The sequence below is a fragment of the Larkinella humicola genome (genome assembly GCF_008727875.1).
Taxonomy (GTDB): domain Bacteria; phylum Bacteroidota; class Bacteroidia; order Cytophagales; family Spirosomataceae; genus Larkinella; species Larkinella humicola.
In genome coordinates this window covers 115,344-173,014 of record NZ_VTWS01000003.1, presented here as the reverse complement: position 1 = coordinate 173,014, position 57,671 = coordinate 115,344, and the positions used below count along the sequence as shown (strand labels likewise).

Here is a 57,671-nt window from a genome sequence, read left to right as displayed (position 1 = left end):
AGGCGTCGACCAGGGTCAGATGGCCTGCGTGCAGCGCGCCCATCGTGGGGACTAGTCCGATGGAGTAGCCGGTCCTGCGTTGAGAATCAAGTGCTTGCCGTATACCGGTGATGGTTTCGTAGAGTTGCATATTAATTTTTTAAGGAATTGAGTTGGTCTGTCGCCGGATTCGGCCGAAGCGGGAATCTGGCGACGCGCGGTTTATGTTGACAAAACAGGAGTTTTTCTGGCGGAATTCTATTGAAATACCAGAAAAAATTGTATAATTTTGCAGATTTTTAATTTGTTCCGCTACGGCGGTGTATTTCACTAAAGCCCCCCAATCGTGTTATGAGCAAACTTCGGATTCTCTACGTTGCCAGTGAAATCAACCCTTTCCTCCAGACTTCTGCGGTGGCCGATTTTGTTCGGAAACTACCGCAGGCGATGCAGGAACGCGGCATGGAAATTCGCATCCTGGTGCCACGTTTCGGGCTGATCAACGAGCGAAAGAACCGGCTACACGAGGTGGTCCGTTTATCGGGTATCAATATTACGGTGGGCGATGAAGAAAAGCCGCTGATTATCAAGGTGGCCTCCATTCCCAATGCCAAGCTTCAGGTGTATTTTATTGACAATGAAGACTATTTCCAGCGTAAACACGTTTTTCTTGACAAGGATGACCGATTCTACGAAGACAACGACGAGCGGACTATTTTCTTTTGCAAAGGCGTTCTGGAAACCGTGAAGAAACTAGGTTGGTCACCTGATATCGTCCATTGCAATGACTGGATGACGGCCCTGATTCCGCTGTATCTGAAAACAACCTACAAAAACGACCCCATGTTTAAGGATACCAAGTCGGTATTCTCGGTCTACAACAACTCGTTCTCGTACCGTTTCGACGATGGCCTGGTCGAAAAGGCCAAGGCCATGGATGTGGATGAAGAGATGTTGAAATATCTAAAATCGGCTGATTATGACGGTTTTATCCGGATGGGATGTACCTATGCCGATGTGGTTGTAAAAGCCGACGAAGATTATAGCGAGAGTTTAAATACTATTTTGAATGATTTGTCCGACAAGAAATTTGAACTCGCCGAAGAAGGCCAGGAAGTTGCTGACCAATACTACAACCTTTATACGGAACTGGCGGGCTAACCGGGGCCGCCGGGCCGTTAGCACGATTCAACTCAGCTTGATGGCCGGCATGCTCGCGCTGGTGTCGGTGTTGGTGGCCTGCGAAGAGCCGAAAGACATTGGCCTGGCACCACCCACGGCCATTGGTGTGCTGTATACCGATACGCTGACCGTCAAAACGTCCACGATTCTGCTCGACTCGGTCGTCACCGACCGCAACAGCCGCTTGCTGGTGGGGCAATATACCGACCCGATTTTTGGCAAAGTTGTTGCCAAAACGTTCGGGCAGTTGTATGTCGAAGGCGGCAGCTTCAAAACAGAAGGTGAAATAATCTACGATTCCCTGCGCGTACTAGTCGGTTATTCGTATGTATACGGCGATACGACCCGGGCGCAGGAGATTCTGGTTCACCGGCTGACGGAAGATCTGGATTCTACCAAACGGTACACCAATGCGTCGTCAGTCGCGTATGCCGCCGAACCGCTAGCCAAAATCAAGCTGACACCAACCGCCGTCGGAGGGGCCGGTTATGCCCGTCTGCCCGACGCGCTGGGTCGTGAGTTGCTGGAGCTTTCCAAAGGATCCGGCATTGTTCAGGCGGACTTCCGGAAGGTGTTCAAAGGCATTGCCGTGGTTCCGGGTGCTACCAACACGACGGTTTTCGGGTTTTCCAACAACATGTTTGTCGAGTTGTATTACCACAAATCGGCGGATACGACCAAAGTGCTGAGCATCGACTTTTTCACGACAGCGGGTTTGCCTTCCTTCAGCCAGGTCAAGGTTGATCGTTCGGGAACGAAACTGGCGGCTTTGAGCCTCACGAAACCGCTGACGGGAGCCGACACGGGTGGTGAAATGTTTGTTCAAAGTGCCGCCGGTGTGACAACGAAAGTGAACTTTCCGACCATTGAAAACCTGAAGAAAGAAAGTGGCCGGATTGCCATCAACCGGGCTGAACTGAGCTTTTTCGTGAAAGGGAGCAGCCCCGGTGGGCCCGTTCCTTCGGTCATGACACTGGCCCAGACCGATGCCAACAACCGGCTTTTGTACACGCCGGAAGTCAGTACCGGAACCCGGCTGTTGCACTTGCTCCAGACCCAGTCGGGCACGTTTCAGACGGCCAATAAATGGTATTATCCGCAGATTGTTGGCTACAGCAGCCGTCAAAAGACTTACACGTTCGATGTTACGACGTATTTGCAGGCCATTCTGGTGGGTTTTCAGGCCAACAACGGTTTAGCACTGCTGCCGGCCACCAACACCTCCTTGATTACGACCAGCCAAACGACGGGAGCACCAAGTTTTCTGGCTCAACCTTACCTCAACAACCAGTTGAACGGAGCCATTTTAAACGCACCGATGAATGCGAAACTGGTGGTGTTTTATACGTACACGCCGTAACCTTAGACGAAAAAAACGGAGCCAGCTTCTTTCAGGAGCTGGCTTTTTTGTTTCTGTACTTTCCGGTTATAAATCGCGTGAATCAGCGGTTTTATTGGTATCTTTCCCAGAAAGAAGGGTGGTTTTGTCAACAATTTAGGAATGGAAGATCACTTTCTTAAATATTTTAAAAAGTAGTTTGTACAACACCATTTAAATTTAAAAGCCTATGTGTGGAATTGTCGCCTACGTCGGTCATCGCGATGCGGCTCCGTTGGTTCTAAAAGGGTTGAAACGACTGGAATACCGGGGGTATGACAGCGCGGGAATCGCCTTGCTCGACGTTGAAGAACCCGGATCGTCGGGATTAAAGGTATACAAGAAAAAAGGAAAAGTGGTTGATCTGGAGCACGAACTGGCGGGCAAGGCGTTGCAGGCCAAAATCGGGATCGGACACACCCGCTGGGCCACCCACGGGGCACCGAACGACGTGAATGCCCACCCACACGAGTCGCACGACCGGAAGCTGGCGATTATCCACAACGGGATTATCGAAAACTACGCGACGATCAAGCAAAATCTGATTCGCAAAGGCCATGTCTTTCGCTCTGAAACCGACTCGGAAGTGCTGATTCAATTCATTGAGGACATTCGGAAAGAAACCGGGTCGTCGCTGGAGGAAGCGGTCCGGCAGGCCTTGCTGGAAGTGGTCGGGGCCTACGCCATCGTGATCATTTCGGAGGAAGACCCGACGCAACTGATTGCCGCCCGGAAAGGCAGTCCGCTGGTGATTGGGGTCGGGGAGAACGAGTACTTTTTTGCGTCGGATGCCACGCCGATCATTGAATACACCAAAGACGTTATTTACCTGAACGATCTCGAAATTGCCGTCGTTCGCGCCGGGGAGCTGAAGGTGATCAACCTCGATAACACGCAGACCACGCCGTACATTCAAAAAGTGGAGATGGAACTGGAAGCCATCGAAAAAGGCGGTTTTGAGCATTTCATGCTGAAAGAGATTTTCGAACAACCCCGTTCCATTGCCGACAGCATGCGCGGCCGCGTTCGGGCGGACGACGGTCACCTGCAACTCGGCGGTTTGCGCGATTACCTGGATCAACTGGCGGCTTCGAAGCGGATTGTGATTGTCGGCTGCGGAACATCCTGGCATGCCGGTCTGGTGGCTGAGTATATTTTTGAAGAACTGGCCCGCATTCCGGTCGAGGTGGAATACGCGTCGGAGTTTCGCTACCGCAATCCGATTATTGCTGAACGGGACATCGTGATTGCGATTTCGCAGTCGGGCGAGACGGCGGATACGCTGGCGGCTATTGAACTGGCGAAGTCGAAAGGAGCAACCATTTTTGGTGTTTGCAACGTGGTGGGTTCGTCGATTGCGCGGGCCACGCACGCAGGCGCTTACACCCACGCCGGGCCGGAAATCGGGGTGGCCAGCACCAAAGCGTTCACGGCTCAGGTAACGGTTTTGACGCTCATGGCCATCGCTGCGGCCCAAAAGAAAGGCACGATTTCGGAAACGCTTTTCCGCCAGTTGCTGGCCGAACTGGAGCGAATTCCGGCGCTGGTCGACAAGGTGCTGCAAAACGCCGAGAAGGTGAAGGAAATCGCGTATATTTTCACGTATGCCAAGAACTTCATCTACCTGGGCCGGGGGCTGAATTTCCCCGTAGCACTGGAAGGGGCGCTAAAACTGAAAGAAATCTCGTACATCCACGCCGAAGGCTACCCGGCTGCCGAAATGAAACACGGTCCGATTGCGCTCATCGACGAGGATATGCCGGTGGTGGTGATTGCGACGAAGGACAGCTCCTACGAAAAAGTCGTCTCGAACATTCAGGAAGTGAAAGCCCGCAAAGGCCGTGTAATTGCCGTCGTGACCGAGGGCGACACCCAGATTCGGGAAATGGTCGATTTTGTGATTGAAATTCCGAACGTTCACGACATCCTGATGCCGCTGGTTTCGGTGATCCCGTTGCAACTGCTGTCGTATTACATCGCCGTGATGCGGGGCCGCAACGTCGACCAGCCGCGTAATCTGGCGAAGTCGGTGACGGTGGAGTAACAATAACACGAAAAAAAGCAGGGTCCGGTACGGTTTTCAAAACCGCATCGGACTTTTTTATTTACCATTCGATGAATTTGATTGCTAACTTGCAGCCCGATTTGCCTAAAATCCCACAATTCGTATGTCAACGAAAAAAATCATATTCTCCCCCGACGCACCCGCGCCCATTGGGCCTTATAACCAAGCGGTTATGGTAAACGGAACACTCTATGTTTCTGGCCAGATTGCCCTCGATGTCGCTTCGTCCGGTGATATCCAGGCCGAAACCCGCAAGGTGATGGAAAACATCGGCGCCATTTTGAAAGTAGCCGAACTCACGTTCGAGAACGTCGTGAAAGCCACCATCTTTGTCAAAGACCTCAACAACTTCGGGGCCATCAACGAAGTATACGGCAGCTTTTTTACGGCCGATCCGCCCGCTCGTGAGACGGTGGAAGTGGCGCGTTTGCCGAAAGATGTCAATGTAGAAATATCCGTGATTGCCGTACTTTAAATAATAGAAAGGGCCAGATGGAAGAAGTGAGTAACTACCGCTTTTTCCGTCTGGCCTTTTCCTCCCTTTTTTTCTTTTATGTCAACCGAAATACGCGTTCGTTTTGCGCCCAGCCCAACCGGGCCGCTTCACATTGGGGGTGTGCGAACTGCCCTGTATAATTACCTGTTTGCCCGCAAACACGGCGGCAAAATGCTGCTCCGCATCGAAGATACGGACCAAAACCGCTTTGTCCCCGGTGCCGAAGACTACATTGTCGAAGCCCTGAAATGGGTCGGTATTGAAATTGATGAAGGGTTGACCGCTGGTGGTCCTCATGCGCCCTATCGCCAGTCGGAGCGCAAAGCCATTTACCGTGAATACGCCGAACGACTCGTGTCGGAAGGCAAAGCCTATTATGCCTTCGATACGTCCGAAGAATTGGATGCGATGCGCAAACGGATGGAGGAAGCCAACGCCCCGGCGGCTCAGTACAACTCCATTACGCGGCTTCAGATGAAAAACTCCCTGACGCTCAAACCGGAGGAAGTCTCCGCCTTGATGGAGTCGGGCAGTCCGTATGTGATTCGGCTGAAAGTGCCGCGCAAGGAAGACGTCCGGCTGAACGACCTGATTCGCGGCTGGGTGGTGGTGCATTCGTCGCAGATCGATGACAAGGTATTGCTGAAATCGGACGGTATGCCGACGTATCACCTGGCCAACATCGTGGACGATCATTTGATGGGCATTACGCACGTCATTCGGGGCGAAGAGTGGTTGCCGTCGGCTCCGCTGCACGTGTTGCTGTACCGGTTTTTAGGCTGGGAAAGTACGATGCCGCAGTTTGCTCACCTGCCGCTTTTGCTGAAGCCCGATGGCAACGGCAAACTCAGCAAGCGGGACGCCGATCTGGGCGGTTTTCCGGTTTTTCCGCTCGAATGGAAAGATCCGTTTTCCGATACCGTCGCCCGTGGTTTCCGCGAAGACGGGTATTTGCCCGAAGCGCTGGTCAATTTTCTGGCGTTCCTGGGCTGGAATCCCGGCACGGAGCAGGAAATGTTCACGATGGACGAACTGATTCAGGCGTTTAGTCTGGAACAGATCAACAAAGCCGGGGCGCGGTTCGATATTCAGAAAGCAAAGTGGTTCAACCACGAATATTTGCGGCAGCAACCGAACGAAGAACTGGCCGAAGCGATTGTGAGCCAGGCAGCGGCCGACGGGATTGACTGTACACCGGAGAAAGCGGCCAAAATAGCGGGTTTATTGAAAGAACGCGTCAACTTTGTCCGGGAGATTTATGCCGAATCGGCGATCTTTTTCCGGGGACCGCACCAATACGATCCGGCCATTGTCGCGGCCAAATGGAACGATGAAGCCGTGCGGGCTTTGACCGCATTGAAAGATGCATTAACTTCGGTTGAGGAACCGCTGACGGTTGATCTGGCGAAGGCTACGCTGGCCACTGCAACGGCCGCTGCCGGGGTTAAACAGGGCAAAATCATGCAGGCACTCCGGCTGGCCATCACGGGCGTCGGGGCCGGTCCGGATCTGATGATGACGCTGGAAATTATCGGTAAACAGGACGCGATTGACCGGTTGCAGAAAGCCTTAAATGAACTATGAATGATGGATGATGAACGATGAATGGCTGACGCATTCAATCGTGTGGCAATCATTCATCGTTCATCATTCATAACTCTTCATTCCTAAAAACATGGCAAAGAAAGTCACGAAACCCGAAGACCAGCCGAACGAAAAACCGAGGGTTCACAAAGAACTGGAAGGTTTTGACATTAAAATCAATACGTTCGGCGAGATTACGAACAGCTACGATATCGACAAGATCAACGCGTTTCTGAACAAAACCGTCGATGATAAAAAGCTCCGGAACCGGAAAGACCTGAAAGACGGTGAGAAGGGCGACGGGGAGGAGTATGAAGATGGAGAGGAGGAATAGGTACGTACGCCAGTCCAGGTACAATCCGTAATTTTTAATCTGTAATTCATAGATTTTCATGCGTTCTCACGAAATCGACTACAAGATCATCGGCGAAGACATTCAGGTCGTTGAAATTGAACTGGACCCGAACGAAACCGTCATTGCCGAAGCCGGTGCCATGTTATTCATGGAGGATGGTATTCAGTTTGAAACCAAAATGGGCGACGGCTCGCAGGCTACCCAAAGCATCATGGGCAAGCTGTTTCAGGCTGGTTCGCGGTTGCTGACGGGCGAGTCCCTGTTTATGACGCACTTCACCAACCGCGGCTACGGCAAGCGGAAAGTGGCGTTTGCGGCTCCGTATCCGGGAACGGTGATGCCGATTGATCTGGCCAAAATCTACGGCAGTCAACTGATTGTTCAGAAAGACGCTTTTTTGTGTGCTGCCATGGGAACCCAGATTGCGATTCACTTCAACCAGCGGATCGGAACGGGTTTGTTCGGCGGAGAAGGTTTCATTCTGCAGCGGATTCAGGGCGACGGCATGGCCTTCATTCACGCCGGGGGCGTGGTAATGGAGCGGCAACTGAACAACGAAACGTTGCGGGTCGATACGGGCTGCGTGGTCGGTTTCGAGCCTTCCATCAGCTTCGATATTCAACGCTCCGGCGGGTTGAAATCCATGATTTTTGGCGGAGAAGGTATTTTTCTGGCCACTTTGCGCGGAACTGGAAAAGTCTGGATTCAGTCGATGCCGATTTCCAAGCTGGTGGATCGGCTGTCGGCCGGGGGCGGACAGGCTAACAAAGAAGGGGGGTCGGTGTTGGGCGGTTTAGGAAAATTGTTTGAGGATTAGCGGATGGGGTTGTGCTGATGTTTGCTGGTAACGTGTATCAGATTCAGGAGTTTTTGGGAACAAATACGCATCCGCAATCCTTATACACACAGAGTTAACCGATTGAGGCTCAAGAATAGAAGATATAGTGATAAAATAGAGATGGAAATCATTTGCGTAAACGAGAATTTCCCGGCTCCGGTGCTGGCTTTTTATGCGGAGTTTGGGGTCAAAACGCCCAAGGAAGATCAGATGTATACGGTTCGGATGGTGAAACGCCATACCAACGGCGAAACCGGCGTGCTGCTGGGCGAGATTCAGAATCCGGATGTGCCGGTGCGCCACCCGGTTTTGGGCGAAGTCTGGTTTGAACCGACCTTCAACATCAACCGGTTCCGGACGCTGCTCGGCCAGCCGGTGCGGCAGGAAGAACTGGAAATGATTAATTCGTAATACACCAACACACCTGTCAGCCGGGCCGCCGGGCGGTTTTCAAAACCTGACAGGTGTGAGTTCGCCCGGCACGAAAACGCCGGGCTTTTTCGTTTCCTTTCTGGTGTAACATCTCCTTGCCTGTGATAAAATCAGTTTTCGTTTTTCTGGCGGTTCTGCTGGCGGCTTGCGGCAGTCGCGATGCCGACAATTATGTTCCGAAACCCAAAGGCTATAACCGCATCGACCTGCCATCGCATCAGTATCAGACGCTGAAAGAAGCCCATCCGTACACATTCGAATATTCCAGACAGGCCCGGATTTTGCCCGATACGTTTCGGGGGGCCCAGCCCCACTGGATTTTTATCCATTACCCCGCGTTCAAAGCGAGCGTTCAGTTGACCTATCATCCGGTGTTGCAGAACGAAAAGCGGCTGGCGGGCATGATTGGCGATTCCTATAAACTGGCCGCCATGCACAACGAAAAAGCCTACGCTTTCAAAGAAGAATTGATTCAGCTTCCGGGCGGCTTGAAAGCCGATGTGCTTTCCATCACGGGTGAAGTGCCCAGCCAACTGCAGTTTTTTACGACCGATACGACCACCCATTTCCTGCGGGGCGCGGTTTATTTCAACGTTGCTACCCGCAATGACTCGCTGGCACCGGTGATCGACTACCTGCGGAAAGATGTGTTGCATTTGCTCAAAACCCTGCGGTGGAAGTCCGGAAGTTAGAACCAGATGGGTTGATCCGGCGTTAGAGAACGTATTGCAAATACGTCCGGTATTTTGTATCTTTATACGCCTTTTTGGGGAGTAAGCCCTTGACATTCACGAATTCCGGCGAACAGGTCGCCAGAGGACAATACGCTATGAGACGCACAAAATTTAATCCGAATCAATTTCAGATCGACTTTCTGGCTGCGTTTCGGCGTATGCTCGTCAGTTTGGGGGATTCGCAAAACTCGCCCGTCAACGAGACGGTTTTTGTCAAACTGAGCGATCAATGGGAAAATAACCGCCAACTTCCGGCTGACCTCCTGTTTCAGAAAAGCCCGGTGGAAGCGGTGGTCTACCGCTTGTCGAAGTCCGACGATCGGTTGCACTTTCCTGAAGAACTCATCGCGGGCGATCTGCGGGGTGTTCCCGGCCTGACCGGTTTTGCCGCTAAATTCCGCGAGCAGGGCTGGGTGATTCTGCCAAACGAACTGTCGGGAGCCTACAAGCAGCTTTATCTGCACATTCTGACGGCGGCCATTGGTCTGGAACATTTATACACGAACCGCAACGAACTGCTGGCCGAAGCCGAACGGGTGGCGCTGGCGGCTTTGTTGCCCGAAACCGAAATCCGGAGTTTCTTCGGCGTACGGCTTTCACGCTTCCCGGATAGCTTCCGCATGGACGTTTCCAACTACTTCAACCTGCCTTTCGAGTTTGTGTTGAAGCGGGCGCACCAACTGGAAATTATTTCTGATACAATATTGGAAAGTGCGCAGAATGACGCCCTGCGATCAGCACGCCGGACACAGGTAAAAAAAGTAGCGTGACTTTTTGACTTTAATTCAGGAATAAATATAAATTTTAGAAGAAAATACGGCTTTTGCCAAAACTTTCAGTGCCATTAGTTGCAAATCGCAGCGTGGCACTCTTTTTTTGTGTAAAAAACTACTAAGTCAATAGATTATAAGTAATAATACTCCCTTTAGTCTATCTGAAAGTGTAGTTAGTAGCTGTCAATTAATCAGGAACACATGAAAAAACCAGTACGCTCCTCCCGCTTGTTACAGCGATGTTGCTGCTGCCGCTAGCACAGGCTTCTAACTAGTCTTTGCCCCTCTCTTCATTCCCTTCATAAACTGAAGCCAGGTATTCGAAAAATTCCTATTTGATCTATAGGAATACTAAATTAACACAACCAGCCACCACAATGCAACGAGTTTTAAGCGTATTTTTTTTGATTGGGATCATTCTTTCCCCTTTGTTTCTATCCGCCCAAAATGCCCCCATTGTTAATTCGACCATTTCCGGAAAAGTAATCGACTCCCGCACCAACGAACCGCTCATTGGCGCAACGGTATCCATCAAAGGAACCACCAATGGCAGTGCGACGGACGCGAACGGTGAGTTCAGCCTGATCACCGGCCAGCGGTTGCCCTTCACGTTGATCATTTCCTACGTAGGATACCTTAAAAAAGAGGTTGTCATCAATGAGAGCAAGGTTGAAATCAAGCTTGATGCGAATACGACCCAACTGGACGATGTCGTGATTTCTTCCCGCCGTCGTCAGGAATCTGCGCAGGAGGTGCCGATTCCCATTTCCGTAATCGGGGGCGTTCGGGCCGAAGATGCCGGTGCTTTTAACGTGAACCGTCTTAAAGAGCTGGTGCCTACCGTACAATTGTATGCTTCCAATGCCCGCAATACAACGCTCAACATTCGCGGGCTGGGATCCACCTACGGATTGACCAACGACGGCGTTGACCCGGGTGTGGGCTTTTATGTAGACGGGGTTTATTACGCGCGTCCGGCGGCCACAGCCCTCGACTTCATCGACATCGAACGCGTCGAGGTATTGCGCGGGCCCCAGGGAACGCTTTTCGGAAAAAACACAACCGCCGGGGCTTTCAACATCACCACGCGGGCGGCCAGCTTTACGCCGGGAGCCAACCTTGAACTGAGCTATGGCAATCTGGGTTTCGTTCAGGCCAAGGCGTCGATCACGGGCGCTTTGAGCAAAAAACTGGCTACGCGGGTTTCCTTTACAGGAACGCAGCGAAACGGCACGTTTTTTAATGTTCATACGCAATTGCCGATCAACGATATCAACAACATCGGCGTGCGTGGGCAGATCCTCTATACACCCAGCGAAAATGTGAACATTACCGTGATCGGGGACATTTCGGACCAAAAACCGACGGGTTACGGATGGCCGGTCGCCGGGGTCGTACCGACAAAAAGAGCGGCTTACCGGCAGTTCAATGCCATCATCGCTGATTTAGGTTATAGCCTTCCTTACCAAAGTGCCTTTGAACGCAAACTGGATCTGGACACGCCTTCCAAAGCGGATAACCAATTGGGTGGGGTTTCGGTCAATGCCGATATCAAAATCGGGAATGGAACGCTGACCAGTACGTCGGCCTGGCGCTACTGGAAATGGGTGCCACTGAATGACCGGGATTACATTGGGCTGCCCGTCTTTACAATTTCTTCCGGCAACTCGAAACACAACCAGTGGTCGCAGGAAATCCGGTATTCCGGGAAAATTTCACCCAGACTGAGTGGCGTAATTGGCGTATTTGGCCTTTGGCAGGACCTGAAATCCGATCCGGTGCAAACGGAAGAAGCCGGTTCGGCCCAATGGCGGTTTGCACAAAGCTCAACCAGCGCGCTCTGGAAAACGCCCGGTTTGTTCGACAACTTCGGCATTCGCACCACCAACGAAATCAAGAGCACAAGTTTGGCGGTGTTCGGGCAGGTTGACTGGGCCGTGACCGACAAGATCCACGTTTTGCCAGGTGTGCGCTACAACTACGACAAAAAGGTGGTGGATTACAGCCGGGTGACCTACGGCGGTTTGCAAACTACGGACGCTGCCCTGATTGCTTTGAAAAATGGGGTCTATACCAACCAGGCTTTTAATACGGATTATTCGCAGGGAAACTTCTCCGGGCAACTGTCTCTGCAATACAAAGCCACCAGCAAGTTGAATGCTTACGCTACCTATGCCATTGGTTACAAGCCCATTGGAGTGAACGTGGGCGGTTTGCCAACGGCAAACGGACAGATTTTGATCAATCTGGCCAATGTGAAACCCGAATACGTGGATCACAAGGAGTTTGGCGTCAAAACCAAACCGTCGGGCAATTCGGTGCTGAACCTGACCCTCTATCGTTCCGACATCAGAGATTACCAGACTCAGGTGCAAACGCCGGAACCGGGTGTAAACCGGGGGTATTTAGCGAATGCAGAAAAAGTACGGGTGCAGGGAGCCGAACTGGACGGGAATGTCCGCTTTACCAACCTGACCCTGAATGCTGCAGTGGCCTATACGGATGGTAAATACGTGAGCTTCGTCAATGCTCCCGTGCCCTTGGAAGAAGTAGGAGGGGCGCAGGCTTTCAAGGATGTTTCGGGGGGACGGCTACCCGGCATCTCCAAATGGTCGGGCTCTGTGGGCGGTGAAGTAACCACCAAAGGGACCTTCACCGGACTCAAGGGTAACTATTTTCTGGGTGTCGATGTCTTTTACCGCTCCGAGTTCTCGTCAAGTCCGTCTCCTTCGCAGTATCTGAACATTGACGGGTATGCGCTGACCAACGGGCGGCTTGGTTTCCGGGCATCCAACGGACTTTCGTTTTTCCTTTGGGGAAGAAACCTTTTCAATACGAATTATTACGAGCAACTTCTGGCTGCACCCGGAAGCGCCGGACAATATGCCGGTATCGTGGGCGACCAGCGCACCTACGGCGTAACGCTGCGGTACTCATATTAAGAGAGTTAAAAATTAAGAGTTAAGAGTTGGCAGACGCATTCAACTCTTAACTCTTAATTTTTAACTCCTACTTCCCTACTGGCTCCACTCCGTTGGCGTGCGGTCCCAGCGGTGGCCTTTCAGTTCTTTGATGAGTTCTGGATTCAGCGTTTTGCCGTCGCTGGTGGCCATGTTGGCTTCTACGTTGCGGAGTTTGCGCATACCGGGGATGGTCGTGGCCACATCCGGGTTTTCCAGAATAAAACGCAGGGCTATTTCGGGTAAGGTCATTCCGGCCGGAACCAGCGGTTTTAGCGCGTCGGCATGGTCGACGCTGGAATTCAGGTTTTCCGGTACGAAATACGTCGAACGCCAGTCGTCGGCCGGGAAGGTGGATTCCTTCGTCAATGTGCCGGTCAGGGTTCCTTCATCAAACGGCACGCGGGCAATGACGCCGATGTTCAGTTCGCGGCAAAGCGGAAACAGGTTGTCTTCCGGAGCCTGATCGAAAATGTTGTAGATCACCTGCACGGCGTCGATGAGGTTAGTCCGCAGGGTGTCGAGGCAATTGTCCGGTTCCCAGCGGTTTACCGAAATACCCCAGGCCTGCACTTTCCCCTGCTGCGTCAGTTTCGTGATGGCTTCTTTCCACTCGTCCTGCTCGGCCCAGCCATCTTCCCAGACGTGAAACTGCTGCAAATCAATGGTTTCGACGCCCAGATTTTTCAGGCTTTTTTCGGTGTATTCGACGATGTAATCGGCCGGAAAAACATCCTTAAGGGCAAACTCCGGTTTGGAAGGCCACTGGCGGTTTTTGGGTGGAATTTTGGTGGCCACATACAACCGTTTGTCACTGAATCGTTTGAGCAAATCGCCCAGAATCCGCTCGCTCAGGCCTTCGCCATACCCCCAGGCGGTATCGAAGAAATTACAACCCAGGTCAACGGAACGGTCGAGTGCCTGGTCCACTTCCTGCCGTTCGGAACCCGTCCAGCCGGCCAGTCCCCACATGCCGTAGCCAATTTCACTCACCTGCCAGCCGGTTCGGCCAAAAGTACGGTACTTCATAGTATAGTTAAGAGTGATGAGTTAAGAATTAAGAGTTAAAAGTAATTATTCGCGACTACTTTTAACTCTTAATTCTTAACTCATCACTCTTAACTCAAATTCTTAACTCATCCCTCTTCCCTAAAATTTATGTTGATTCGTATCGTTCGCATGACGTTTCAGGAAGCGAAAACCGCGGATTTCCTGGCGATTTTCGAGGCATCAAAACAGAAAATCCGCGCGTTTCCCGGCTGCCTTCACCTCGAATTGCTCCGTGACCTCGATCAGCCTACGGTTTACGTGACCTACAGCCAGTGGGAAACCCCCGAAGCACTGACGCATTACCGCCATTCGGAATTGTTTAAAACCACCTGGGCGGCCACCAAACGGCTGTTTGCTGACCGGGCAACGGCATTTTCGGTGGAGAAAATAGATGAAGTAAGGGATTGATGGAATGAGGGGGCAGAAATGTGCCTTTTCAGGTTTGATATGGTATTTTGCTAAGATTTTCGTAGTTTTAAGAAAGCTATTGTTCAAACTCCATGAATGCTTTTCGCGCCGATCGTTTTCGTAACCTGCTGGTCGGCTGGCTCGGGCTGTTCATGGCGTATACCGGCGTTCTGGCTCAGGAAACCAACACAACGATCACGGGGAAAGTGACCGAATCGCAAACCGGTCAGCCCCTGCCGTTTGCCAACGTTTACCTCAACAACACCACGCAAGGCACCACAACCGACGAGAAAGGCCGGTTCCGGCTCCCCAACGTGCCACTCGGCACCATCGAACTCGTGGCTTCCTATCTGGGCTATCAGCCCGCCCGGCAGTCGGTTCGGCTGGAGAACAGCCAGCCCCGCGTCATCAATCTGGTGTTAAAAAGTACGGGCTTCACCCTTGCCGATGTTACGGTTAAAGGAAAGAGAGATAAAACCTGGGAGCGGCATTACCGGGAATTTGAACGGGAACTGCTCGGGAAAACGCCCTTTCGGAGCCAGTGTGAGATCCTGAATCCGGATGTGCTCCAGTTTACCTACCAGAAAAGCATTCTGAAAGCAACGGCCCGCGAACCGCTGGTGATCGAAAACCGGGCGTTTGGCTACCGCATCCAGTATGACATGCAGTATTTTGAGGTGGAGACGAACGGGGCCATGTATTTTGCCGGAGCCACCCGATTTGAAGAACTGAAACCGAAGGACACCCGCCAGGCTGACCGCTGGCGAAGCAACCGGCAACGGGCCTACCTCGGCTCCACCCGTCACCTCATGGCTAGTCTGGTGGCCGGAACCTACGAAAAAGAAGGCTTCCTGGTGTATCAGGTGAACCCCCGATACCCTGTGCAGACGGGCGGTGTGAGTCTGTTTCAGGACATTGAACGCCATTTGTTGCCGGTCGTTACCGATTCGCTGATTAAACCGGGGCGGTTGTCGTTTGAGCGAAAACTGGTGACGGCGACTCCGCTCAAAGTCTTCTATAACCGGATTTTCTCGGCGTATTCGCCCTACCGGGATGCGCCGTATGCCTATACCGAATTCCGGTTCCCACAGGGCATGAGCGAGATCACCGTCGATGGCCGGGTGACGCTCCCGCTGGGCATGCTGGCGATGGGCTATCTGGGCAACGACCGGTTTTCGTTGCTGTTGCCCGCCAACTGGGAACCAAGTGCGGCCTCCAGCCAACCGGATTCCGTGCTGGCGTCGCCGATCGAAGGCCAGATTCTGGCGGCCGATTACCGGCTCGATTCGATGCTGCGCCACTGGAAACTGGCTCATCCGTATCAGGCCCCATCGGCTTTTGTTCACATCGATAAACCGTTTTATCTGACCGGCGACCGGATCTGGCTCAGTGCGTACGTCATGGAGCCGGTCACCGCGCAACTGATGTTTGGCGAGGGGGCCCTGCACGCCGATCTACTGACACCGGGTGGGAAGGTAGTGCAACACCAGTGGCTTCGCATCAACGACGGCCGGGCAACGGGCGACTTCCGGCTTTCGGATACGCTGGCGACCGGCATCTACCGGCTGCGGGCCTATACGGATGAGGATTATGCCGCCACCCGCCCGGCTTTTGAGCGAAACATAACGGTCTACAACGTGCTGAACGGCCCCGGCCAACGATCTGTCGGGGTTGAGGAGGAATTGGACGTTCAGTTTTTGCCGGAAGGGGGGCGCTGGGTGACAAACCTGCCGACGCGAATGGGGTTCAAAGCCGTTGGGCAGGATGGTCGCGGAAAAACCGTGTCGGGCCGGATTCTGGACGATCAGGGGCGGGAAGTGACCCGGTTTGTCAGTAACCGCTTTGGGATGGGAAGCGTGCTGCTCCATCCGAAAGCCGACCAGACTTATCAGGCTGAAATCCAGCACAATGGCAAAAGTCAGCGGTTTGCCTTGCCAAAGCTGGAACCGGAAGGGTTCGTATTGCTGGCCGATGTGGTCAGCGATACCGCCAGCCTGAGCATTCGCATTCTGGCCAATGTGCCGCAACCTGATCCGGTTATTTACCTGACCTTCCAAAGCTACGGGCAGTTGGTGCAACGAACCAAAATGAAGTTGCAGGACGGAAAAGCCCGGTTGACCGTGCCGATGGCCGTTTTTCCGCCCGGACTCTGTCAGGTAACGCTGTATGATGCCTATGGTCAGCCCCGGGCGGAGCGAATGCTCTTTATTTCGGAACAGATTCCGTCGGTTGAGATCACGGTGACGGCGGACAAACCCCGCTACACGCCCCGGGAACGCGTCGTTCTGAATCTCAAAGTGAACGCGCAGCCGGAAATGTCGCTGGTGGCCACGCTGTCGGCGGCTGTAACCGATGCCGATCAGGTTCCGGACGACTCCACGGCTGCGGACATTCGAACCCATCTGTTGCTGACGGGCGATTTACGCGGGCGCATCGAGCAACCCGGTTTTTTCTTCAAAGACACGACGGCGGCCACCCGCCGGGCGCTCGATGATCTGCTGCTGACGCAGGGCTGGCGACGGATCGGGTTGCGCAAACCAGAGTCGCCGTCGGATACGCTGGGCGGGATTGTGTTCAGTGGCCGGGTAGTGGACGAAAGACGCAACCCGATTCCGTTTGCGGAGTTGCTGGTGGCGGCTCCCGGTTCATCGCAAGCCATTCCGCACTCCATCGGCACCAACCGCTACGGGCGGTTTCGGATGGCGGGTCTGGGCATCACCGACACGTTACAACTGCTGGTTCAGGTAATGAATACGCAGTTTAAATCCATCAAGGCAATCGTTGAAACGGATACGGCCGGGAGCGTCTGGTCGTCGGCAAAAGTGGTGGCCGAGCCGTCTCCGGACTGGCGACGGTTTCAACAGCAACTCGACGTGGCGCGGCTGCGTCAGGAATCCGATCCGGGATTGTACCGGGATAAACAGGCTAAAATTCTGAAAGAAGTAACCATCAAAGGTTATCGACCCGCCGAGCGACCCGAATCGGTGGAGCGAATGAGTCTGCATGGCACGCCCGACGCGGTCATTCTGTTCGATGAACGATCTCCGCAGTTTTCAAATGTCTATGAAATGATCCGGGGCCGGGTGGCGGGGGTGCAGGTGAAGCAAACCATGAACGGTTATACGGTTAACATCCGGAACGCTATTTCGTTTGGCGTCGGGAACTCCATGCAGATTCAGGCACCCTTGTACCTTCTGGACGGTTCTTACCTGACCGAAACCCCCGAAGGAAATGCGTTGATGGGCCTGAATCCGAATGACATCGAGCGCATCGAAGTCTTGAAAAATGCGGCTACGTCGGCCATTTACGGCGCGCGCGGGGGCAACGGCGTGATCGCTTTCTATACCAAACGCGGGAATTCCAAAGCGAAGAAAGTGGAGCCTGGTGTCGGACTTAATCAATTGGCCCTCCTCGGTTTTTCGGCCCACCGGGATTTCTACGTTCCGCGGTATGAAGACACGCCGGGGGCGGTTCTGGCCGAACAGAGTGCCCCCATCGACCGCCGGGATGTGTTGTACTGGAAACCGGTGGTTCAAACCGATTCCAAAGGAGCATCGAATCTGGCGTTCCCGCTGTCGGACGTCGTTCGCACGATCCGCGTTATGGTGCAGGGCATCACGACCGATGGCCGGCCTGTGGTCGGTTTAGCGAAACTGAAAGTGCAGTAATGGGGTTTTCAGTTTACGGTGGCTGACGCGTTCTCCTGCTTGCGTCAGCCACCATAAACCGTAAACTAGTTTTCAACACCAAACAGCGCCCGTAATTCCTTCGCGTCATTCGGTTTCATGCGTCCGGCCAATACCAGGCGCAATTGCCGACGGCGCAGCGCACTCGCGTACAGGTCGTGTTCAGCCTCGGTTTCGGGCACGACGGGTGGCACTTCGATGGGACGGCCATTCTGGTCGACGGCTACGAAGGTGTAAAACGCCCGGTTGGTACTGACCCGGGTTCCGGCCGGAATATCTTCTGCCCACACTTCAATGTTGACTTCCATCGACGAATTGAATCCCCGCGTGACCTTGGCCTGCATCGTTACGATGTTACCGAGCTTGATGGGTTCCGAAAACGAGACATTATCGACCGAAGCCGTGACGACGATGCGGTTGGAGTGTTTCTGGGCCGAAATGGCGGCACAGATGTCCATCCAGTGCAGCAATCGGCCACCCATCAGGTTGTTCAGGGTGTTGGTATCGTTGGGTAAGACCATCTCGGTCATGGTGACCAGAGACTCGCGGGCGTATTTGGGTTGGGGCATGGCGAAAGGTACAGATTGATTGGTCACAACGGCTTCGTGTTGTCACGAAACTACGGTTTTTGATGCCTTCCTCAACCATCCTTCTCTTTTTTTCGGGCTTCTTTTCGTTCCTCGCGTTTCTGTTTCCGTTCTTCTTTTCGCTCCTGACGCGCTTCTTTCCGTTCGGCTTTTTTCTCCCGGCGTTTTTCTTTGTAATCCTCTTTCAGGTTCTCGACGGCATCCTTGAAGGTGACGGTATTGTCAAATTCAGTAGTGAAGGCTTCAACGTAGGCATTCCGCAGTACACCGATGATGATGGGCCAGACTTCCGTCTGCGTTTTCTCAACCGTTCCCCGCAGCGGAATCCGTGTAGCCACCTGATCGCGCTTCTGATTTTTGAGAATGGCCGTACCACCTTCAGCCAGCAATTCCGTGAAAAACCGGCCAATTTTCCGATCCTCGCCCGGTTCCTTGAGCTTGAAAATCTTCATCTCTTTGGTCAGCGGTTTGAAATAGCCCACCAATCGACCGTCGTACATGGCCATTTCACTGACCACGCTGATGGTTCCGCTTTCAAAGTCGACGTTGCCGTACTTGCGTGCCAGGTCGTTAAGTTTAACCAGTTGGAGGTTGTCGAAGCTGAGGTTGTAATTGAAATCCGGGATCGGTTTCAGCAGATACATCCCCGCCCCAAACTTCATCGTGCCGCCCCAGCCCGGTACATCACCCGTTGCCGTAACGGGCGAGGGCAAGCGGGTTTCCTTGTCTTCCACGTTGCGGATATTGCGGATGTCGAGGGCAACTTTTTCCAGCGAAAGATCCGTTTTGGTGGCCTCGAACAGATTAACTAAGTCGATTTTGCCGTCATAAGCCGCAAACCGGTTGATCTGGATTGGCAATATATCCTTCACCAGTTTGGTCCAGTCGAGTTCCCGGCCAGTCTGGCTGGCCTGTTCATTGTTGCTAAAAGCAAAGTTCAGTTCGGGCCGGTAACACTCGACCTCGCCGACCAGGGCGCCCTTAAACAGCGATGGCCATTCGACGGAAAGATCGATTTTAGGAACGTAGAGAAAGGGCTCTTTGATTTTACCGTTGATTTTCCGGATGCGCAGGTCTTTGATCTGGTAGGAACCGGTGACGAGGGCAATATCGACGTCTTCCACGTGGCCGGTATACGAACCCATGTCGGCCATCAATTTGTTGAGGTAGCGCAGTACAAAATACGGTAGCAGGAGTCTGGCGACGATGAGGACAACGACAACCGCCAGGATAATTTTTGTGGATCGTTTCAAAGCAACAAGCGTTGATGTTGCTTATAGAACTGGAAATCAGCCGAAGAGTTATCCGGGCCGGCGAACAAACGTCCGTCGGCCCGTTGGATTAGCGACGACTGGGCGAAAATTTCCGGCCGTTCAGGGTGGCGTATTTAAAATCGGTAGGGCCGTCAAATACCGTCTCGTCGAAGCTGGAATTGCGGGGTAAATGCGTGTATTTAAAATCAGCGGTTCCGTCGAAACGCGTGTTGTTAAAATTGACTCCTTCGTCAAATTTGGTGTATTTAAAATCGGCGTACTGATCGAAACGGGCTTTCCGGAAGGCGATTGCTTCCTTAAAACTCGTGTATTTAAAATTGCCGGTTTTCGCGAACCGGGCGTCCGTGAAATCGGCCAATGCCTTGAACTTGGCGTATTTGAAATTAGCTTCTTCCCGAAAACCGGTACCAATAAAGGACGCCCGCTGGCCAAAGTCTGAATACTTAAACTCAGATGCTTTTTCGAAGGTGCAATTCTCAAATGTTACGGGTTCGGTAAAATGGGTGGCATACATGATCCCGTTGCCGTTCAGAAACCGCCCTTCGGTTTTGACATTTTTGTACGCCAGAAAATTGCCTCTGAAGGTGCAATTCCGGAATGTGACCGGTTTTTCAACGGTGCTTTCGTAGGCTTCGCTTTCGGCCCAGAGGTTTTTGGTGACGCGTTTTTTGTTGGCCAGTTCTGTCAGGTCGAGATCGCCGGTGATGGTGGCGTTTTCGTAGGAAACCACCTCTTTCCGGTTGATTTTAGCCAGAATTTCTTTGGCATCGACCGTGCGTTGGGCCCAGATGGCCGGTAAGGTGGTGAAAATAAGGAGAAGGGTAGTCAATAACGTTTTCATACGGGAAAGATGAGAGTTTCCGTAAGGATGAAAATACGTCGGAAAAGGTTGCACGGAACCAGGAAGGAATCAAAAATGTAAAATGCTCAATATCGAATGTAAAAGTGAGAGGAAACACGCTCGTTTAACACTTTTACATTTGATATTGAGCATTTTACATTTTTGATTTTTTACCTCTTCAGGGAAGCCACAGGGCTTTGTCGTAGGCGGTATCGTAGTCGAACTCTTCCAGCGGAATAAAGTCGGCAAACCGGCCTGCTTCGTCCATGCGGATGGCATACCACAAACCGGTCGCATCGCGCAGCAGCAGCCGGTAGCCATACAGTGGATGATACGTATGGCCGTCGGTGCGGTGATCCCAGCCGGTTTGAAGCTCAATGGCAAAGGCAATCTGCGCCAGGGCTTCGTTGATGTAGGCCATCAGACTGCCAAAACCGTCCAGTTCTTCCATCCAGATCACCAGACCGTCGATGCCCCAATCGAAGAGCGGAGCGGAAGACGCCCGGCTGGCGGGTTCAGGTAGTATTAGGTCGTTCGTCATGCTGATAAAGAATTAGCCCCTAAATCCCCTAAAGGGGACTTGGACGCGAACCTTCCGGGTTCTAAAAGTCCCCTTTAGGGGATTTAGGGGCAATTTGTAGGAGTGAAGGTTAACCGTACAAAAAAACAGGTTGTCTGCCAACCGCTCTCCAGATTCAGGAAGCCTGCCGCAGCCAGAAACTGGTGTCTTCCTGTTGTTGCTCCTTCCATTTGCGGAGCCAGAAGCGGTATTTTTTTCGCCCGTAGTCCACAAAATCCGGGATCGACGTGGCATCGACGGCAAAAAGCCGGTTTGGTTTCTGTTTCTGAACGCCAATCAGCACAAAGCGAATCTGGCGCGTTTGTTCCCATTCCTGGCTGTCGGCGGAGCGGAGGCTGTCAATGTAGAAAGCCGCCTGCCGGTCGTAGTCATAATCATAACAACTTTGCAGAAACTGGCTCTGCGTGCGGGCCGAAGTAGTTTTAAAATCCAGAATAAGCGCACTCCGCCGTTTGGGGCTGGTGTAGACCATATCCAGCCGAGCTTTGCAACCCAGTTCGGTGATCGGATCGGTGAAGAGAACCACCCGTTCGCGTTCTGATTTTCGGAGATACCGGTTACAGAACGAATCGCGCCGAACCTGTTCCGTGAGGTGTTCCAGCCGCCCCGACTCAACCGGTTTCATGTCGGGCAGCAACTGCTCGATAATGCCACCGATGCGTTCCGGTTCCAGCAAATGCGAGTGAAAAGCCCGCCCGAACTGCATGGCCCGCTGCGGAACCAGCCGTCCCGGCGAGGTATAGCCTAAACATTCTTCCTTCAACCGGGTCAAATCGGAATTCGAAACCCGCGGGATGGAACGGTAGTCGATCAATTCGGTAATCATGACTGGATTGGGTTTTTGATGAAGTAAGATAGGAACCTCTAAATCCCGAAGCGTCGGCCCGGCTGAAGGGGACTTGGACGGAACCGTATCCAGAAATCCGCTTCAGGCCGGGCCGACGCTTCGGGATTTAGGGGTTAATTCAGCAAATGAATGCCATTCTCAACCAGCAGTTCTTCCGTCGGATTGAGAAACGGATTGTAGTAATTGTAAGCGGTTTTGATGTTGGCAATGTCGGTCAGGGTTTCCTGGCGGAAAATTCGATTGGCCTGACCAAAGGATTTCAGCACCTTCGTTTCTTCCGGATCAGCCAGTTTGTAGCTGAAGGTGGCAATGTAATAGACGCCTTTCGGCTGGATCTTGGTATTTTCCTTTTTCTCGGCCACAGCGGTAATTACAACATCGGCCAGGGTCAGGTCGTCGTAGAACAGCGGTTCGATGAGCCGGAAGATGTTATCGACCGAGTAGCCATGGAACAAGACCGCCGAAACACAGTTCTTTTCATCGATAAAAAAGATTTCGGCCCAGTTCTTGGTTCCCATGTTCAAAATATTATCGGTAAAGATGCGCCAGGCAATTGGCTGGAATGTCAGCGTGCGGCCGTTCGTCGGCCCGCCCAGTTTTTCGGTGCCATTGATGTTAAAGATGCCCTCCTTGGCGTCGAAACGGTATTGGCGGGGATGTCCCTCCAAATATTTGAAGTGGCTCGTATCGGGATTATTGATGACTTCACCCGTCGATTCGTTAACCTTCTGATAAAGTTTCACTTCCAAACCATTTTGATTTGTTGTGCCGGTGTTGTTTTTTTGTGTGTTCATTAGTATTTGTTGTTTACTGTTCGGACAGGGGGACCGCTATGCGATCCCTTTTGCCTTTTCAGGGGGTTTGTATTTGAGTTTAAATATACACACTATTATGTATAATACAAAACGACACATAAAAAGTTTACTAAAAAAATAGAGTAGCTGCGAATACACCCTGAAAACCGCCTTTTTGTCCTTATTTTAGGTTTTGTGAGCCTGGGCTATTTCGAAGAATCTGAAATTGTTCTACATTAGACGACCGAACACAAGACTGGAAATTACATGGTTTTGTGTAAAAAAAGCCCTCTTCCCATGCCCATTGGAGACCGTTTGCAGCAACTGATCGATGCACTAGACATCAGCGTTCTGGAGTTTGCCCGACAATTGGGTGAAAAACGGGGTGAAAAAGTATATCATATTTTGCACGGTCGTCTGAAGCCGCGCTACGAAACGTTACAAAAAATTTTAGGGGCTTATCCTGCGGTCAATGCCGACTGGCTGCTGCGGGGAGAGGGCCTCATGTTCCGCACCTTACCACAAACTCCCCTGTCTGCCATGACGTTAGACGATCGGCTGCGAAATATGGAGTTTCTTTTGTTTCAGTTAAACGAACGCGTAGCTTTGTTACAGGAAACCAATGACCTGCTTCGGGAGGAACTTGAACAGGTTGCGGGTAAAAAAAGAGTCATCAGTCTCTCACACGTTAGTCGTCGGTCCGATTTGTCTTCGGAAAGCTGATAATTGCCGGGCTTACGACTTTATACTACACTATGTTCTCATTTTTTAAGCGTCGCCAGGAACAATCCGCCTTTTCGGATTTCGGATTTTTGGGAGTCGATATTCATTCACACCTGATTCCGGGGATTGACGATGGTGTACCCGACCTCGAAACGGCTTTGACCTGCCTGCGGGCTTTCGAGGAACTGGGCTATAAGAAAGTAGTCACTACTCCCCACGTGCTGCGCGATTATTACCCCAACAGCAGCGACACCATCCGGCGCGGCCTCGACGAACTCCGCGAAGCCATGGCCGAAACAGACCTGACGATTCAGGTTGAAGCGGCTGCGGAATACCTCATCGACGACCATTTCGTAACGCTGCTCAAAGCCAATGACCTCCTGACGTTCGGAGCCAATTATCTGCTGGTCGAACTGTCGTTTGCCAATCCGCCCCTGAACCTGGACGAAATCATTTTTCAGATTCAGACGAAAGGCTATCAGCCCATTCTAGCCCATCCCGAGCGGTATTCATATCTGAAGGACCAGACCGAGCGGTTTCACAAACTGCGGGTGCAAGGGTGTCTGTTCCAACTGAATTTGCTCTCGCTGACCGGGCAGTATGGCGGGCGCGTCCAGCAACAGGCCAAACAGCTACTCGATGATTCGATGGTCGATTTTGTGGGTTCCGATCTGCACCGGCCCCGGGATGCGGAGAAGCTGGGACAATTGCTTCAATCCAAAGAACTGGCGCTCCTCAATTCGCATACGTTCCTGAATTCATCCCTGTTGTAAAAGGTCCTGCGTGTGGCATTTCATGGAACTTCAGGTGCTACATCCTGAGAGTTGGGACTTCCATTGCCTCGACTTATTCTTGTGCTTTATACTGCGGCATAATTTTTGTTGATTGTCTGATAAATAGGAAAAAAACTTTGCGGATTTTTTCAGAAAGATTAAAAATAGTATTCCGTAAAAAACTTTTTATTGAATTTTTTGAAGATTATATACCGTATTCTCTTAAAAACATTGAAGATTGCATAGGTAATCTCATTTCTGCTTTCTATATTTAGAATGTAATACTTAAAAAAAAAGAATAGTAGTTTGTCTGATTTTATCGGTAGGTAGCTTTACCGATCGCCCTGAAACGGAGCTCCCTGCGGACTTTCGTTTCGGCTAATCAGTCGTCTTTCTGTCGGAAACCCACATTTTTTTACTTATTATTCTATTTACTCAACGTTATGAAAATTGCTGTTGTTGGAACCGGTTACGTTGGACTCGTAACCGGAACCTGCTTTGCCGAAACCGGCAACCAGGTCACCTGTGTCGACATTGACGAGCGCAAAGTACAAAAGCTCATCAACGGCATCATCCCCATCTACGAACCGGGTCTGGACGTGTTGTTTAACCGCAACACCGCCGAAGGTCGTCTGAAATTCACGACCAGCCTGGCCGAAGGCATCGAAGGTGCCGAGGTTATTTTTCTGGCCCTGCCCACCCCGCCGGGCGAAGACGGTTCCGCCGATCTGAAATACATCCTGAAAGTGGCCGGTGATCTGGGGCAATTGCTGAAAGAGTATGCCGTGATTGTCGACAAAAGTACGGTGCCGGTGGGAACCGCCGAAAAAGTGCACGACTACATTTCGCTGGGTGCGCAGGTGGAGTTCGACGTGGTGTCGAATCCTGAATTTCTCCGCGAAGGCGTTGCCATCGAAGACTTCATGAAACCCGACCGGGTGGTGATCGGCACCAAGTCAGAACGCGCGAAAGCCGTGATGAGCAAACTGTATGCGCCCTTGGTCCGTCAGGGTAATCCGGTGATTTTCATGGACGAACGGTCGGCCGAAATGACCAAATATGCCGCCAACGCGTTCCTGGCCGTTAAGATTTCGTTTATGAACGAAATTGCCAACCTCTGCGAAAAAGCAGGGGCCAACGTCGACGACATCCGGAAAGGGATTGGCACCGACAGCCGCATCGGCAAACGGTTTTTGTTCGCCGGGATTGGCTACGGCGGAAGCTGTTTTCCGAAAGACGTGCAGGCGCTGGCGAAAACCGCCCAGGAATACGACTACGATTTCCAGATTCTGAAATCGGTGATGGACGTCAACGCGAAGCAAAAAACCAAACTCCTTCCAATTATCAACCAGCACTTCAACGGCGACCTGAAAGGAAAAACCATTGCCGTATGGGGGCTGGCGTTCAAACCGTATACCGACGACATCCGGGAAGCACCGGCGCTGGAAAACATCCAGGCGCTGCTGGATGCCGGCGCGAAAGTGACGGCCTACGACCCGGAAGCGATGGACAATGTGAAAAACGTATTTGGTAGCAAAATTACGTACGCCCATACGTCGTATGCTGCCCTGGATGATGCCGATGCCCTGGTGATTATGACGGAATGGCCCATGTTCCGGACGCCGGAATTCAGCAAAATGAACCTGCTGCTGAAAAACAAAGTCATCTTCGACGGACGGAATCTCTACGAACTGGACCAGATGAAAGAATTAGGCTACACCTACTACAGCGTTGGTCGGGAAACCATCTCGCAAGGGGTGGAACAGACGGCCTGATCGGTCGCTCATTCGTACTGGCGGGCTGATGATCGTTCAGCCCGCCAGCTTTACTCAACGTTATGAAACTTTTCTAGTCGTCTTACATGAAGCGCATTCTGATAACGGGTGGGGCTGGCTTTCTGGGCTCACACCTCTGTGATCGATTTATCAAGGAAGGATACCATGTCATTGCCATGGATAACCTGATTACCGGCGATATCCGCAATCTTGAGCACCTGTTCCCCCTTTCGAACTTCGAATTTCACCACCACGATGTATCGCAGTTTATCCACGTTGCGGGCGAACTCGATTACATTCTGCATTTTGCCTCGCCGGCCAGCCCCATTGACTATTTGAAAATCCCGATTCAGACGCTGAAAGTCGGCTCCCTCGGGATTCACAATTGCCTGGGTTTGGCGCGGGTCAAGAACGCGCGGGTGCTGATTGCTTCCACGTCGGAAGTCTATGGTGATCCAACGGTTCATCCCCAGCCCGAAGAATATTGGGGCAATGTCAATCCGGTCGGTCCTCGTGGGGTATACGATGAAGCCAAGCGGTTTCAGGAGGCCATGACGATGGCCTATCATACCTACCACGGTCTGGAGACCCGGATTGTCCGCATTTTCAACACCTACGGTCCGCGGATGCGACTGAATGACGGCCGGGTTTTACCCGCTTTCATCGGCCAGGCTTTGCGGGGCGAAGACCTGACTATTTTTGGAGATGGCAGCCAGACCCGCTCGTTCTGCTACGTCGATGATCTGGTCGAGGGAATTTACCGCCTGCTGCTGAGCGATTATCCGTCTCCGGTCAACATTGGCAATCCCGTTGAAATAACCATCAAAGAATTTGCCGAAGAGATCATCAAGCTGACCGGCACCAGCCAGCAGGTGGTTTATAAACCGCTGCCGACCGACGACCCCAAACAACGCCAGCCGAATATTTCCAAAGCGAAAGCCATTTTAGACTGGGAGCCGAAAGTATCGCGGGCAGAAGGCTTGCGGATTACCTACGATTACTTCAAAAATCTGCCGGAAGAAGAACTGTACAAGGCCGCTTATCACCGGGAATTTTCGGTGCGTTGATTAAGGGCAGGAAAAAGGATTTTGCTGAACGAATAGCTATCATTAATGAGGAAACAAGACAAAATATACGTTGCCGGACACCGGGGCATGGTGGGGTCGGCTCTGGTTCGTTCGCTACAAGCCAAAGGGTACCAGCAAGTTATTACCCGGACCTCGTCGGAACTGGATCTGCGCAACCAGGCGGCCGTCGCTGATTTTTTTGCCGACGAAAAACCGGATTACGTCTTTCTAGCGGCTGCCAAAGTCGGCGGTATCTGGGCCAACAATACGTACCGGGCCGATTTTCTGTACGATAACCTGCTGATCGAAGCTAACATTATCCACAGTGCCTACCAAAACCGGGTTGAGAAACTGCTGTTTCTGGGGTCCTCCTGCATCTATCCCAAGCTGGCTCCGCAGCCGTTGAAAGAAGAATACCTGCTCAGCGGGTATCTGGAAGCGACCAACGAACCGTATGCCATTGCTAAAATTACCGGCATCAAGCTCTGCGAAGCGTATCGGAGCCAGTACGGCTGCAATTTTATTTCGGCAATGCCGACCAACCTTTACGGCCCGAATGATAACTACGATCTTCAGGGGTCGCATGTGTTGCCGGCCTTGATTCGAAAATTCCACGAAGCGAAAATCAGCAACCAGCCCTTCGTTGAGGTTTGGGGAACGGGTTCGCCCCGCCGGGAGTTTTTGCACGCCGATGACCTGGCCGATGCCTGCGTGTTTCTGATGGAAACCTACAACGATGAATTGTTTGTCAACATCGGGACCGGGGAGGACGTCACGATTCGCGAACTGGCCGAGCTGGTGAAAGAAACCGTTGGCTTTGAAGGCGAACTTCGCTGGAATACCGACAAACCGGACGGGACGCCCCGCAAACTTATGGATGTTTCGCGACTGCATACCCTGGGCTGGCAACACCAAACCGATTTGAAAACCGGTATTACCACGACCTATCAGGATTTTCTGAACCACCAGGAAGTCTACGTTTAATCACACGATAATCTTTCGAATACAGCTAATTCCGTACGTATGAAAAAAGCACTTATTACCGGTATTACAGGGCAGGATGGCGCCTATCTGGCCGAATTATTATTAGAAAAAGGATATGAAGTACACGGTATCAAACGCCGGAGTTCCTTGTTCAATACGCAGCGGATCGACAATTTATACGAAGATCCGCACGAAAAGAATGTACGGTTCAAGCTCCATTTTGGCGATCTCTCCGATTCGACCAACATCATCCGGATTATTCAGGAAGTGCAGCCCGACGAAATTTATAACCTCGGTGCCATGTCGCACGTGCGGGTGAGTTTTGATGAGCCGGAATACACCGCCCAGGTCGACGGCATTGGTACACTCCGCATTCTGGAAGCCGTCCGGCTGTTGGGTCTGACCGAAAAAACCCGCATTTACCAGGCATCTACTTCCGAATTATACGGCGGGGTGCAGGGTCATGCCCAATCGGAATTGACGCCGTTTTACCCGCGTTCGCCCTATGCCGTTGCCAAACTATACGGCTACTGGATTACGGTCAACTACCGCGAAGCGTATGGCATGTATGCCTGCAACGGTATTTTGTTTAACCACGAATCACCGCTGCGGGGCGAAACGTTCGTAACGCGCAAAATCACCCGCGCTGTGGCCCGGATCGGTCTGGGTTTGCAGGACAAGGTGTTTCTGGGCAACATTGACTCGCTGCGCGACTGGGGCCACGCCAAAGACTATGTAGAAGCCATGTGGCTGATTCTGCAACAGGAAAAACCGGAAGATTTCGTGATTGCCACCGGTGTCACCACCTCAATCCGTGATTTTGTCCGGATGGCGTTTGCCGAGATTGGCGTCGAATTGGAATTCCGGGGCGAAGGTGTGGCCGAGCGGGCGTTTGTGGTGAGTGCGTCGAACCCGGATTACCCGGTCGAAGTCGGCAAAGAAGTATTGAGCATCGACGAGCGGTATTTCCGCCCGACGGAAGTGGATCTGCTGCTGGGTGATCCGACGAAGGCCATGACCAAACTGAACTGGCAGCCGAAATATGACCTGGCTGCGCTGGTAAAAGACATGATGACGGCTGACATCGACTTGTTCCGTCGCGACCAGTTGCTGGCTGAAGGCGGTCATTTGGTGCTGAATTATTTTGAGTAACCCCTTGGAGATCACGAACTGCAGACTAAATCGGGTTCGTGATCTCTTTCCTTTTTTGCTTATCTGCCTGATTGGAATAGCAGCTACTCAACGTTTTTAATCGGTATGGATATGGGCCTTATCAATGATTCCTATCAGTTTCACAGAGCAACTCCCGTAAATACTTTCTCCGGCAGTACTAAAATTATCATCGCTATTGACGGGCACTCCGGCTGTGGCAAGAGCACGACGGCCAGGCAGGTTGCTGTCCAGTTGGGATACACCTACATCGATACCGGGGCCATGTACCGGGCGGTCACGTTGTATTTCATTCAGCACAAAATCGATCTTGCGAGTGAAAAAGCGGTACGGGAAGCGCTTGCAAAAATTCACATCACGTTTGAAGGTGACCCGGAAACCGGAACGATTCAAACGCATTTGAATGGACAGAATGTAGAAGAAGAAATCCGCAAACTTCCGGTAGCGAATGCTGTACCGGAAGTTAGTGCTATTCCTGACGTACGGAAGGCCATGGTGGGGCTACAGCAAAAACTTGGTCACAACCGGGGTATCGTAATGGACGGGCGCGACATCGGTACGCATGTTTTTCCGCATGCTGAGCTGAAGGTATTCATGACTGCTGATTCACTGGTTCGGGCGGAACGCCGACGCATTGAACTGCAGGCTAAAGGAGAGCAGGTTGAATTGGCCGAAATCGCTCAAAATCTTGAAAAGCGGGACCATCTCGATACGACCCGCACCGAAAGTCCCTTACGAAAGGCGTCGGATGCCCAGCTTCTGGACACCTCGCACCTATCCATCGCCGGACAGGTGGAATGGGTTGTTCAACAAGCTTATCTGACCATTACGAGCGAATTGCACCGGGAATATTCTAAGTCAATGGAAGCTTAACTTCTCACCATGGGAAGATAGTTAACCCATATTGCCCTATCCGTTATGAAAGCACCATTCTGCACCCTTATTCTCCTTTTTTTAGTGAGTTGCCCCCTTTACGCACAGAAACCCGTCTCATCCGTTCAGGTTTCAGCCGAAGTAAGTGGCATGGCTTCATCGGCTCGCCGAACGCCGTTTTGGCTGCGAGCCAATCAATTTGGGACTGTGCCGTTGATAGCTCCTGCCGGAACAGTCCGGTTGGGAAGTTCAGGCGTGTTTAGGGTAGACAGCACAGGCAAAGGGTGGCATTTCGGGTATGGCGCTGAGGTAGTAGGATATGCTGGTCCCAATAACCGGCTTTTGGTGCCGGAAGCGTACGCAAAAATTGGCTACCGCTCCATTGAACTAGTGGTGGGCCGTCGGAAAGAAGTGTTAGGTTTGGTGGATACCACTCTTTCATCCGGATCTTATTCGTGGTCGGGCAATGCATTACCCATCACCAAGATCCAGCTTGGAACAAATGGGTATGCTCCTTTAAAGTTTACCAAAGGCTTGATTTCGATTAACGCCTTTTTTGCGCATGGCTGGTTCCCGAATACAGATTCAATCCAGAATTCTTATTTGCACCAAAAGGCCCTGTATGGCCGCATTGGAAAACCGAATTGGAAGGTGAAATTGTATGGGGGGTTTCTTCATAATGCGCAATGGGGAGGGAAGTCGAAGTATTTATCATCCAATCAGGCCGTTGGCGGAGTAATTCCGTCTTCATTCAAAACCTATTTAGCCGTTATAACGGCCAGTCAGCCATCAAATGCAGGTGATTATGCCTTCCCGGATGCTGTCAATCGATTTGGCAACCATTTGGGGAACATAGATATAGGAACGGAAATTTCGATCAAGCAATATCGGATTCTGGGCTATTATCAACACCCCTTCGAGGATAAGTCGGGGCTGGCACTTGTTAATTTGCCGGATGGACTATACGGTATTCGAATTCAAAACGTATCGGGTCAGCCCAACCCGTTTTTTAAGTTAAAAACGATTACGGTTGAATACTTAACGACCAGAGATCAAAGTGGCGCAACGGTGAAAATAGACAGCCGCAAATATGACGGAATGGATGACTACTTTAATAATATTCAATATATTGACGGGTGGGCCGTAAAAGAACGGATCATTGGAACCCCATTTATTACAAGATATAAGGACACCAAGCCGGAATGGGATACGCATTTAACTCCATCTAAAAAAAACCAGGGGAGTATGATTAATAATAGCCTTGTTTCACTGTACCATATCGCCGTTCTCGGCGAGCTACGATCTGGTGTAACAGTTGAAGGGCGATTTTCGTTAAGCAGTAATTATGGAACACACTGGAAACGCTTTCCAGGAAGTGTAACGCAATCCTCCAGCTTAATACGATTAAATATTCCGGTGAGTTGGCTCGGTGGCGGGTTCCTGGGAATCAATCTGGCAATGGACCAGGGAGATCTCTATAATGATGCGATAGGAGGATTGATCAGCTTTAAAAAAGTGTGGCATTGAGGGTAAACAGCCCTGTCATGCTGATTTTATGACGATTAACTTGCACGTACATCAGCAATAATCTTCTTTTGCTCGAATCTATCCCTGGTTATTTTGATAATTGGCTTCTCAATAAATTTATGCACTAGGATTCCACCAAGACAGCATAGAATACAATTAATCACCAATACGGCGAATGGATTTGCTGAGGGCTGGAACTTAGACCATACTCCTAAAACTGCCGAAATAATTCCAGGATGGACTAAATAGATAGAATACGAGGCATCCCCCAACTCTAATCCAAATTTATCGACTATATTTAATGGACGACCAGAAAATAGGAAAATTGAGATTATTACAATTAATGTTGAAAATAAGCCAGTAACTATAATAAAGTTATCCCCCAGAATTCTTTGATAAGAAAAGAAAAATAAAGGTATGGTTAAAATTGCGCAAAGGATAAAACCATTCCAGTTCTTTATTGTATAATTCAAAAAGCCATAATTATACAGTACTCCAATTAAAAACCCCATACCAAACAAAAGGTTTGCTTTGTGAAATAAGAAGTCACAAAGCTGGTGAAAAGTTGATGCGGGAACTAAATCAGAAATGCCGCACCAAAACCAAAATACAGGCGATAAGAACCACAGGGTTAATATCTCCCACCTTGGTTTTACATAAAGAATAAATACACAGAATAGCAAATAAAAAAGAACCTCGTGGCGCAAAGTCCAGATTTGACTTGGCATTATATCACCAATTGGAGACAAAACCGCTGCCCTTAGATATGGAAGGGGAGTAAAGGTACCTCTTCCTAAAAATCTAAGGGAGGCATATCCAATAATACAAACCCACATGAATGGAATAATACGTATAAAACGACGGGTTAAAAAATCCATCGGGCTGATTTTGGGTTTAATCTGATTGTTCAGTGAAACATAAGAGATGATGAAACCACTTATTACAAAAAACAAATGAACTCCCGAAGATCCAGAAAGTAACCAGGTTGGCAGGAAATTAGCATTGAAATACTTTGGGAAATTAGCCATTTCAGCGACATGGCAAAGAACGACCATTAAAGCCGCAAGGCCTCTCAAATACTGAATTCCAATAATTCCTTTCGAGTGGCTTTCTTTTTGAGGAAGTGTATGAATTTGATTCATAATTCGTGATAATTAAAGTAGTGTATACGACTATTATGGGTTCACCATTGGCAACTGACCGTAGTACATCGGCTTTAAACTCGGCGATATACTTTCGTTTTGGTTGTTGGGATTTGTTTATGGTACACGAAGTTAAATAAGTTTTATATCCGAGTATTCAGGACTATATCAGTATGTGGTCTAGCCAAGAGTAATGACCTCATGGTCTTTCGCAATAGCGAAAGAATTAAACTCTAAATTTTTAACTTGTAACTGATCACTCCATTCAGAATTAGACACTTTTTTGTATATTTCTGATAAAATTTTAGAGTTTTTAGACGAATTGTGGAAAGTGTAAGAATAGGATGCACCATTCTCTCCAATACGCTTAGCTAAACCTGGGTTTTCTAAAAGATCCAGAATAGCCTTGACATACTGTTCTTTTGTCAAGCATGCATACCCATTCTCTCCGTTTCTAACTACATCAAGGCATCCGTCGCAAGCACTGACGACGCAGGGTACTCCTGCACGCATCGACTCAAGTAGAGAATAAGGAAGGCCCTCAAATACAGATGTTAGGACGAAAACATCAAGTGAATTTATAAATTCAGAAGAAGCTTTAGGATCACACCAGTCAAGTATATGAAATTGGTCTGCAATACCATATCTGTTTATAAGATCAATTACTTCAGTTTTTAAGTGATCATGGAAACCTGCTCCGAGTAAATAAAAATGAGATTTAGGATGGGCTTGTATTACATGATATGCTACTGTTACATATAGAAGAGGATTCTTTTGGGGGGTTAATCGAGCAATGGTTCCAATTTTAGGATGTTCATTTTTAGAATGATTTGTTCTTTGTAAACTCGAGTAATTTAAAGGAAAAGTCACTGAATTTAGCAGGACGTCAATTGAATTTTGTTTGTGACCAACTTCATAGATGAGTCGATTGGCTTCTGAATAAGAAACAGTTAAGATACGATCGGTAAAAAATTTAGCGAATGATTCTAAGGTAAAATAGATTAACCTCTTCATGCCCGTAAAGGACAAGTAAGATACACCGTTTGGAGTAAACAGGGAAGGATATCCTGCCAGCTTAGAGGAAATCCGTCCAAGAAAACCTGCTTTAGAGCTATGAATATGAACACAAGATGGACGCTCGCGCTTGATTAATCTGTAAAGGCGAATAAGTGATATCGAATCGCTGAACGGATTAAAGCTTCGGGACATATTAAATTCAATGTGCTGAATGTTATATTGAAGACAAACTTCCGTTAACGTTTTACTGGGAGGTGCAACAATCTTAAGTTCAAATTGATCTTTATCAACATGGTTGATTATTTCCCTGATGTAAGTTTCAACTCCTCCAAGAGATTGTGTAATGTGAAGTATCTTTAATTTATTCATGTAAATAAGAGTTATTATTGACTAACCGCAGAAAACGAAGAGGATGTCAGTTCCGAGGACTCATTTTTTATGGCTGATGAAGTAGAGTATGGAGTATAATCAAATAATTGTAAAAATTTGTTGGAAAAAGATTCTAATGTGAATTTTTGCTTATTTGGAAATCCTAAAAATTTAGGCTTTTCTATTGATATATACTTTAAAGCCTCGTACAAAGAATCGGATTTATTTGGGTCATAAGTAATACCATTTACTTTTTCAATAATTGTCTCTGTCACGCCTGTCACTCTGGAAGCAATACTAAATAAACCGCATACTGAACTTTCGATCAATACAACGGGCGAACCTTCCGTAGATTCAATTACGCCATCATAACCTGAAAAAGTAGACATTTCTTTATCTATGGTAGGAAAAATGAAATAATCGACATTTTTCATCCATTCTAAAACATTACTTTGCCAGCCCATCCAATGGATATATTGGTTTAAATTATGTTTAACTGAAAATTCTGCTAACTCTTTTTTAAAATTAACTTCGGCATCATTTGAAGGGTTTCCTAATATGATAATGATTGGAAGATCAGCTTCGGGAATACTACTCTTAAGACAATTCAGTGCATAAATTAAATGATGTAACCCTTTCTGTGGCTTAATCAGTCCCGCATACAAAAGCTTTGTCCTATTCTGATAGCTTTCACGTAAGAGATTTTGTAACTCCATCTTAACATTACCACTATTAACTGATTCATATTGTGAAAAATCAATACCATAATTAATTACTGATTTTTTTCTTGAATCTGGTAAACTGTTCTGAACGTCAATACTTGGAGAAATGACATGATCGATAAATGAAAAGAATAGTAATTTAGATAGAAAAGGGCTGACTCTGTTTTTACTTTGTAGATACATTATCTTTTTGCCTCTAAAAAAAAGTAAAGGTATCTTAAGCATGACAGCCCCTCGAGGATCGCAGAAATAAAAAAAATCAAACTTGCCCTTTGTGAAAATTTTTATACAAGACCAATAAAAAGGAAATAAACCGGTAAAAAGGGTTTCAAAAATGACTGATAATCTAAACCATTGGCCAAAATTTCCATATGAAAGCAGCCTTTCGCTAGTTTTTAATTTTATGATTTCATCAACGTAAGGCGAAAAGTTTTTAGATATTTCATTTTTAGAATCATCGGCTAATAATAACGTAATGTGGTAATTATTCCGTTTTAAAATTTTACATAAGTTTAAAGAGACTCTTTGAGCACCTGAAAAAAATGGGTAAGCTTCAAAAAACAAAACCTTCTTTTGTTTCATTGTTTTGGATATTTATAGTGACTAAAACTCTTTTCTCAAATATAAAGTCAAGCCAAATTTTTTGCCTAAATTTCTGCCATAATACTTTATTAATTGTACGTAAAAGTCAAAAAAAGCTTGAACCTTACTTGTTGAATTGGAGTTTAAAACCGCCTTTCGAAGTTCAAAGAAAGTTTCAATTTTTGAGCTCGCTCCTCCCTCAGTAACATAAGCTGTTATCTTGTTTAAAAATAGAGCATTTAACTTTTCTCTTGGCCTTAATAATAATTCATAATCTCCTACAATTCTATATGAAATATCGTAATTACCGTAGCTTTTGAATAATTTCATAGACTGAAGTGAGCCAGGATGAGCAATTAAATTAATCCTCTTAAATGACTTCCATTGCCAAGGCCATCCATAAGTTCTAGTTATTTTCCCATCTAGAGACAACAAGTGAACTTTTGATGAAATATACAATGTAGAATCAGTACTTTCTTGGTTAATGAATTCTACATATGACTCTAATGTATCTGGAAATAAAAAGTCATCAGCGCCAATAAACATGACCCAATCGCCAGTAGCTTTTGCTATCCCTTTGTTCCAGGCATCGTAAATCCCTTTGTCTTTTTCAGAAATGCTATACGTAATGTAATGCTTATATTTTGCAATTAATTCTTTGGTTCCATCTTTTGAATCGCCATCTATGATAATATATTCGTAATTTTTATATGTTTGAGAAATTACACTCAAGATTGACTTTTCTAAAGTTGCTGACGAGTTAAATGTCGCTGTGATTATTGAAATGGTCGGATGCTTCATGGATTTTACTATTTTAATTAGTTGCTATACAGATAGACTCTTCTTCAGCTTATATCTAACTAGTAAGATAATAGCAAGAATAAAACCAAGACCATATGCTTTTGTAAGGTAAAACATACTGTGAAATGGAGAGAATAAGAAAAATGCGAATGACATAAAATATACTAATTGAGCCGATCTAGACCTATGTAGATATCTCTTAGATATAAACATTAACTTAGACATAAAAAATATAAATAAGAATGATCCTATAAGCCCAAAGTCGATGGAAAGATCTCGTATTGATGTCGCCCATACATTATATCTTATATCATAATCGTAGTATAGGTGGTCAATATCATCATGTACTTTCATCCAGTTTATCACCCCGAATCTATCTAAAAAGTTAAAATTATAAAATCCGTAAGTTAAATATGATATTTTGTCAGACGTGTCAGTAAAAATACTTAAATAGTAAACACATCCTCCAGTATAATCATAAAATGTGTTTATAAAGAATATCAATATTATTCCGAATTGCGATCCCCCTAAATAATTTAAAGCCTCATTATTTATATGTGGCAACTTTGACATAAAGTTTACTTGCGTATCTCCTTCTACACCCGTCCTCATTATTGTGAACATTGCACCTAGTATAGAAATTACTAACAATGCAAGTGTAAATTTCCCAAAATATTTTAAATAAGATTTTTTTATTAATTCGAAATTTTTGTGAAAGTATATTGCTAAATATAAGCATGAAAATATGATAAAGTTTATTCTTCCACCATTAATTGGTATAAACGCTAAACATGATAAAATAGTTAAAATGTTTACGAATATTTTATATTTTAAATTATTGAAGTTGCAAATAATAAAAGAAAATATTAGTAGTGGAAATAAAAGATTATAAATTGAATCTTTAAAATCTCCACTTGCTTGTTCCATATGTTCTTCTCTAATTTCTGCTAATTCTTTTCCTAAGTTGTCAATACTTGAAAAAAAGTATATACAAACTGGTATAAAGCCAATAATGGCAAATATGAGTAGCTTGAAGTCTTTTTTTATTTGTACCGGATTGTCGTAGCTTTTTTTAGTAGTTATGTGCCCTAAATATAAAAAGAACAAAAATATGACCGGTAAAAACAAAGTTAAAACGTTTATTGGCTCATTAAACAGCCAAGTGAAGCTGAAATATATTACAAAGATAAAAGCCCATGCAGCCATAGGGAAAAATAACTCTCGTATTTTTATAAAATTTTTCATTTTTTATATTTATTATTTATTGACAAATTTAGTCAATTCAATCCGTTCAAATATTTCTAATGCCCCTCCATCAGTGGCATTGTAAATAGCTCGGTTATCCGCATTATAGGCTAGCTTCGCTAGATTGTAGCTATACTCGCTGGTATAAATTTCCGGAAGTTGCCATTTCATCCCATTTGAAAAATAGCGTTTATCAAAATGAGAATCGTCATCGCCATTACTCACGGCTAGCCGCCCTGGTGCTCCCTTCGCATTGAAATAATGATCACAGCCTACTAAGGCCACTTCACTGAACCCCATGTGGTAGGCAAGCTGCATGGCCACAAATGTGACGGTGCCGCCTTCCCATAAACTGATGCTAATGTCTTTTGAAAATTTCTGCTGATTACTGGTATGCAGAAAAGATACGTTCTCTCTGTTCTTTACAAATTCTTTTCCTTCAGACCGCAAAAACAAAGGAATATCAGTAGAGTTGTAAAAATCCTTGTTTTGCTCTATAACTAATAAATTGACAGCGGCAATAAACGATGGTCGAAAGTCTGATCGATCAAATAACAGGTTAATTTTATTTAACCCAAATGTGAATGTGTTTTTTAATAAGGAGAAATCAACTTTGTTAAGGGAGGGGCCATTGCAGAGTATTACTGCCTTTTCTCCTTTGTATTTATCTTTCCACTTCAATAGTTTATTTCTTGATGACCACGAACGAGGATCGATATCCCAAACCAGCCGGTCATAGCATAACTTTAGTGCTTGCCTGTACGGATTAAGTGTAGGATTTATTTTAAGCGTTGGGTCGTTATCAATAAATTCGTTTTTCATCTTTGTTCTCGATTAGGTGGACTTTAGTTTTCATACTTAATCACAAGTAATTTCCCATACACATTAATACGGGTTTGTGATTGGCTGTCAACTGTGATTTTTGACTTATTTTTTGGGTAGATTATTCTGAAATTTTCTTTCTCAACTAGTACCGTGTTAATGTTTGTACTATCCTGGAATTCATATTTTACTATTTTTGAAGATGCTATTTTATTTTCTTTTGAACCAATTCTGGCACTTGAAGTTTCACTTTTTGTTTGAGAAAAATCATAGTTGTTTTTTTTGTTTACGGTTTCGATTACTGTATTTTCTCTTATTGCGTTATATATAGGTGAATAAATTTCTGGTTCACCGTAATATCTGGTAGGTTTTTTTCTTGATTTTAGATCCACATAAACATCCCATGGAATAACTAAAGTGGTTCCTAATAAATACATATCAAGAACTGCTTCTACGTTGTCCGCATCGCTATCTGAGGAAAATGTGTAAAATTGTTTCTTATTTAATTGTCTTGCTTGCTCGATCCCATCGACAATGAATTTTTGCTTTAATCCGTTTGCGGGCACTTCGGCAATTCCAACATCAAATTGCTTGTAAACATTACTCCATTTACCTTTGTAATTATTGGTTAAAAAAACGATATTGTTGCCGGAGTATATTTTAGCATCTTTTTTCCATCTTTTTAAGAATTGAATTACCGACTTTTCCTGATAATCTTTGTACTCAGACCAAAAAGGAATATTTGTTTTTTTTATAAAGTTCTCTTTCTTAATTCCATTTTCAATCAAGAATTTTCTATAATCGAAATTGGCTTCTACTTTGCCTGGATAGTTTTCATGCATATATTTTGTGAATCCCGGTATACAAAATTCACACATGCACCCCCCCCAGTCTATAGCTTGTTCATTTAACCTCGAATCATCTACAAATACACCGTAAGCACCAAGATCTATTATCTGATGTGTTTTTTTAATAAATAATTTCTGAAAGATTGGATTGTTTACACATCCCCAGTAAGGGTTTTTTTGCTCCCAATTCTGCATCCAGGGGGCCTTTAATTTATTTCCTTCTATATCTTTAATACGTCCGTGGACTGTATAGTCTCCAGAATCAGGGATTTGAGGGTTGATAGCCAGACTAAACTTAATATTTCTTTTTCTTAATTCCGTTAATTGGCTTTCATTTGTACAATACATCCAGTCTAACCGGTCTGGTTTGTAGATGTCCAACATTTTTAATGTACTCAAGGTATCGTTTTTGTTAATGGGGTGGAACCATCTCGATGACAAGATGATTTCTGCTTTTTGAAATTGTCTTAAGTGAGTTATGGAAGTACTACCCAAGGCTAGGAGAATTAGCCCTGCTATTGTTATGATGTAGCGATATTTATTATTAAAATAGTTCACTAGATCTTAACAGTGTGAAAGATGGAATTCAACGCAATAACTAATAAAATAAGTGATGGAATTACTAATTGTTTCGATTCAAATGTTATGAAATTCAATTTGAAGGCAGCGTACGACTTAAGGGTAGAATACCAGGAGTAAAACCCCAGATAGGCAGCTAACATGCTTAAAGGAAAAGCAAGCACGCCTATTAAGGGGTAGGCTACTAGTGCCAGCATGATATAAATGATTCCGGTAAAGCCATTCGCAATATGCCAAACGATATGATTTGTGATGCTATATAACTGTAAGTGCATAGCCCCATAGCGCTCCACAAAAAAGGCAATTCCCATGATCGCCCAGAGTCGCTGGTCAATAAAATGAATATTGCTGCCAATTAACTGCATTACCGGTTCTGCGAGTAATGCCACTCCAACAAAGCCCGCTACAAACGTCCAATGAGCTCTTTGCATTCCTTTTTGAGCCACCTCGATGATCTGTTGGCGGTTATCCTGTGCGTATAGACGAGCCATCAGAGGAAGTTTGCTGTAGAAAGGTGCCTGTGCGAAGGTGATGATGATCTGCATGATGCGCATGGCAAATAGGTAGGCGGAAACCTGCTCAACCTGGTTGCTTTGTGCGTAGATGAGGCTACTGCTTTGAATGAGACCATAGGACATCAGCACGCCAATCCCACTTCGCCAGGCGGCTGGCCAGATTTCCTTCAAAATGGCCCGATCAAATTTGAATGACTGGCCCGACACGAACACGCCTTCGTTGTACTGGTAACACATCCAGCGATTCCGTAAAACCGATAAAATGTTCCACAATTGGTTAACGGCTACCAGTCCAACTAACCCGGCATTGAAGTACAGCATCACCACGCTAGTGAGAATAGCTGCTAGTGAAAATAGTGTTTCGTACCGGCGGAACTCCGCAATCCGATTGATTCCCTGCAAATAAGTCGTGTAGGCGTTACCGCGAAACGTAACCGTTGTGGCAACGATTACGATGCTCCAGGCGATCCACCCCTGATTCGGGTTAGAAAGAAAATGGATTGGACGGTATACCGAAAGGGTTCCCCCGATTACTAACAGCAGAAACACTAACCCGGTCAACCACGCGAATAGAATCTGCTGTGTTCCAACCACTTTCAATAAATAGGATTGATTAGGACCTGACTCATGATCCCTGTCTACTGGCTTTTCTGTAGTATCTGTTCCATTTGCTCCGCCCATGGCATAGGCAATGAATCTGGAAAATGTGACACCCAATCCCAGATCAATCATCAGGTTTAAACTGATGACTGTGCTGAAAAGATACCATAATGAAATCTCGGCCGGGCTGAATTGCCGGAGAATGAACGGAATCAGCAGCACCAAATTCATGGAACGTGTCGCCAGACTCGCCCAAGTCGTAAAGGTCGGGGAGTGCCAAAGACGCGTGATCGCTGAATTCCGTTGTATTTCCAGTGGCAACATACTATTGATTTATGGGTACTCTACAAATCCTTCAAGACCGAACTAATACCGCCATCCAGCGACAGATTGGCTCCGTGAATAAAACCGGAGTTCTCCGACGCCAGGAACAACGCCATCGTGGCGACGTCCTGCGGGCGCCCGATTCGTTGTACGGGGTGAATCTTGCGGAGTTCATCCAGGGCACCCTGATTCCCGTCGAATCCGGCCAGCAGCATATCGGTTTCGATGGCTGCAGGGCTAATGGCGTTGACCCGCACCCGGCCTTCCAAATCGACGGCTAAGGCTCTGGTCAGGCCAATAAGGGCGCTTTTCGAGGTGGCGTAACTAATAAACCGGCGTTTGGTCAGTTGCTGGTGAATGCTGCCAATGTTGATAATGCTGCCGTTTACGTCTTCCAGTTGCTCCAGAAAGTGCTGGCTAAGCAGCAGCGGACCGGTCAGGTTGACGGTCATGGTATGATTCCAGTCGTCCAGCTTTAATTCATCCAGGCTACCGAGCATTTGCACGGCGGCATTGTTGATCAGAACGTGAAGCTCCGGGATCAGCACATTGAACGTGTGTTTCCACTCGTTTCGGTAGGCTTCATTCGTGCTGAACTGATGAAGATCGAACTGGATCAGACGGTCGGCCTGGTGATGTTCCGATGCCTGAATGTCCAGCCCGTACACGTAATAGCCGGCTTCGCGAAAGGCAAGTGCCAGTGCACTGCCAATACCGCCTAGAACCCCTGTAATCAGTATTTTTTTCATCGTTTACGCAGTTACACCAATTTCCAGAAACTCGAACATCGAACGAATCGCCTGGTGACTGGCACGCCGTACCCCCTGAATGGTATTGGAACCGTTGTGGGTTCCGAAAATGCACCGGTCAAAATTCCGAAGCTCCGAGTCCATTGGCAGAGGCTCTGTTTCAAACACATCCAGACCAGCCGAGTGAACTTTGCCACTCTTGAGACCTTCCAGCAAAGCGGCTTCATCGACAATCGGCCCTCTGGATACGTTCACAATCCGAACGCCGTCTTTCATCCGTTGAATCGATTCGGCATTGATCAGGTGTTTCGTCGCGGGCGTCAGGGCGCAGGTCGAAACCACAAAATCGGCGGTTTCCAGTTCTTCGGGGAAGTTCAGAAAGCGGTAGGCTTCTTCGTCTTCCTCCGTCCGTTTTGCAAAGGGGTCATACACATTGATGTGCATATCGAATGCTTTCAGAAACCGGGCGGTGGCTTTCCCGATGTCGCCAAAACCAACGAGCGCGACGGTGTGGCCAGCCAGCGACATTCCCGCCGGTTTTACCCAATTGCCCGCCCGCACTTCGCGGTCGATGTAATACGTTTGCCGCGCCAATCCCAAAACGTAAGACACCGCGATGGTGGCCACTTCGGCACCAAACATCATCGGGGTGTTGATAATGGGAATCCCTAATTCCTTACACGCCTTGAAGTCAACATTATCGACGCCAATTCCCCACTTGACGGCAGCTTTCAACTTTCCGGCTTTTCCGGCGCGAAAGATGCGTTCGGTGGCCTGGTCATCGCCGATGATCCAGCCGTCGACGGTTGGAACGAGTTCCAGCAGTTCTTCTTCCGATAAAATCTGAACGACTTTCGGAGCAATCACTTCAATGCCCGCTTCTTCAAAAATGGGCAGGAATTCGGCAAGTTGCCCGAGCATGGGAGGGCAGGTAATCAACACTTTCATAGGGCCAGTTCAGGATAAAGTTCGGTAAACAGAAATTCGGCTACTTTAAAATTCAGTTCAACATCGATGTCCTGCGCTTCAATGTCTGCAATCTCGTACATGAAGGGGCGGTCACCGATGCGGTTATGTTTTTGAATCAGCGTTTCTTTTTTGAAGAGGTACATGCAGGAGTTCTCCATGTAAATCGGCGGCAGATCCTGCGTCCGGAGCAAAATGGCCGGGTTGTGATTGACGGCTCTCGCCAACTGATCCCACAAACGCGTCTGGAGTCGGGTAACGCCAAACAGCGTATCGTAAATCGGGTAGTTTTTCAGAAATTGCTGAATGCCTTTCTCAACGGTTTCGGCCGACAGGAGCGGATTGGTGCTGTGGGTTTGCAGGTAAAAATCGGCCGGAATCTGGTTGCAGGTATTTAGCAGAACGTTGTTCATCGGAATGGCTCCGTCGCGCAGGTGTTCGGGCCGCTCCAGGACGGTAACGGTCGGATAAAATTCTTCGACCTGTTCGATAACCGTCGGACTGTCGGTGTCGATGACGACCTGCGTAATCGAAGGGCACTCCAGCAGGGTGTCTACAATGCGGTGAAACAACGGTTTACCGGCAAAATCCCGGTAGTTTTTGCCCGGCACGCGCTCGCTGGAGTGGCGCATGGGGACGATAGCAGCAACAGAGTATTTCATATAGTTAACGTTAAGTGTTTTGCAAGACGGCCTGGTTATTCGTAAGCGATTTGTTTCATGACTACCGGTTCCTGGCTCACCGGTTTCTCTCGCCTGAAAACTTCATTCGGATAATAAAACCGCTCCCGCAGGGTCCGGTCGAGTGTCCCGACGAAACGGTATCCCTGATACGTTCCCCAGAATTGCAGGATGCGGAAAACCGGGATTTCTGCAATGTGTTGCCACAGAACGCGCTCCTGGGCTGCGGTTACGTAATCGCTGATCAGATTGGATACGGACAGGTAGGCAAAATCCCAGAGACCAAACTGCGCCATCGGCTTCAGTCGTTTGAACGCAATGGCCTCCCGATAATACCGGTTGAAGATCTTCCGGGGCGTTTCTTCGTGGACGTGGACAATGGTGGCGTCGGCATCATAGGCAATCCGGTAACCCCGTTGTAAAATTTCGCTGGCCCAATGCAAATCTTCCAGTCCGGTCAGGGTTTCGTCGTAGGGCAACTCTTCCCAGAGCGAACGCCGAATGGCCGTATTGGCATTGTTGCAGAATGGAATTTGCTGGTTGTAGTTGGAAACCGCCGGAAACCATTTGGCAAACAATTGTTGCTCCGAGTATTTGCTGAGTTGATTCCCGATCTGCCGCCCGTAGGTCAGGGCCACTTTCTGATCTCCAAATGGCTTGAGCATTTGATCGATCCAATTCGTATAAACCGGGTAGACGTGCGCACTGGCAAACAACAGAATATCTCCCGAAGCCTGCTGGCAGCCAATGTTAAGCGCCCGGCCAAAGGAGAACTCCTCCGGACGAATCCGTACAATTTTGGCTCCGTAGCTTTCGGCAATGCGGACGGTATTGTCCTTGGAACCCGAATCAACCAGAATCACTTCCAGATCGGTGCCGGTTTCCTGTTGTTTGATGCCGTTGAGCAACTTGCCTATATGAGCTTCTTCATTAAAGGCTCGTATGATGATACTACAAGTCATAGGGATCTTTTCTTGTCAGAGCGTCTGAAACCGCTTATTACCGGGCGTTTTTGTCACCTTTTACCATTTTTTCTACCGTCCACCAGCAGATCTTCACATCCAGAGGAAGTGAGGTATATTTGGTATACCAGATGTCGTAGCGGACCCGGTGGCGCATTTGGTTGAGTTCTGATGTTTCGCCCCGCAGTCCTTTCGACTGGGCCAGACCAGTTATCCCCGGTTTTACCGCAAACCGGTGCTTGTATTCCGGTATGAGGGGCATATACTGGACATCGAGGGGAATCGGGTGGGGGCGGGGACCAACGATGCTCATGTGACCCGCAATGACATTCAGAACCTGGGGCAATTCGTCCAGATTGGTTTTTCGCAGAATTCGCCCAATCCGGGTAATTCGCATATCGTTGTGGGTCGCTTGTTTGAAGGAAGCGTTTCGCTGGTATTTCATCGTCCGAAATTTCAGACAGGGGAAAGGCCGTCCATTCCGTCCCGATCGCAACTGAACGAACAAGACAGGCCCCCGCGATTCCAGTCTGATCAACAGCCCAAGTAGGGGGATAAACCAGGATAGAATGAATACGGCAACCAAGAGGGATACGGTGATGTCGAAGGCCCGCTTAGCTACCGGCTGTGGCTTTCCCGCAGCCGTCTCACTGACGACATAGTACGAGGAGTCGGGTTGTAACAGGTTAATCATAACGTTCCAGGTTGAGTAAATACGAGTTACTAGGCAATGTTCTCCCAACCGGGAGTAAAACCGGTTGGGAATCCATCAAGTAGTTGGTATTGTATTAGGCTGGTTTGTTGCCTGGCAGCAACCGCTTCAGAAAGGATTTTTTGGCGATGGGGTCCTGTTCATAATAGCCACCGGAACCGTATCCGTAGCCATACCCGTATCCGTAGCCGTATCCGTAGCCGGTTCCTTCATTGATTGAATTCAGAATCAGGCTCAACTTCCGGAAGCGTTGTTCTTTGTACATGACGTCCACCATTTTCATGTGCTGCTTGGGCGTTACATCATGACGGACGACGTACATGGTCGCATCGGTTTTGTCGGCGAGGATCTGGGCATCGGTAACCAGACCAATCGGCGGTGAATCCACGATGATGTACTGGAAGCGTTCCCGAAGCTGGTGAAACAAATCATCGACTTTGTCACTCACCAGCAGCTCCGCCGGGTTAGGTGGAATGGGGCCGCTGGTCAGGATGAAGTAGTTTTGCATGCCTGGTACGGGTTGCAGAATTTCGTCCAGGGTTACCTGACCGACCAGGAAGTTGCTGATCCCGACGGTATTGGGCATGTCCAGCATGGAGTGCAATTTCGGACGGCGTAAGTCCATTTCCAAAATAACCGTCGGACGGTCGATGAGGGCCAGGCTGGCTCCGAGGTTTAGTGAGATGAACGATTTACCTTCCCCACTAATGCTGGACGTAAACAGGATGGCGAGGCTCTCGTTGTTGGATCGCAGGAATTGCAGATTGGTTCGCAAGGCACGTACCTGCTCCGCAACAATCGACCGGCTGTTGGATGTAACCACCAGCGGGAATTTATGCTTGGCGTAGGAGATTTCGCCGACAATCGGCGTACTCGTCAGCTCTTCAATATCCGTGCGCTTACCAATCCGGTTGTTCAGCATGTCGCGGGTAGCGAAAGCACCAACCGGGATCAACAAGCCCAACGCTCCGAATAGCAAAAAGATCATGCTCTTTTTGGGCTTAATGGGCTTGCTGCCACTGCGAGCCATATCGATCGTCCGGCTATCGGCAATGGCCGAAGCGTAGGAAAGAGCGGTTTCTTCGCGTTTGGCCAGCAGGTAGGTATACAGGTTGTTTTTGATGGCCTGTTGGCGCGTGATGTCGAGTAACGCCCGTTCTTTGCGCGGCACCGACCGGATCATCGATTCAAACTTGCGATTGTGAGCCATCAACTTCTGGCGGGTGCCCGTCATGATGTTCTTCATCGTCTGGATGTTATCGGTGATGTTCGATTTGGTAGTCCGGATTTGTTCGTCCAGTGAACGCAGAATGGGGTTGTTTTCTGAGGTGGTCTTCACCAGCGTTTCGCGTTGTAGTTCCAGTTCCGACACCTTGGCAATCAGCCCTAAAAGAGTAGGATCAGTCAGGCCCAGGGTGGAAGGAGCAGAGCCTCGTTCCCCCTCTTTACTGCGAACGTACTTTTCGACGTCTTCCAGGGCACCCAACTGAATATTGACCTGGCTCAATTGGGCATCGTTCTGCTGAACGTTTTGCAGAAAAATCTGTGATTCGGTACTGATATCCGTAATCCCTTCCGCTGATTTGTAGCTTTCCACATCTTTTTCCACCGTTGCGAGTTCACCAGAGATGAGTTTCAGGCGTTCTTCGATGAAATCCAGCGTATTGGCTGCCACCAGGTTTTTATCTTTCAGAGCGGCATCATTGTATTCCTCCACAATTTTGTCAAGGATGTTACGCCCTTTTTCGGGTACCGCAGTTTCCAGGCTGAGGATCAGAACCGTTGACTGTTTGCTGGTCGCTTCAACTTTCAAATCTTCAACAAAATTCTGAATAAGCTCCTGTTTGGGAGCCACGTGAACAATAACGGGTTCTTTGTCGAGCTTGGCACCCGCTTTCGGGAAAATCCGGATCCGGCCAAATTCGGTGTTCAGACTTTGGTTAACGGCATATTTCTTTTCCCCAATTTTAACCGTGGCAGGGTCCACAAACTCCACTTTGAAGCCATCTTCGTACAGCAGCGGTTTGGGTTGTTCGACAACCAGGCGGAACGGAGAATCTTTATAAATCTCGCGCTCGCCAACCGGCGTATCGTGGAAATAGGAAACATCCAGCGCCAGCGCGTCGTTTACCTTCTCCATGATCGTATAGGACTTCAGAATTTCGATTTCGTTCTCGACAACCTTTGAATCCGTGAAGAGATCCATTTCTTTCATGATGTTGTCCGCCGAAATCCCCTTTTTCTCGTCCTTGATCAAAATACTGCTTTGTACTTTGTAGATCGGAACCTGGTATTGCAGGTACGCATACCCGATGGCCAGCGCGACGACGAGCGAGAGCAGAAACCATTTCCAGTTTTTCAGATACCGGAAGAGGATCAGCCGAAGGTCAGGTTCTTTTTCCTCCTGCTGGTGGTAAACATACGGAGTTGTGATCATAACGTTGTTGAGTAATTAGGTATTATCGTTTGGCAAGTGGCCCGATCCGGGCCCACTGCCGCTGGTATGCTGTATTAACGGCGTATAATGACTGCGATCAGAGACAGCGCGCCGATGATCGATGGCAGAATGGTGTAAAAGCGGTCGGCATAGGCCAGACGGGCTTTCCCCGGTTCTACGTAAATGACATCGTTCGGATGCAAATAGTAAAAAGGCGACTTGAACAGATCCCGCTGATTCATGTTGACCCGGCCAAATTCCCGTTTCCCGTTCGTCTCCCGAATCACCATGACATTGTCCCGGCGGCCGTAGATGGTAATATCGCCGGCCAAACTCAGGGCTTCCGTCAGGGTCATCTGCTCATTCGGAACGCTGAACATCGACGGTCGGGCTACTTCACCCAGCACCGATACTTTAAAATTCAGAAACCGGACGGCCACCGTAGGTTCTTTCAGGTAATTCTTCAGCTTTTCCTGAATCAATTCCTGCGCGCCAGCGGAGGTAAGTCCCAATACTTTTATTTTTCCCACCAGCGGCAGTTGGACCTGTCCCTGCGTGTCGACGAGGTAACCTACGACCGCCGTAACCGGAACCTGTCCGTTCACGGTTTGAAAAGTGGGTACTCGTTCGGCGGCAGCGTACGGATTGAAAAAGCTGCTGGCTTCCGGGTTCAGGCTATTGACATTGATCCCCAATAAATCATTGGGTTGAATGGTGGGGATGTACTTGTTCGTGATATCTTCGGCCTGTGCCGTGGTGTCGGCTACCGGGCTTTGAAAATAGGTGATCTGTTTTTGTGAAATGCAGGACGAGAAAGCAATGATCATGAAACAGAGTGCCAGGGAATTCCAATTCTTCATACGTTGTGATTTTCGATCAATAAATTAAGTACTTACTGTATTTGTCGATTTGTCCGACAGAAAAGACTTCAAACCGATACCCGATTTCCTCCAAATACCCCATTACCGCTTGCTTCGCGCAGAAAACCAGGGGGAACTGCAGAAATAATTTCGCATATTTTTTACCTCATTATCCATAAAATACCTACCGTATCCTAAATTTTTGGCGTATGAATTTAGGAAATGCAAAAATATTTTCTCATTTTTCGACATCGAATTAGTTATCAGACTTCTCGACGGGTTTTTACCAGATCATTGGTCGTACGATTACACTCCGATATTTTTTGAAACATGAATTTATTTTTGCAGTTACTTAGTTAAATCAACCTGTTTTTATCTCTATCTCTTGTTCCTATTGCCATGCGTAAGTATGAATTGACCGACTCACAGTGGGAGAAATTAAAGGACATGATGCCCTCCAACAATCGTCCCGGTCGTCCGTGGCGGTCTCATCGCCAATCCATTAATGGGATCCTTTGGATTTTGAATTCCGGTGCGCCCTGGCGCGATTTGCCCGAACGGTACGGCTCCTGGAAAACCATCTATGATCGCTTTCGTCGCTGGCAGCGTGACGGGACGCTCGCAAAGATTCTGACTCTTTTGCAGTTGAGCTTTCCCGCAGTGACTGCCGCAGAGAGTTATACGCCGATTACCTCGGAACAGAACCTTTCAACCGTTAGTTAGTAGGCACATCGTGCCTGCTTGCTAATCCTGTTGAAGGTTACCGTACTTCTCTGAAAGACGGAAACAAACAGTGATTTTTGAGTATTTCAACAGCCGTTGAAATAGAGGTATGATTGACAGAGAGTAGTAACTTCAGGGTATGAAGTCAGCAATTGTTTACTAGATAATCATGAGGCAGACTAAAACCTCTTTGTGAATGACTCGGTATTTCTACCCTTCGTAAAGAGAATTATCAGTCACCATTCTGAGTCATTCTCGACGCTTGTCTTTAACAAACACTTATTCAAATATAATGAGAATTGTTATAAAGCAAGAGTTTTACACGTAAAATAAATGTTAAATAGGATTTTTATTATTTAACCACTGTATAATTAAAGAATTGCAAGTCTGGAATGCCACTAATTAGCAGACAAACAAATCGATAATTTTGTAGTTAAATGGTTACAAAATTTGTGCCAGCATTATTTTCGTCTAGTGAATTGTTAGGATAGTTCAATAAAAAAGTCGGATCTGAACAGATGTCCGCAGATCCGACTTTTACAATTGAAAACAAGAAAAGATTAAACTAGTATTTACGGTTACCTAGGCAATAATTTGCTTGGAAAGTAAGTCGAGATACATGTCCGTGCCAAGCACTTCCTCAGGGGTCTCGACGGTGCCAACCTGAAGCAAAAAGTCACGCAAGTCGGTTGAAATTTCGTAAGTGACGTATAACCGGCGGTCAAACAGGATGGGTGAATCTTCTAAGTCGCAGATAGAATACCGTTCCTGATTGAAGGCGACCCGCTTTTTGGGTCGCGGCCGGGGTGGTTGATACGAATCGGCCTGTTGTTCCAATTCGTGCTGATCGAGGAATTTATGAATGTAATTCCATCCTTCCCACTGTTCCGGATACCTGGTCAAATACTGCCAGAATGAATCATAGAGGTGTTGAAGGCTCAATCGGCAGTACGTTTCGCGGTCACAATCAGCTTCCGGAACAATAGGATCGAGAAAAGATAAAACGTTGTTCAGATTTTTTTCCCGGTAACTGATCACCGGAACAATGGGCGTCTTGGTTACATAAGACAGGAATCCGACCCCTTTGCGGGCCCACACATTTTTGGCTCCAAAGCGCACCTGGACTTCTTTATCTTCCTGACGATTCAATCCAGTTGTACTGGTAACGCCGTCGATAAAGATTACCAGGGAGGTTCCAGCCCGCAATTCACGGATGACCTGCAGCGTCGATGACGTCTGCTCAGCGTCCAGAATTTGGAACGAGTTGGTTAAATTGTGCTTTTTCTGAAGACCTTTGATGGTGGCCCAAATGTCTTTACCCTGTTCTTGATAAGTGCCCCTGCTGACCAGGAGGGCCACATCAATGCCGTTTCGATACAAATACGTGGTCAGCAGGCGGTAAGAACCCAAGTGGAAAGTGCAGTAAATATTCGGGTGTTGGCTGTTTACCAGTTTCCGAATCGGCCCTTTCGTTTGAATCAGGTCATTGGCGGTCAAAAATTGCTGATCAAAGGTGGTGTAAACCTGTTGAAGTAACAATTTCTGAAAAAGGTCCTCGTGCTTCTCAATCGGAATCTCAGGCAGAATGTTCTGGACACTGGCCGAGAACGTAGTAAATTTGAAGAGGTACCCTTTTTCTTTCCGGAGATCCAGGGATTCGAATTGCTGGCGACAACGATCCAATTCCCGCTGATATTGATGCACGAAGTTGCTCATGGTAATTTAGAATTAAGAAAGAGCCAGTTGATCCGTTGCGTTTGGTTGCAGACCGTGGAATGAAGGCCACCAGTTGCAGCAAACTTCACCATCTTTGTCGGCTTTACCGGCCAAAAGGATGCGATCGCTGGTTTCATTTTTAGCTATTACGTTCAGGTTGGTAGTAGCAGAATTCAATAATTGCTTAGCTGAGTTGATAACAAAGTTCTTTTTCATGGCGAAAGATGCGATAGATGCTGTTAGAGTGATTAAATTGTCAGTCATCAATCGATCCGTTTTGCCCGGGATTATTTGGCCGATTGACTGATACAAAAGTACCGGGTCGGCCTAGGCAAAAGAATGGCAAGTTTTGGCTAAAATATTATGCAGCTTTAGTAACTAATTACTATTTATTGTTAGTAATTTAGCACAGTTCAAGAAGTGAGAACATGATTGGGGTAGCAATGACCGAAGTACCGCTAAATCTGAAGTACATAAGAAGACCCTTTAAGAGTCTCAGTATTCTGCTATTGGCTGTATTTACGTTCGAGGCATTCAACTGGCTCTTTGCATTTGAAAAGAAATTAGTGAAAGTAGAAGAGTATGGCGGTTTACTAGGATACCTGTGGATCTTCCTGCGGGGGGGAATCCTGCCGGAAATTTCAACCCTGGTCATCCTGCTGATGCTGCTGAATATTTACCATGAAGCCTGCCGAATCAAACGAATCGAACTGACCCCCCGAAACATACTCAACTACGAGGTAAAAATCTTACCCGTCATGCTGGTCGCTTTTTTTCTCTTTAACCCGGTAACGCAAACCGTACGTTACCTGCTGGTTAACTTCCCTAATTACGATCTCGAACTGTACCTGGGTAATTACATCCAGGGTACCTACAGCCTTAAATATTATTCCTTTTACCTGATTCCGGTTCTGATCATGGGTTACGGCGCCGTCAACGGGTCGTTGCTGGTCGATATTCTCGAACAACGCCGGCAACGGAAACGCAGCAGCGAAGCCCCTGACCCTTTTCAGTCGCTCGTTCCTCAACCCGGTGCTTTCCTGACGCACCTGAAAGGCAAAAACAATTTTGGCGAAACCATCTTAGCCGTTCAGGATTGCTTCTGGTTTGAAACCGAAGACCGGTATTATTACGCCGTTCACCCCACCGGTCGGTTCTCGATTACCAAAACCATGAATGAGTTGGAAGCGGAACTGAATCCGGAACTGTTTTTCCGAACCAAACGCAATTGCATTATCAACCTCAGCTTCGTAGCCAGTTACGCGTATTGGGAAAATGGGAAATACAGCATTCGCATGCAAACCCCCAACAACGACGAAACCGACATGCCGCGTGCCCGGCTGCAGGATTTTAAAAACCGTCTGGTGCGCTTCTCCGCCCAGGAGGTCGAATACCTTCCTCCAAAGAGCGAAATTATCTAGTAAACTTTACAGAACACAGTAAAGCCCGAATTTTATCATTCTTACTCTCTCCTACGAATTTTCAAAGGTACTCTTTTACGGAAATTCCGTAGCGAGCCAGATTCCGGCAACTCCCCAACTCCAGCTTTTGCGCAATATTGGTTTTGTGATTCGCCAGCGTTCGGTAACTGATGTGGAGCTGATCTGCAATTTCATAACCGGTAACTCCCTGCGCCACTAACCGAAGGATTTCAAGTTCCCGACCCGTCAAGCGGCCCAGTTGCTCCTTCGTTTCATCGGTCATGACGTTCATCCCGTAGTTTTTCAACAAAAGTAAAAAACCGGGACTGTAATAATACCCACCCGTACTGATGGTCTGAAAACACTTGTAGAGTTCGTCCAATCCGTCATTCGCATATAAAAAACCGTAGAATCCCTGCTGCATGGCATTGGCTACCAGTTTTAAGTCCGGTTTGCTGGTATACAGAATGAATTTGGTTTTGTGGTTGTTCGTCCGGGCCTGCTGAACGATGTCTACGCTACGCCGTCCGGAAATCTCAGATTCTAAAATGACGCATTGCGGTTGCTTAACCCGAATTTGCTGAAGCGTATCCTCCATTTCGATGGCTTTCCCAACCACATTGTACCCCTGCTGCTTGAGTACCTGACAAAGTACCTCACAATTAAATAGTTCAGCCTGGGCTACTAGGATAGAAAAGTCTTTTCGCTTCAATGAAAACGAAGAAGAAGACGATTCCGGTTTTGAATTAGTGTTGTTCATGGTAAAGCGATAGTAGCCTGCGTTTGAAGCTACAATTTAATTAGCCGAATTGATTCATTGGGTCAATCGAAATCAATACTTTTTTGTGTGAAATGACCAAAATAGCGAACGGGCCGTTTCACCTCTTCGTAGTCGTTGATGCAATTCGTAAACGCGCGGAAATCGACAGAGAGAATCAAACGCTAGATACGGCAAATTTGGTTATTTCACGCGAAAAAGTAGTTATTCCGTACGAAATGACTTTTTTGATCGAAATTGATGACGTAGTTTTCACTTGTAATTCACACGAAAACAAGGATTGAACTACTAATATTGATAACAATGCGGAACGTTAAGAATTTAACTGGACAACAAGTGGAGCAGCTCCGTCAGACGATTCGTGAGAGCCAAAACAACGTTCTAAAGAAACGTTGCCAGTGTGTACTGTATAGCTACTACGGCTTAACCGTCAGCGAACTGATGGATATGTTCGCAGTAGACCGTCGCAGTATCTACAATTGGATGAATCGCTGGTCTGAAGACGGTGTTCAGGGCTTGATGGATAAACCAGGCCGCGGTTTGAAACCAAAACTGAACCCCGACGATCAGCAACACGTTGAAAAAGTGATTCAGGCCATGATGACGTTTCCGAAAGAACCCCGCCAGGCTCTGCAACAAATCAATCACCAACTGCCAAAGCCTGTTAGTCAGGACACTCTGCGTCGCTTTGTAAAGAAAATATCGAGAATAGACAGCATGGCTGCCTGATTATCATCCTATAGAGTGAATAATTAGTAATGGCCCCTCCAAGTCTGTTACTAATTATTCACTTAGTTTACGATATAACGGTTCCCAATAGTCGACCGATCTCGATGTCTACTTTCTTGTAGTGCATATATTCTACCATGAGTCGGTCACTTTCTGCCGGGTCGCTCGCCTGAACGATCTGTTGTTTGATATCCCGCATCCGTTGCTCCGCAACAAGCTTCTTCAAGCGTAAAATATTGGAGAAAGCCGCATCGGCTAATTTGTCCACTTCGGTCGGAACGTAGATTTCGTGTTTGAGCCAGTTTTCACTGAGCTGATGCCGAAACGTAACCAGACCAATTACCTGGTGCTGGTACTCCTGATTCTGATGCTTCAGAAAATAATCGGCTGTTCGAATTTCGTTGGCCACAAATCCCTCCCTAATTTCCCGCAGCATTTCGTTAAAAACCGGCGTTACAAATTCCATGTTCCCCAGCTCACTCAGCATGTAATGGCAAACCGAGATATCGGGTTCCAGTTCATGAGCGCCGTAATTAACCAGTAGCCGAACGCATTCTTCTTCCTGGTAGGAGAGGGAAGAGCGGGTTTTGGGGTTCAGTGGGTCAACAGCCCGGCGCTCGACCGGAGGAGCTTCCACCGAAAAATCATTCAGAATTTCCGTCAGTTCTTCGGGCATGGATGCCGGGCCGGATGCTCTTCCGGGCGACGTCGCTTTGTCCTGCTGTTGCTTCAGTTGCTGTTTCTGCTGGCTGAGCACCATCCGGTTGCTTTCCGAAATCAACGTCTGCTCATCGACCTGGAGCTGGCGGGCGGTTTTCTGAAAAAACACCTGCCGCTTGATCGGATCCGGTATTTTGGAAATGCTCTGGATTACTTCCGAAATGATCTCCGCCCGCTTGAACGGATTATCCCCCGCGTCTTTCAGGAGAATGTCGGTCTTGAACGTAATGAAATCGTTGGAGTGCTGGCTAAGGTATTTTTTAAAGGTTTCAGCCCCTACTTTCCGAACGTAGCTGTCCGGGTCGTCGCCGTCGGGAAACGTCGCCACACTCACGTTCAGGCCCTCTTCCAGTACCATATCCAGCCCGCGCAGGGCGGCTTTGATCCCCGCGGCATCGCCGTCGTACAAAATAGTTACGTTTTGGGTAAACCGGCTGATCAGTCGAATCTGTTCGATGGTTAGCGACGTACCCGACGAAGCCACCACATTTTTGATCCCCGCCTGGTGCAATGACAGCACGTCCGTATAACCCTCCGTTAGGTAACAAATGTCTTCCTGCCGAATGGCATTCTTAGCCTGAAAAATACCGTACAGAACCTGGCTTTTGTGGTAAACTTCCGTCTCGGGCGAGTTGATGTACTTCGGCTGGTTTTTATCCGTCTTCAGAATCCGTGCGCCAAATGCAATGACCCGGCCGGCGACGTTGTGGATCGGAAAAATCACCCGCCCCCGAAACCGGTCATACGTTTTGCCGCCTTCTTTCGATAACACCAGGCCCGCTTTTTCGAGCAGTTCCGCGCGATAGCCCCGGCGGGTGGCTTCCTGGAGCAGCGCGTCCCACTGGTCGGAACTATAGCCCAGTTCAAACGATTGAACGGTATTGTCCAGAAATCCCCGCTCGCGGAAATAGCTCAGACCAATGCTCTGGCCTTCATCCGACTTCAATAAGTGCGAATGGTAAAAGTCTTTGGCAAAATTGAGGACAATGAACAGGCTCTCCCGCTCATTTTGCCGGATCAGTTCATCAGGCGTCAGTTGTTCTTCGGCGACCTCGATGCCGTATTTTTTGGCCAGATGCCGCAGGGCTTCCGGATACCCGATGTTTTCAATGTCCATCACAAACCGCACCGGATCACCCGCTTTGCCGCAGCCGAAGCATTTGTAGATCTGACGCACGGGCGAAACGTTGAACGACGGCGTCTTTTCGTTGTGAAACGGGCAGCAGGCAATCCAGTTCTGGCCCCGCTTTTTGAGCGAGACATAGTCACTAACCACGTCGATAATATCCGCGGTCTGACGGATTCGGTCGATGGTTTCCTCAGGAATACGCATAACTCAAAGGTACGTAACTCCACCCGGTTTTGGCAACGTTTTTGCTAATATGAGTTGTCGGGCCGCTCCCCGATTCCCTCCCTTTTTTACCTTCAACCGGATACGGCTATGCCTCTGAAATGGATAAATCTAACGATGTTAAATTTGATTCGACAAGCAAATAAAGTTCTTATTGGTGTTTTTCTGCTGATTGCTGTGACCAATTGTACGAAAAGCACGCAGGATGATCCGGTAAGTCCGCAGTCCATAACCGCTGACCACTACAGCGCGGAAGTGGCCTTGCGGTGGTCGGGGATGAACCTGTACCTGCTCCGAAATTCCGCAGGGTTTACCCCACCGGTAGCTTCCCGGGCGTTGGGCTATGGGGGATTAGCCCTTTACGAAGCTCTTATGCCCGGTTTGCCAACGCATCGATCGCTGGCAGGACAACTCACCGGTCTGACCCGTTTGCCACAGGCAGACCCCAAAGCTGCGTATGACTGGGCGGTTTCGGCCAACGCTGCGGAGGCTCAGATCCTGCGGAATCTCTTCGCCAATACCAGTGATGCGAATAAAGCGAAAATCGATTCGCTGGAAATTCTGACACTAACGGAATTGAAAACCGAAACCGGCAGCAGTGAGGTCGTGGACCGCTCGGTGGCCTTTGGGAGGCAGATCGCCGACGCGATTTTTGAATGGTCGAAAACCGACGGTGGACACGAAGGCTACAACCGCAATTTCCCCGCCGATTTCAAGGTGCCGCTCTTCAACGGTTCGTGGCAAACCACGGAAAACGGACGGAAGATTCCGATGCAACCCTACTGGGGCAACAACCGGACGTTTGTGACCGCAAATGCGAGCCTGCCCATGCCGAAACCGCTCCCGATTTCGGCGGACGTCAAATCACAGTATTTTGCGCAGTACCTGGAAGTGTATACCAAAAACAAATCCCTGACGCAGACGGAGAAAGAAATTTCGATCTGGTGGGCCGACGATCCAAGCGAAACCTTTACGCCCCCCGGTCATTCCTATAACCTGGCCCGCATTGCCATTCAGACTGCCAAATCCGATCTGGGGAAGGCCGCCGAAACACTTGCCCGAACCGGCCTTGCCGTAGCTGATGCTTTTACGGTTTGCTGGAAGTGCAAATATTTGTTCAACAATGAGCGGCCCTACACGTTTGTTCGCCGGGCCATCGATCCGGCCTGGATTCCGTTCTGGCCCGCTCCACCTTTTCCGGGCTATACCTCCGGGCATGCCACGCAATCGGCGGCTGCGGCCACGGTTCTGGGCGGTTTATACGGAGAATCGTTTTCATTCACGGATGACTCACACATCAGCCGGATTCGGGACCTGAAGCGCAACACGGATTTTAAAGCGCGGAGTTTTACCTCATTTTGGCAAGCCGCTGAGGAGTCGGCCTACTCGCGTTATCTGGGTGGTATTCACACCCGGCAGGACAACGAAACCGGTTTGACGACCGGAAAGGAAATTGGAAAAAATGTAAACAGCCTACGTTGGAAAAAATAAAGGAGTTAAGAGTTGAGAGTTAAGAGTTGGCTGACGCATTTGTTTCAAGCTTGCGTCAGCCAACTCTTAATTCTT

The 57,671-nt window shown here is 48.3% G+C and carries 52 protein-coding genes (1 of these 52 only partly in view); 25 read left to right on the top strand and 27 right to left on the bottom strand.

Going from position 1 to position 57,671, the window contains the following annotated elements; all coding sequences use genetic code 11:
• Positions 1 to 130 carry the start of a pantoate--beta-alanine ligase gene (gene panC / locus F0P93_RS12855; protein ID WP_150876822.1) on the bottom strand. It extends 713 nt beyond the left edge of the window, so the window shows 130 of its 843 coding nt (coding positions 1-130); it begins with the start codon at positions 128 to 130; its stop codon lies off the left edge, out of view.
• A gap of 200 nt (positions 131 to 330) precedes the next feature.
• Between panC and F0P93_RS12850 the strand changes: the two genes are divergently transcribed.
• The 11 genes from F0P93_RS12850 (at position 331) to F0P93_RS12800 (ending at position 12,758) form a co-directional block, all read left to right on the top strand.
• Positions 331 to 1,140 (top strand): glycogen/starch synthase, encoded by an 810-nt coding sequence (locus F0P93_RS12850; protein WP_150876821.1) that lies wholly within the window; start codon positions 331 to 333, stop codon positions 1,138 to 1,140.
• The gene (locus tag F0P93_RS12845) at positions 1,097 to 2,521 is read left to right on the top strand and encodes a DUF4270 family protein (protein ID WP_191908800.1); all 1,425 of its coding nucleotides are present in this window, start codon (positions 1,097 to 1,099) and stop codon (positions 2,519 to 2,521) included. The genes F0P93_RS12850 and F0P93_RS12845 overlap by 44 nt, the downstream gene beginning before the upstream one ends.
• Positions 2,522 to 2,729: 208 nt before the next feature.
• Positions 2,730 to 4,583, top strand: coding sequence for a glutamine--fructose-6-phosphate transaminase (isomerizing) (glmS, locus tag F0P93_RS12840; protein ID WP_150876819.1), 1,854 nt, complete (start codon positions 2,730 to 2,732; stop codon positions 4,581 to 4,583).
• 124 nt (positions 4,584 to 4,707) lie between these two features.
• Positions 4,708 to 5,079, top strand: coding sequence for a Rid family detoxifying hydrolase (locus F0P93_RS12835; protein WP_150876818.1), 372 nt, complete (start codon positions 4,708 to 4,710; stop codon positions 5,077 to 5,079).
• 78 nt (positions 5,080 to 5,157) lie between these two features.
• Positions 5,158 to 6,684 carry a glutamate--tRNA ligase gene (gene gltX, locus F0P93_RS12830; protein ID WP_150876817.1) on the top strand — a complete coding sequence of 509 codons (1,527 nt, stop codon included), beginning with the start codon at positions 5,158 to 5,160 and terminating at the stop codon, positions 6,682 to 6,684.
• Between the two features lie 91 nt (positions 6,685 to 6,775).
• Positions 6,776 to 7,018, top strand: a complete 243-nt coding sequence (locus F0P93_RS12825; RefSeq protein ID WP_114406826.1) for a hypothetical protein — start codon at positions 6,776 to 6,778, stop codon at positions 7,016 to 7,018.
• A gap of 58 nt (positions 7,019 to 7,076) precedes the next feature.
• Positions 7,077 to 7,856 carry a TIGR00266 family protein gene (locus tag F0P93_RS12820; protein WP_150876816.1) on the top strand — a complete coding sequence of 260 codons (780 nt, stop codon included), beginning with the start codon at positions 7,077 to 7,079 and terminating at the stop codon, positions 7,854 to 7,856.
• 141 nt (positions 7,857 to 7,997) lie between these two features.
• Entirely contained in the window at positions 7,998 to 8,288 is a 291-nt protein-coding gene (locus tag F0P93_RS12815) for a hypothetical protein (protein ID WP_114406830.1), read from the top strand.
• A 122-nt stretch (positions 8,289 to 8,410) separates the two neighbouring features.
• Entirely contained in the window at positions 8,411 to 9,001 is a 591-nt protein-coding gene (gldD, locus tag F0P93_RS12810; protein ID WP_150876815.1) for a gliding motility lipoprotein GldD, read from the top strand.
• A gap of 137 nt (positions 9,002 to 9,138) precedes the next feature.
• Entirely contained in the window at positions 9,139 to 9,813 is a 675-nt protein-coding gene (locus F0P93_RS12805; RefSeq protein WP_150876814.1) for a hypothetical protein, read from the top strand.
• Positions 9,814 to 10,193: 380 nt separating this feature from the next.
• Positions 10,194 to 12,758, top strand: a complete 2,565-nt coding sequence (locus F0P93_RS12800; protein WP_150876813.1) for a TonB-dependent receptor — start codon at positions 10,194 to 10,196, stop codon at positions 12,756 to 12,758.
• A 75-nt stretch (positions 12,759 to 12,833) separates the two neighbouring features.
• Here the strand turns inward: F0P93_RS12800 and F0P93_RS12795 are convergent, their stop codons facing one another.
• Entirely contained in the window at positions 12,834 to 13,805 is a 972-nt protein-coding gene (locus F0P93_RS12795; RefSeq protein WP_150876812.1) for an aldo/keto reductase, read from the bottom strand.
• Positions 13,806 to 13,934: 129 nt separating this feature from the next.
• Between F0P93_RS12795 and F0P93_RS12790 the strand changes: the two genes are divergently transcribed.
• A complete protein-coding gene (locus F0P93_RS12790; protein WP_150876811.1) occupies positions 13,935 to 14,234 on the top strand; it encodes a putative quinol monooxygenase in 300 nt (99 codons plus the stop codon).
• A gap of 92 nt (positions 14,235 to 14,326) precedes the next feature.
• Entirely contained in the window at positions 14,327 to 17,902 is a 3,576-nt protein-coding gene (locus tag F0P93_RS12785; RefSeq protein ID WP_150876810.1) for a carboxypeptidase regulatory-like domain-containing protein, read from the top strand.
• 65 nt (positions 17,903 to 17,967) lie between these two features.
• Here the strand turns inward: F0P93_RS12785 and F0P93_RS12780 are convergent, their stop codons facing one another.
• The 6 genes from F0P93_RS12780 to F0P93_RS12755 form a co-directional block, all read right to left on the bottom strand.
• A complete protein-coding gene (locus tag F0P93_RS12780) occupies positions 17,968 to 18,489 on the bottom strand; it encodes an acyl-CoA thioesterase (RefSeq protein WP_150876809.1) in 522 nt (173 codons plus the stop codon).
• Between the two features lie 71 nt (positions 18,490 to 18,560).
• Complete coding sequence (locus F0P93_RS12775; protein WP_150876808.1) at positions 18,561 to 19,760, bottom strand: DUF748 domain-containing protein; 1,200 nt, start codon at positions 19,758 to 19,760, stop codon at positions 18,561 to 18,563.
• Positions 19,761 to 19,848: 88 nt separating this feature from the next.
• Complete coding sequence (locus tag F0P93_RS12770; protein WP_150876807.1) at positions 19,849 to 20,622, bottom strand: pentapeptide repeat-containing protein; 774 nt, start codon at positions 20,620 to 20,622, stop codon at positions 19,849 to 19,851.
• A gap of 178 nt (positions 20,623 to 20,800) precedes the next feature.
• Positions 20,801 to 21,163: a hypothetical protein gene (locus F0P93_RS12765; RefSeq protein WP_150876806.1), complete on the bottom strand. Its 363-nt coding sequence runs from the start codon at positions 21,161 to 21,163 to the stop codon at positions 20,801 to 20,803.
• A 154-nt stretch (positions 21,164 to 21,317) separates the two neighbouring features.
• Positions 21,318 to 22,028, bottom strand: a complete 711-nt coding sequence (locus F0P93_RS12760) for a PD-(D/E)XK nuclease-like domain-containing protein (RefSeq protein ID WP_150876805.1) — start codon at positions 22,026 to 22,028, stop codon at positions 21,318 to 21,320.
• A 134-nt stretch (positions 22,029 to 22,162) separates the two neighbouring features.
• The gene (locus F0P93_RS12755) at positions 22,163 to 22,843 is read right to left on the bottom strand and encodes a hypothetical protein (protein ID WP_150876804.1); all 681 of its coding nucleotides are present in this window, start codon (positions 22,841 to 22,843) and stop codon (positions 22,163 to 22,165) included.
• A gap of 297 nt (positions 22,844 to 23,140) precedes the next feature.
• On the opposite strand from F0P93_RS12755, the gene F0P93_RS12750 reads away from it, so the two are divergent.
• From F0P93_RS12750 to F0P93_RS12715, 8 genes are all read left to right on the top strand, one after another.
• Positions 23,141 to 23,566, top strand: a complete 426-nt coding sequence (locus F0P93_RS12750; protein WP_150876803.1) for a helix-turn-helix transcriptional regulator — start codon at positions 23,141 to 23,143, stop codon at positions 23,564 to 23,566.
• 32 nt (positions 23,567 to 23,598) lie between these two features.
• Positions 23,599 to 24,339: a tyrosine-protein phosphatase gene (locus F0P93_RS12745; RefSeq protein ID WP_150876802.1), complete on the top strand. Its 741-nt coding sequence runs from the start codon at positions 23,599 to 23,601 to the stop codon at positions 24,337 to 24,339.
• A gap of 443 nt (positions 24,340 to 24,782) precedes the next feature.
• Entirely contained in the window at positions 24,783 to 26,114 is a 1,332-nt protein-coding gene (locus F0P93_RS12740) for a UDP-glucose dehydrogenase family protein (protein WP_150876801.1), read from the top strand.
• Positions 26,115 to 26,200: 86 nt separating this feature from the next.
• Positions 26,201 to 27,181 (top strand): UDP-glucuronic acid decarboxylase family protein, encoded by a 981-nt coding sequence (locus F0P93_RS12735; RefSeq protein WP_150876800.1) that lies wholly within the window; start codon positions 26,201 to 26,203, stop codon positions 27,179 to 27,181.
• A gap of 45 nt (positions 27,182 to 27,226) precedes the next feature.
• Positions 27,227 to 28,165: a GDP-L-fucose synthase gene (gene fcl, locus F0P93_RS12730; RefSeq protein WP_150876799.1), complete on the top strand. Its 939-nt coding sequence runs from the start codon at positions 27,227 to 27,229 to the stop codon at positions 28,163 to 28,165.
• Between the two features lie 39 nt (positions 28,166 to 28,204).
• Positions 28,205 to 29,317 carry a GDP-mannose 4,6-dehydratase gene (gene gmd / locus F0P93_RS12725; RefSeq protein WP_150876798.1) on the top strand — a complete coding sequence of 371 codons (1,113 nt, stop codon included), beginning with the start codon at positions 28,205 to 28,207 and terminating at the stop codon, positions 29,315 to 29,317.
• Between the two features lie 105 nt (positions 29,318 to 29,422).
• A complete protein-coding gene (gene cmk / locus F0P93_RS12720) occupies positions 29,423 to 30,208 on the top strand; it encodes a (d)CMP kinase (RefSeq protein ID WP_225309472.1) in 786 nt (261 codons plus the stop codon).
• Positions 30,209 to 30,253: 45 nt separating this feature from the next.
• Positions 30,254 to 31,735, top strand: coding sequence for a capsule assembly Wzi family protein (locus F0P93_RS12715; RefSeq protein ID WP_150876797.1), 1,482 nt, complete (start codon positions 30,254 to 30,256; stop codon positions 31,733 to 31,735).
• 35 nt (positions 31,736 to 31,770) lie between these two features.
• On the opposite strand, the gene F0P93_RS12710 is transcribed toward F0P93_RS12715, so the two are convergent.
• The 15 genes from F0P93_RS12710 to F0P93_RS12640 all read right to left on the bottom strand — a co-directional run bounded on the left by F0P93_RS12710 (position 31,771) and on the right by F0P93_RS12640 (position 48,667).
• Positions 31,771 to 32,877, bottom strand: a complete 1,107-nt coding sequence (locus F0P93_RS12710) for an acyltransferase family protein (RefSeq protein ID WP_150876796.1) — start codon at positions 32,875 to 32,877, stop codon at positions 31,771 to 31,773.
• Between the two features lie 180 nt (positions 32,878 to 33,057).
• Positions 33,058 to 34,263: a glycosyltransferase gene (locus F0P93_RS12705; protein ID WP_150876795.1), complete on the bottom strand. Its 1,206-nt coding sequence runs from the start codon at positions 34,261 to 34,263 to the stop codon at positions 33,058 to 33,060.
• A 14-nt stretch (positions 34,264 to 34,277) separates the two neighbouring features.
• Positions 34,278 to 35,567, bottom strand: coding sequence for a glycosyltransferase (locus F0P93_RS12700; protein ID WP_150876794.1), 1,290 nt, complete (start codon positions 35,565 to 35,567; stop codon positions 34,278 to 34,280).
• A 21-nt stretch (positions 35,568 to 35,588) separates the two neighbouring features.
• Positions 35,589 to 36,368 (bottom strand): glycosyltransferase family 2 protein, encoded by a 780-nt coding sequence (locus F0P93_RS12695; RefSeq protein ID WP_150876793.1) that lies wholly within the window; start codon positions 36,366 to 36,368, stop codon positions 35,589 to 35,591.
• Between the two features lie 24 nt (positions 36,369 to 36,392).
• Positions 36,393 to 37,613, bottom strand: a complete 1,221-nt coding sequence (locus F0P93_RS12690) for an O-antigen polymerase (RefSeq protein WP_150876792.1) — start codon at positions 37,611 to 37,613, stop codon at positions 36,393 to 36,395.
• 12 nt (positions 37,614 to 37,625) lie between these two features.
• Complete coding sequence (locus F0P93_RS12685) at positions 37,626 to 38,435, bottom strand: 6-hydroxymethylpterin diphosphokinase MptE-like protein (RefSeq protein WP_225309471.1); 810 nt, start codon at positions 38,433 to 38,435, stop codon at positions 37,626 to 37,628.
• Between the two features lie 23 nt (positions 38,436 to 38,458).
• Positions 38,459 to 39,682 carry a hypothetical protein gene (locus tag F0P93_RS12680; protein WP_150876791.1) on the bottom strand — a complete coding sequence of 408 codons (1,224 nt, stop codon included), beginning with the start codon at positions 39,680 to 39,682 and terminating at the stop codon, positions 38,459 to 38,461.
• Positions 39,683 to 39,840: 158 nt separating this feature from the next.
• On the bottom strand, positions 39,841 to 41,301 hold the full coding sequence (locus F0P93_RS12675; protein ID WP_150876790.1) for a lipopolysaccharide biosynthesis protein: 1,461 nt from the start codon (positions 41,299 to 41,301) through the stop codon (positions 39,841 to 39,843).
• 20 nt (positions 41,302 to 41,321) lie between these two features.
• Complete coding sequence (locus F0P93_RS12670; protein WP_150876789.1) at positions 41,322 to 42,050, bottom strand: SDR family NAD(P)-dependent oxidoreductase; 729 nt, start codon at positions 42,048 to 42,050, stop codon at positions 41,322 to 41,324.
• A 3-nt stretch (positions 42,051 to 42,053) separates the two neighbouring features.
• Positions 42,054 to 42,998, bottom strand: coding sequence for a phosphoglycerate dehydrogenase (locus F0P93_RS12665; RefSeq protein ID WP_150876788.1), 945 nt, complete (start codon positions 42,996 to 42,998; stop codon positions 42,054 to 42,056).
• Positions 42,995 to 43,678 carry an acylneuraminate cytidylyltransferase family protein gene (locus tag F0P93_RS12660; RefSeq protein ID WP_138995130.1) on the bottom strand — a complete coding sequence of 228 codons (684 nt, stop codon included), beginning with the start codon at positions 43,676 to 43,678 and terminating at the stop codon, positions 42,995 to 42,997. The genes F0P93_RS12665 and F0P93_RS12660 overlap by 4 nt, the downstream gene beginning before the upstream one ends.
• A 35-nt stretch (positions 43,679 to 43,713) precedes the next feature.
• Positions 43,714 to 44,658: a glycosyltransferase family 2 protein gene (locus tag F0P93_RS12655; RefSeq protein WP_150876787.1), complete on the bottom strand. Its 945-nt coding sequence runs from the start codon at positions 44,656 to 44,658 to the stop codon at positions 43,714 to 43,716.
• A 37-nt stretch (positions 44,659 to 44,695) separates the two neighbouring features.
• Positions 44,696 to 45,352 carry a sugar transferase gene (locus F0P93_RS12650; RefSeq protein ID WP_150876786.1) on the bottom strand — a complete coding sequence of 219 codons (657 nt, stop codon included), beginning with the start codon at positions 45,350 to 45,352 and terminating at the stop codon, positions 44,696 to 44,698.
• Positions 45,353 to 45,446: 94 nt separating this feature from the next.
• The gene (locus F0P93_RS12645) at positions 45,447 to 47,807 is read right to left on the bottom strand and encodes a GumC family protein (RefSeq protein WP_150876785.1); all 2,361 of its coding nucleotides are present in this window, start codon (positions 47,805 to 47,807) and stop codon (positions 45,447 to 45,449) included.
• Between the two features lie 74 nt (positions 47,808 to 47,881).
• Positions 47,882 to 48,667 carry a polysaccharide biosynthesis/export family protein gene (locus tag F0P93_RS12640; RefSeq protein ID WP_150876784.1) on the bottom strand — a complete coding sequence of 262 codons (786 nt, stop codon included), beginning with the start codon at positions 48,665 to 48,667 and terminating at the stop codon, positions 47,882 to 47,884.
• 399 nt (positions 48,668 to 49,066) lie between these two features.
• Here F0P93_RS12640 and F0P93_RS12635 point away from each other — a divergent pair, with 399 nt between their 5' ends.
• A complete protein-coding gene (locus F0P93_RS12635) occupies positions 49,067 to 49,390 on the top strand; it encodes a transposase (RefSeq protein ID WP_150876783.1) in 324 nt (107 codons plus the stop codon).
• A 582-nt stretch (positions 49,391 to 49,972) separates the two neighbouring features.
• Here the strand turns inward: F0P93_RS12635 and F0P93_RS12630 are convergent.
• Complete coding sequence (locus tag F0P93_RS12630) at positions 49,973 to 51,106, bottom strand: lysophospholipid acyltransferase family protein (protein ID WP_150876782.1); 1,134 nt, start codon at positions 51,104 to 51,106, stop codon at positions 49,973 to 49,975.
• Between the two features lie 12 nt (positions 51,107 to 51,118).
• Positions 51,119 to 51,322, bottom strand: a complete 204-nt coding sequence (locus F0P93_RS12625) for a hypothetical protein (protein ID WP_133299844.1) — start codon at positions 51,320 to 51,322, stop codon at positions 51,119 to 51,121.
• A gap of 293 nt (positions 51,323 to 51,615) precedes the next feature.
• On the opposite strand from F0P93_RS12625, the gene F0P93_RS12620 reads away from it, so the two are divergent.
• The gene (locus F0P93_RS12620; protein ID WP_191908799.1) at positions 51,616 to 52,527 is read left to right on the top strand and encodes a LytTR family DNA-binding domain-containing protein; all 912 of its coding nucleotides are present in this window, start codon (positions 51,616 to 51,618) and stop codon (positions 52,525 to 52,527) included.
• A gap of 61 nt (positions 52,528 to 52,588) precedes the next feature.
• Here F0P93_RS12620 and F0P93_RS12615 read toward each other — a convergent pair whose 3' ends face one another.
• A complete protein-coding gene (locus F0P93_RS12615; RefSeq protein ID WP_150876780.1) occupies positions 52,589 to 53,287 on the bottom strand; it encodes a response regulator transcription factor in 699 nt (232 codons plus the stop codon).
• 321 nt (positions 53,288 to 53,608) lie between these two features.
• On the opposite strand from F0P93_RS12615, the gene F0P93_RS12610 reads away from it, so the two are divergent.
• On the top strand, positions 53,609 to 54,034 hold the full coding sequence (locus F0P93_RS12610) for a helix-turn-helix domain-containing protein (protein ID WP_150876779.1): 426 nt from the start codon (positions 53,609 to 53,611) through the stop codon (positions 54,032 to 54,034).
• A 67-nt stretch (positions 54,035 to 54,101) separates the two neighbouring features.
• On the opposite strand, the gene dnaG is transcribed toward F0P93_RS12610, so the two are convergent.
• A complete protein-coding gene (gene dnaG / locus F0P93_RS12605) occupies positions 54,102 to 56,087 on the bottom strand; it encodes a DNA primase (protein WP_150876778.1) in 1,986 nt (661 codons plus the stop codon).
• Positions 56,088 to 56,222: 135 nt separating this feature from the next.
• Here dnaG and F0P93_RS12600 point away from each other — a divergent pair, with 135 nt between their 5' ends.
• A complete protein-coding gene (locus F0P93_RS12600; protein WP_150876777.1) occupies positions 56,223 to 57,596 on the top strand; it encodes a vanadium-dependent haloperoxidase in 1,374 nt (457 codons plus the stop codon).
• Positions 57,597 to 57,671 lie beyond the last annotated feature (75 nt).

Coding starts and splice junctions, on each gene's coding strand:
- F0P93_RS12740 (WP_150876801.1), top strand. CDS start 24,783: ATGAAAATTGCTGTTGTTGGAACCGGTTACGTTGGACTCGTAACCGGA.
- F0P93_RS12770 (WP_150876807.1), bottom strand. CDS start 20,622: ATGAAAACGTTATTGACTACCCTTCTCCTTATTTTCACCACCTTACCG.
- F0P93_RS12760 (WP_150876805.1), bottom strand. CDS start 22,028: ATGATTACCGAATTGATCGACTACCGTTCCATCCCGCGGGTTTCGAAT.
- F0P93_RS12610 (WP_150876779.1), top strand. CDS start 53,609: ATGCGGAACGTTAAGAATTTAACTGGACAACAAGTGGAGCAGCTCCGT.
- F0P93_RS12785 (WP_150876810.1), top strand. CDS start 14,327: ATGAATGCTTTTCGCGCCGATCGTTTTCGTAACCTGCTGGTCGGCTGG.
- F0P93_RS12745 (WP_150876802.1), top strand. CDS start 23,599: ATGTTCTCATTTTTTAAGCGTCGCCAGGAACAATCCGCCTTTTCGGAT.
- cmk (WP_225309472.1), top strand. CDS start 29,423: ATGGATATGGGCCTTATCAATGATTCCTATCAGTTTCACAGAGCAACT.
- F0P93_RS12735 (WP_150876800.1), top strand. CDS start 26,201: ATGAAGCGCATTCTGATAACGGGTGGGGCTGGCTTTCTGGGCTCACAC.
- F0P93_RS12755 (WP_150876804.1), bottom strand. CDS start 22,843: ATGAACACACAAAAAAACAACACCGGCACAACAAATCAAAATGGTTTG.
- dnaG (WP_150876778.1), bottom strand. CDS start 56,087: ATGCGTATTCCTGAGGAAACCATCGACCGAATCCGTCAGACCGCGGAT.
- F0P93_RS12635 (WP_150876783.1), top strand. CDS start 49,067: ATGCGTAAGTATGAATTGACCGACTCACAGTGGGAGAAATTAAAGGAC.
- F0P93_RS12705 (WP_150876795.1), bottom strand. CDS start 34,263: ATGAATAAATTAAAGATACTTCACATTACACAATCTCTTGGAGGAGTT.
- F0P93_RS12660 (WP_138995130.1), bottom strand. CDS start 43,678: ATGAAATACTCTGTTGCTGCTATCGTCCCCATGCGCCACTCCAGCGAG.
- F0P93_RS12825 (WP_114406826.1), top strand. CDS start 6,776: ATGGCAAAGAAAGTCACGAAACCCGAAGACCAGCCGAACGAAAAACCG.
- F0P93_RS12670 (WP_150876789.1), bottom strand. CDS start 42,050: ATGAAAAAAATACTGATTACAGGGGTTCTAGGCGGTATTGGCAGTGCA.
- F0P93_RS12675 (WP_150876790.1), bottom strand. CDS start 41,301: ATGTTGCCACTGGAAATACAACGGAATTCAGCGATCACGCGTCTTTGG.
- F0P93_RS12765 (WP_150876806.1), bottom strand. CDS start 21,163: ATGACGAACGACCTAATACTACCTGAACCCGCCAGCCGGGCGTCTTCC.
- F0P93_RS12655 (WP_150876787.1), bottom strand. CDS start 44,658: ATGACTTGTAGTATCATCATACGAGCCTTTAATGAAGAAGCTCATATA.
- F0P93_RS12700 (WP_150876794.1), bottom strand. CDS start 35,567: ATGAAACAAAAGAAGGTTTTGTTTTTTGAAGCTTACCCATTTTTTTCA.
- F0P93_RS12615 (WP_150876780.1), bottom strand. CDS start 53,287: ATGAACAACACTAATTCAAAACCGGAATCGTCTTCTTCTTCGTTTTCA.
- F0P93_RS12630 (WP_150876782.1), bottom strand. CDS start 51,106: ATGAGCAACTTCGTGCATCAATATCAGCGGGAATTGGATCGTTGTCGC.
- F0P93_RS12820 (WP_150876816.1), top strand. CDS start 7,077: ATGCGTTCTCACGAAATCGACTACAAGATCATCGGCGAAGACATTCAG.
- F0P93_RS12645 (WP_150876785.1), bottom strand. CDS start 47,807: ATGATCACAACTCCGTATGTTTACCACCAGCAGGAGGAAAAAGAACCT.
- glmS (WP_150876819.1), top strand. CDS start 2,730: ATGTGTGGAATTGTCGCCTACGTCGGTCATCGCGATGCGGCTCCGTTG.
- F0P93_RS12850 (WP_150876821.1), top strand. CDS start 331: ATGAGCAAACTTCGGATTCTCTACGTTGCCAGTGAAATCAACCCTTTC.
- F0P93_RS12750 (WP_150876803.1), top strand. CDS start 23,141: ATGCCCATTGGAGACCGTTTGCAGCAACTGATCGATGCACTAGACATC.
- gmd (WP_150876798.1), top strand. CDS start 28,205: ATGAAAAAAGCACTTATTACCGGTATTACAGGGCAGGATGGCGCCTAT.
- F0P93_RS12805 (WP_150876814.1), top strand. CDS start 9,139: ATGAGACGCACAAAATTTAATCCGAATCAATTTCAGATCGACTTTCTG.
- F0P93_RS12715 (WP_150876797.1), top strand. CDS start 30,254: ATGAAAGCACCATTCTGCACCCTTATTCTCCTTTTTTTAGTGAGTTGC.
- F0P93_RS12835 (WP_150876818.1), top strand. CDS start 4,708: ATGTCAACGAAAAAAATCATATTCTCCCCCGACGCACCCGCGCCCATT.
- F0P93_RS12665 (WP_150876788.1), bottom strand. CDS start 42,998: ATGAAAGTGTTGATTACCTGCCCTCCCATGCTCGGGCAACTTGCCGAA.
- F0P93_RS12600 (WP_150876777.1), top strand. CDS start 56,223: ATGTTAAATTTGATTCGACAAGCAAATAAAGTTCTTATTGGTGTTTTT.
- F0P93_RS12795 (WP_150876812.1), bottom strand. CDS start 13,805: ATGAAGTACCGTACTTTTGGCCGAACCGGCTGGCAGGTGAGTGAAATT.
- F0P93_RS12685 (WP_225309471.1), bottom strand. CDS start 38,435: ATGAAAAACGAATTTATTGATAACGACCCAACGCTTAAAATAAATCCT.
- F0P93_RS12625 (WP_133299844.1), bottom strand. CDS start 51,322: ATGAAAAAGAACTTTGTTATCAACTCAGCTAAGCAATTATTGAATTCT.
- F0P93_RS12690 (WP_150876792.1), bottom strand. CDS start 37,613: ATGAAAAATTTTATAAAAATACGAGAGTTATTTTTCCCTATGGCTGCA.
- F0P93_RS12815 (WP_114406830.1), top strand. CDS start 7,998: ATGGAAATCATTTGCGTAAACGAGAATTTCCCGGCTCCGGTGCTGGCT.
- F0P93_RS12800 (WP_150876813.1), top strand. CDS start 10,194: ATGCAACGAGTTTTAAGCGTATTTTTTTTGATTGGGATCATTCTTTCC.
- F0P93_RS12780 (WP_150876809.1), bottom strand. CDS start 18,489: ATGCCCCAACCCAAATACGCCCGCGAGTCTCTGGTCACCATGACCGAG.
- F0P93_RS12790 (WP_150876811.1), top strand. CDS start 13,935: ATGTTGATTCGTATCGTTCGCATGACGTTTCAGGAAGCGAAAACCGCG.
- F0P93_RS12710 (WP_150876796.1), bottom strand. CDS start 32,877: ATGAATCAAATTCATACACTTCCTCAAAAAGAAAGCCACTCGAAAGGA.
- F0P93_RS12695 (WP_150876793.1), bottom strand. CDS start 36,368: ATGAAGCATCCGACCATTTCAATAATCACAGCGACATTTAACTCGTCA.
- F0P93_RS12640 (WP_150876784.1), bottom strand. CDS start 48,667: ATGAAGAATTGGAATTCCCTGGCACTCTGTTTCATGATCATTGCTTTC.
- fcl (WP_150876799.1), top strand. CDS start 27,227: ATGAGGAAACAAGACAAAATATACGTTGCCGGACACCGGGGCATGGTG.
- F0P93_RS12650 (WP_150876786.1), bottom strand. CDS start 45,352: ATGATTAACCTGTTACAACCCGACTCCTCGTACTATGTCGTCAGTGAG.
- gltX (WP_150876817.1), top strand. CDS start 5,158: ATGTCAACCGAAATACGCGTTCGTTTTGCGCCCAGCCCAACCGGGCCG.